71 protein-coding genes and 5 pseudogenes (2 of these 76 running past the window's edge) are annotated in these 57671 nt (G+C 22.7%); 49 read left to right on the top strand and 27 right to left on the bottom strand.

Annotated features, from left to right (window positions below; genetic code table 4):
- From AAHM79_RS09440 to AAHM79_RS09425, 4 genes are all read left to right on the top strand, one after another.
- Positions 1–930: the 3' portion of an ankyrin repeat domain-containing protein gene (locus AAHM79_RS09440; RefSeq protein ID WP_342257730.1), read on the top strand. Its footprint begins 867 nt before the window's first position; the window shows 930 of its 1797 coding nt (coding positions 868–1797); the start codon falls outside the window, past its left edge; the stop codon is at positions 928–930.
- 113 nt (positions 931–1043) lie between these two features.
- Positions 1044–1994 (top strand): IS30 family transposase, encoded by a 951-nt coding sequence (locus tag AAHM79_RS09435; RefSeq protein WP_342257729.1) that lies wholly within the window; start codon positions 1044–1046, stop codon positions 1992–1994.
- 168 nt (positions 1995–2162) lie between these two features.
- A complete protein-coding gene (locus tag AAHM79_RS09430) occupies positions 2163–2645 on the top strand; it encodes a hypothetical protein (protein WP_342257728.1) in 483 nt (160 codons plus the stop codon).
- Between the two features lie 410 nt (positions 2646–3055).
- Entirely contained in the window at positions 3056–3547 is a 492-nt protein-coding gene (locus tag AAHM79_RS09425; RefSeq protein ID WP_342257727.1) for a hypothetical protein, read from the top strand.
- Positions 3548–3688: 141 nt separating this feature from the next.
- On the opposite strand, the pseudogene AAHM79_RS09725 reads toward AAHM79_RS09425, so the two are convergent.
- Positions 3689–4009, bottom strand: a pseudogene (locus AAHM79_RS09725) (ISNCY family transposase); the annotation flags it as partial.
- A 542-nt stretch (positions 4010–4551) separates the two neighbouring features.
- On the opposite strand from AAHM79_RS09725, the gene AAHM79_RS09420 reads away from it, so the two are divergent.
- The 24 genes from AAHM79_RS09420 (at position 4552) to AAHM79_RS09305 (ending at position 17521) form a co-directional block, all read left to right on the top strand.
- Positions 4552–4683, top strand: coding sequence for a hypothetical protein (locus tag AAHM79_RS09420; RefSeq protein ID WP_338958910.1), 132 nt, complete (start codon positions 4552–4554; stop codon positions 4681–4683).
- A gap of 12 nt (positions 4684–4695) precedes the next feature.
- Positions 4696–4956: a hypothetical protein gene (locus AAHM79_RS09415; protein ID WP_342257423.1), complete on the top strand. Its 261-nt coding sequence runs from the start codon at positions 4696–4698 to the stop codon at positions 4954–4956.
- 63 nt (positions 4957–5019) lie between these two features.
- Positions 5020–5214 carry a hypothetical protein gene (locus tag AAHM79_RS09410; protein WP_342257314.1) on the top strand — a complete coding sequence of 65 codons (195 nt, stop codon included), beginning with the start codon at positions 5020–5022 and terminating at the stop codon, positions 5212–5214.
- A 134-nt stretch (positions 5215–5348) separates the two neighbouring features.
- On the top strand, positions 5349–5513 hold the full coding sequence (locus tag AAHM79_RS09405) for a hypothetical protein (RefSeq protein WP_338957566.1): 165 nt from the start codon (positions 5349–5351) through the stop codon (positions 5511–5513).
- Positions 5514–5515: 2 nt separating this feature from the next.
- On the top strand, positions 5516–5953 hold the full coding sequence (locus AAHM79_RS09400; protein WP_338957565.1) for a hypothetical protein: 438 nt from the start codon (positions 5516–5518) through the stop codon (positions 5951–5953).
- Complete coding sequence (locus AAHM79_RS09395; protein ID WP_342257315.1) at positions 5943–6263, top strand: hypothetical protein; 321 nt, start codon at positions 5943–5945, stop codon at positions 6261–6263. The genes AAHM79_RS09400 and AAHM79_RS09395 overlap by 11 nt, the downstream gene beginning before the upstream one ends.
- Positions 6239–6400, top strand: a complete 162-nt coding sequence (locus AAHM79_RS09390) for a hypothetical protein (protein WP_338957563.1) — start codon at positions 6239–6241, stop codon at positions 6398–6400. The genes AAHM79_RS09395 and AAHM79_RS09390 overlap by 25 nt, the downstream gene beginning before the upstream one ends.
- Positions 6401–6417: 17 nt before the next feature.
- Positions 6418–6624, top strand: coding sequence for a hypothetical protein (locus tag AAHM79_RS09385; protein ID WP_342257224.1), 207 nt, complete (start codon positions 6418–6420; stop codon positions 6622–6624).
- 61 nt (positions 6625–6685) lie between these two features.
- Positions 6686–6910 (top strand): hypothetical protein, encoded by a 225-nt coding sequence (locus AAHM79_RS09380; RefSeq protein ID WP_342257317.1) that lies wholly within the window; start codon positions 6686–6688, stop codon positions 6908–6910.
- Positions 6849–7343: a hypothetical protein gene (locus tag AAHM79_RS09375; RefSeq protein WP_342257318.1), complete on the top strand. Its 495-nt coding sequence runs from the start codon at positions 6849–6851 to the stop codon at positions 7341–7343. The genes AAHM79_RS09380 and AAHM79_RS09375 overlap by 62 nt, the downstream gene beginning before the upstream one ends.
- A 70-nt stretch (positions 7344–7413) precedes the next feature.
- The gene (locus AAHM79_RS09370; RefSeq protein ID WP_338957559.1) at positions 7414–7557 is read left to right on the top strand and encodes a hypothetical protein; all 144 of its coding nucleotides are present in this window, start codon (positions 7414–7416) and stop codon (positions 7555–7557) included.
- Entirely contained in the window at positions 7550–7825 is a 276-nt protein-coding gene (locus AAHM79_RS09365) for a hypothetical protein (protein WP_338957557.1), read from the top strand. The genes AAHM79_RS09370 and AAHM79_RS09365 overlap by 8 nt, the downstream gene beginning before the upstream one ends.
- Positions 7794–8066, top strand: coding sequence for a hypothetical protein (locus tag AAHM79_RS09360; RefSeq protein ID WP_342257221.1), 273 nt, complete (start codon positions 7794–7796; stop codon positions 8064–8066). Before AAHM79_RS09365 ends, AAHM79_RS09360 begins: the two co-directional genes overlap by 32 nt.
- 115 nt (positions 8067–8181) lie before the next feature.
- Positions 8182–8565 (top strand): hypothetical protein, encoded by a 384-nt coding sequence (locus AAHM79_RS09355; RefSeq protein ID WP_342257220.1) that lies wholly within the window; start codon positions 8182–8184, stop codon positions 8563–8565.
- Between the two features lie 15 nt (positions 8566–8580).
- Positions 8581–8739: a hypothetical protein gene (locus AAHM79_RS09350; protein WP_338957552.1), complete on the top strand. Its 159-nt coding sequence runs from the start codon at positions 8581–8583 to the stop codon at positions 8737–8739.
- A 34-nt stretch (positions 8740–8773) separates the two neighbouring features.
- A complete protein-coding gene (locus AAHM79_RS09345; RefSeq protein ID WP_342257320.1) occupies positions 8774–8965 on the top strand; it encodes a hypothetical protein in 192 nt (63 codons plus the stop codon).
- Between the two features lie 16 nt (positions 8966–8981).
- On the top strand, positions 8982–9359 hold the full coding sequence (locus tag AAHM79_RS09340; protein ID WP_342257219.1) for a hypothetical protein: 378 nt from the start codon (positions 8982–8984) through the stop codon (positions 9357–9359).
- 18 nt (positions 9360–9377) lie between these two features.
- Positions 9378–10562: a hypothetical protein gene (locus tag AAHM79_RS09335; protein ID WP_338958609.1), complete on the top strand. Its 1185-nt coding sequence runs from the start codon at positions 9378–9380 to the stop codon at positions 10560–10562.
- Positions 10563–10573: 11 nt separating this feature from the next.
- Positions 10574–12271 carry a hypothetical protein gene (locus AAHM79_RS09330; protein ID WP_342257321.1) on the top strand — a complete coding sequence of 566 codons (1698 nt, stop codon included), beginning with the start codon at positions 10574–10576 and terminating at the stop codon, positions 12269–12271.
- A gap of 3 nt (positions 12272–12274) precedes the next feature.
- On the top strand, positions 12275–14167 hold the full coding sequence (locus tag AAHM79_RS09325; protein ID WP_342257209.1) for a hypothetical protein: 1893 nt from the start codon (positions 12275–12277) through the stop codon (positions 14165–14167).
- A gap of 4 nt (positions 14168–14171) precedes the next feature.
- Positions 14172–14294, top strand: coding sequence for a hypothetical protein (locus AAHM79_RS09320; protein ID WP_338957828.1), 123 nt, complete (start codon positions 14172–14174; stop codon positions 14292–14294).
- A gap of 13 nt (positions 14295–14307) precedes the next feature.
- Complete coding sequence (locus tag AAHM79_RS09315; RefSeq protein ID WP_342257726.1) at positions 14308–14445, top strand: hypothetical protein; 138 nt, start codon at positions 14308–14310, stop codon at positions 14443–14445.
- A 54-nt stretch (positions 14446–14499) separates the two neighbouring features.
- The gene (locus tag AAHM79_RS09310; protein WP_342257725.1) at positions 14500–15546 is read left to right on the top strand and encodes a hypothetical protein; all 1047 of its coding nucleotides are present in this window, start codon (positions 14500–14502) and stop codon (positions 15544–15546) included.
- Entirely contained in the window at positions 15497–17521 is a 2025-nt protein-coding gene (locus AAHM79_RS09305) for a hypothetical protein (RefSeq protein ID WP_342257211.1), read from the top strand. The genes AAHM79_RS09310 and AAHM79_RS09305 overlap by 50 nt, the downstream gene beginning before the upstream one ends.
- Here the strand turns inward: AAHM79_RS09305 and AAHM79_RS09300 are convergent.
- Positions 17518–17796, bottom strand: coding sequence for a hypothetical protein (locus AAHM79_RS09300; RefSeq protein ID WP_342257212.1), 279 nt, complete (start codon positions 17794–17796; stop codon positions 17518–17520). The two genes, AAHM79_RS09305 and AAHM79_RS09300, sit on opposite strands and share 4 nt — an antisense overlap.
- A 150-nt stretch (positions 17797–17946) precedes the next feature.
- Positions 17947–19653: a hypothetical protein gene (locus tag AAHM79_RS09295; RefSeq protein WP_338958622.1), complete on the bottom strand. Its 1707-nt coding sequence runs from the start codon at positions 19651–19653 to the stop codon at positions 17947–17949.
- A 73-nt stretch (positions 19654–19726) separates the two neighbouring features.
- Here AAHM79_RS09295 and AAHM79_RS09290 point away from each other — a divergent pair, with 73 nt between their 5' ends.
- From AAHM79_RS09290 to metG (AAHM79_RS09280), 3 genes are all read left to right on the top strand, one after another.
- The gene (locus AAHM79_RS09290) at positions 19727–20887 is read left to right on the top strand and encodes an Mbov_0401 family ICE element transposase-like protein (RefSeq protein WP_338957526.1); all 1161 of its coding nucleotides are present in this window, start codon (positions 19727–19729) and stop codon (positions 20885–20887) included.
- Between the two features lie 120 nt (positions 20888–21007).
- Positions 21008–21958: an IS30 family transposase gene (locus AAHM79_RS09285; RefSeq protein WP_342257214.1), complete on the top strand. Its 951-nt coding sequence runs from the start codon at positions 21008–21010 to the stop codon at positions 21956–21958.
- Between the two features lie 361 nt (positions 21959–22319).
- The gene (gene metG / locus AAHM79_RS09280) at positions 22320–23903 is read left to right on the top strand and encodes a methionine--tRNA ligase (RefSeq protein ID WP_342257724.1); all 1584 of its coding nucleotides are present in this window, start codon (positions 22320–22322) and stop codon (positions 23901–23903) included.
- Positions 23904–24466: 563 nt separating this feature from the next.
- On the opposite strand, the gene AAHM79_RS09275 is transcribed toward metG (AAHM79_RS09280), so the two are convergent.
- Complete coding sequence (locus tag AAHM79_RS09275) at positions 24467–24988, bottom strand: ferritin-like domain-containing protein (RefSeq protein ID WP_174481292.1); 522 nt, start codon at positions 24986–24988, stop codon at positions 24467–24469.
- A 156-nt stretch (positions 24989–25144) separates the two neighbouring features.
- Here AAHM79_RS09275 and AAHM79_RS09270 point away from each other — a divergent pair, with 156 nt between their 5' ends.
- The 3 genes from AAHM79_RS09270 to AAHM79_RS09260 all read left to right on the top strand — a co-directional run bounded on the left by AAHM79_RS09270 (position 25145) and on the right by AAHM79_RS09260 (position 27648).
- A complete protein-coding gene (locus AAHM79_RS09270; protein WP_342257723.1) occupies positions 25145–26095 on the top strand; it encodes an IS30 family transposase in 951 nt (316 codons plus the stop codon).
- Positions 26096–26263: 168 nt separating this feature from the next.
- Entirely contained in the window at positions 26264–26746 is a 483-nt protein-coding gene (locus tag AAHM79_RS09265; RefSeq protein ID WP_342257722.1) for a hypothetical protein, read from the top strand.
- 410 nt (positions 26747–27156) lie between these two features.
- Complete coding sequence (locus AAHM79_RS09260; protein WP_342257721.1) at positions 27157–27648, top strand: hypothetical protein; 492 nt, start codon at positions 27157–27159, stop codon at positions 27646–27648.
- A 141-nt stretch (positions 27649–27789) separates the two neighbouring features.
- On the opposite strand, the pseudogene AAHM79_RS09720 reads toward AAHM79_RS09260, so the two are convergent.
- Together AAHM79_RS09720 and AAHM79_RS09245 are read right to left on the bottom strand one after the other, a co-directional pair.
- A pseudogene (locus tag AAHM79_RS09720) lies at positions 27790–29035 on the bottom strand (ISNCY family transposase).
- Between the two features lie 201 nt (positions 29036–29236).
- Positions 29237–29935 carry an IS30 family transposase gene (locus AAHM79_RS09245; RefSeq protein ID WP_342257719.1) on the bottom strand — a complete coding sequence of 233 codons (699 nt, stop codon included), beginning with the start codon at positions 29933–29935 and terminating at the stop codon, positions 29237–29239.
- A gap of 176 nt (positions 29936–30111) precedes the next feature.
- Here AAHM79_RS09245 and metG (AAHM79_RS09240) point away from each other — a divergent pair, with 176 nt between their 5' ends.
- Positions 30112–31695, top strand: a complete 1584-nt coding sequence (metG, locus tag AAHM79_RS09240) for a methionine--tRNA ligase (RefSeq protein WP_342257718.1) — start codon at positions 30112–30114, stop codon at positions 31693–31695.
- A gap of 565 nt (positions 31696–32260) precedes the next feature.
- Here metG (AAHM79_RS09240) and AAHM79_RS09235 read toward each other — a convergent pair.
- Positions 32261–32782 (bottom strand): ferritin-like domain-containing protein, encoded by a 522-nt coding sequence (locus AAHM79_RS09235; RefSeq protein ID WP_174481292.1) that lies wholly within the window; start codon positions 32780–32782, stop codon positions 32261–32263.
- Positions 32783–32893: 111 nt separating this feature from the next.
- Positions 32894–33874, bottom strand: coding sequence for an SGNH/GDSL hydrolase family protein (locus tag AAHM79_RS09230; protein WP_342257717.1), 981 nt, complete (start codon positions 33872–33874; stop codon positions 32894–32896).
- A 305-nt stretch (positions 33875–34179) separates the two neighbouring features.
- Here AAHM79_RS09230 and AAHM79_RS09225 point away from each other — a divergent pair, with 305 nt between their 5' ends.
- Positions 34180–35130, top strand: coding sequence for an IS30 family transposase (locus tag AAHM79_RS09225; RefSeq protein WP_342257716.1), 951 nt, complete (start codon positions 34180–34182; stop codon positions 35128–35130).
- 53 nt (positions 35131–35183) lie between these two features.
- Here AAHM79_RS09225 and AAHM79_RS09220 read toward each other — a convergent pair whose 3' ends face one another.
- The 7 genes from AAHM79_RS09220 to AAHM79_RS09190 all read right to left on the bottom strand — a co-directional run bounded on the left by AAHM79_RS09220 (position 35184) and on the right by AAHM79_RS09190 (position 40253).
- Positions 35184–35378 (bottom strand): hypothetical protein, encoded by a 195-nt coding sequence (locus AAHM79_RS09220; protein WP_342257715.1) that lies wholly within the window; start codon positions 35376–35378, stop codon positions 35184–35186.
- Between the two features lie 89 nt (positions 35379–35467).
- Positions 35468–35827 carry a hypothetical protein gene (locus AAHM79_RS09215; RefSeq protein ID WP_342257714.1) on the bottom strand — a complete coding sequence of 120 codons (360 nt, stop codon included), beginning with the start codon at positions 35825–35827 and terminating at the stop codon, positions 35468–35470.
- Between the two features lie 56 nt (positions 35828–35883).
- Positions 35884–36834, bottom strand: a complete 951-nt coding sequence (locus tag AAHM79_RS09210; protein ID WP_342257713.1) for an IS30 family transposase — start codon at positions 36832–36834, stop codon at positions 35884–35886.
- 347 nt (positions 36835–37181) lie between these two features.
- A complete protein-coding gene (locus AAHM79_RS09205) occupies positions 37182–38399 on the bottom strand; it encodes a hypothetical protein (protein WP_342257712.1) in 1218 nt (405 codons plus the stop codon).
- A gap of 231 nt (positions 38400–38630) precedes the next feature.
- The gene (locus tag AAHM79_RS09200; protein WP_342257711.1) at positions 38631–38783 is read right to left on the bottom strand and encodes a hypothetical protein; all 153 of its coding nucleotides are present in this window, start codon (positions 38781–38783) and stop codon (positions 38631–38633) included.
- A gap of 632 nt (positions 38784–39415) precedes the next feature.
- Positions 39416–39619, bottom strand: coding sequence for a hypothetical protein (locus tag AAHM79_RS09195; protein ID WP_342257710.1), 204 nt, complete (start codon positions 39617–39619; stop codon positions 39416–39418).
- A gap of 145 nt (positions 39620–39764) precedes the next feature.
- The gene (locus AAHM79_RS09190) at positions 39765–40253 is read right to left on the bottom strand and encodes a hypothetical protein (protein ID WP_342257709.1); all 489 of its coding nucleotides are present in this window, start codon (positions 40251–40253) and stop codon (positions 39765–39767) included.
- Here AAHM79_RS09190 and AAHM79_RS09715 point away from each other — a divergent pair.
- A complete protein-coding gene (locus AAHM79_RS09715; RefSeq protein ID WP_425289563.1) occupies positions 40188–40427 on the top strand; it encodes an integrase core domain-containing protein in 240 nt (79 codons plus the stop codon). The two genes, AAHM79_RS09190 and AAHM79_RS09715, sit on opposite strands and share 66 nt — an antisense overlap.
- An 82-nt stretch (positions 40428–40509) precedes the next feature.
- Here AAHM79_RS09715 and AAHM79_RS09185 read toward each other — a convergent pair.
- Positions 40510–40647, bottom strand: a pseudogene (locus AAHM79_RS09185) (hypothetical protein); the annotation flags it as partial.
- A 150-nt stretch (positions 40648–40797) separates the two neighbouring features.
- On the opposite strand from AAHM79_RS09185, the gene AAHM79_RS09180 reads away from it, so the two are divergent.
- Positions 40798–42594 (top strand): ankyrin repeat domain-containing protein, encoded by a 1797-nt coding sequence (locus tag AAHM79_RS09180; RefSeq protein WP_342257708.1) that lies wholly within the window; start codon positions 40798–40800, stop codon positions 42592–42594.
- 226 nt (positions 42595–42820) lie between these two features.
- On the opposite strand, the gene AAHM79_RS09175 is transcribed toward AAHM79_RS09180, so the two are convergent.
- Complete coding sequence (locus AAHM79_RS09175; RefSeq protein ID WP_342257707.1) at positions 42821–43042, bottom strand: hypothetical protein; 222 nt, start codon at positions 43040–43042, stop codon at positions 42821–42823.
- Between the two features lie 40 nt (positions 43043–43082).
- On the opposite strand from AAHM79_RS09175, the gene AAHM79_RS09170 reads away from it, so the two are divergent.
- From AAHM79_RS09170 to AAHM79_RS09710, 3 genes are all read left to right on the top strand, one after another.
- Positions 43083–44033 carry an IS30 family transposase gene (locus AAHM79_RS09170; RefSeq protein WP_342257706.1) on the top strand — a complete coding sequence of 317 codons (951 nt, stop codon included), beginning with the start codon at positions 43083–43085 and terminating at the stop codon, positions 44031–44033.
- Positions 44034–44291: 258 nt separating this feature from the next.
- Positions 44292–44579 carry a transposase family protein gene (locus tag AAHM79_RS09165; protein WP_342257705.1) on the top strand — a complete coding sequence of 96 codons (288 nt, stop codon included), beginning with the start codon at positions 44292–44294 and terminating at the stop codon, positions 44577–44579.
- Entirely contained in the window at positions 44576–44812 is a 237-nt protein-coding gene (locus AAHM79_RS09710; RefSeq protein WP_425289562.1) for an integrase core domain-containing protein, read from the top strand. Before AAHM79_RS09165 ends, AAHM79_RS09710 begins: the two co-directional genes overlap by 4 nt.
- A 48-nt stretch (positions 44813–44860) precedes the next feature.
- Here the strand turns inward: AAHM79_RS09710 and AAHM79_RS09160 are convergent, their stop codons facing one another.
- Positions 44861–45058: a hypothetical protein gene (locus tag AAHM79_RS09160; RefSeq protein WP_342257704.1), complete on the bottom strand. Its 198-nt coding sequence runs from the start codon at positions 45056–45058 to the stop codon at positions 44861–44863.
- Positions 45059–45529: 471 nt separating this feature from the next.
- On the opposite strand from AAHM79_RS09160, the gene AAHM79_RS09155 reads away from it, so the two are divergent.
- The 4 genes and pseudogenes from AAHM79_RS09155 to AAHM79_RS09140 all read left to right on the top strand — a co-directional run bounded on the left by AAHM79_RS09155 (position 45530) and on the right by AAHM79_RS09140 (position 47398).
- On the top strand, positions 45530–45814 hold the full coding sequence (locus AAHM79_RS09155) for a hypothetical protein (RefSeq protein WP_342257703.1): 285 nt from the start codon (positions 45530–45532) through the stop codon (positions 45812–45814).
- A gap of 17 nt (positions 45815–45831) precedes the next feature.
- Complete coding sequence (locus AAHM79_RS09150; RefSeq protein WP_342257702.1) at positions 45832–46323, top strand: zonular occludens toxin domain-containing protein; 492 nt, start codon at positions 45832–45834, stop codon at positions 46321–46323.
- 12 nt (positions 46324–46335) lie between these two features.
- Positions 46336–46467, top strand: coding sequence for a hypothetical protein (locus AAHM79_RS09145; protein ID WP_342257701.1), 132 nt, complete (start codon positions 46336–46338; stop codon positions 46465–46467).
- Positions 46468–46577: 110 nt separating this feature from the next.
- Positions 46578–47398: pseudogene (locus tag AAHM79_RS09140) on the top strand (IS5 family transposase).
- Here the strand turns inward: AAHM79_RS09140 and AAHM79_RS09135 are convergent.
- The 4 genes from AAHM79_RS09135 to AAHM79_RS09120 form a co-directional block, all read right to left on the bottom strand.
- Positions 47399–47521 carry a ParA family protein gene (locus tag AAHM79_RS09135; protein ID WP_342257700.1) on the bottom strand — a complete coding sequence of 41 codons (123 nt, stop codon included), beginning with the start codon at positions 47519–47521 and terminating at the stop codon, positions 47399–47401.
- A gap of 2 nt (positions 47522–47523) precedes the next feature.
- Complete coding sequence (locus AAHM79_RS09130) at positions 47524–47718, bottom strand: hypothetical protein (protein WP_342257699.1); 195 nt, start codon at positions 47716–47718, stop codon at positions 47524–47526.
- Between the two features lie 125 nt (positions 47719–47843).
- Positions 47844–49634 carry a hypothetical protein gene (locus AAHM79_RS09125; protein WP_342257698.1) on the bottom strand — a complete coding sequence of 597 codons (1791 nt, stop codon included), beginning with the start codon at positions 49632–49634 and terminating at the stop codon, positions 47844–47846.
- Between the two features lie 633 nt (positions 49635–50267).
- Complete coding sequence (locus AAHM79_RS09120) at positions 50268–50471, bottom strand: hypothetical protein (protein ID WP_342257697.1); 204 nt, start codon at positions 50469–50471, stop codon at positions 50268–50270.
- A gap of 566 nt (positions 50472–51037) precedes the next feature.
- Here AAHM79_RS09120 and AAHM79_RS09705 point away from each other — a divergent pair.
- The gene (locus AAHM79_RS09705) at positions 51038–51277 is read left to right on the top strand and encodes an integrase core domain-containing protein (RefSeq protein ID WP_425289561.1); all 240 of its coding nucleotides are present in this window, start codon (positions 51038–51040) and stop codon (positions 51275–51277) included.
- A gap of 82 nt (positions 51278–51359) precedes the next feature.
- On the opposite strand, the pseudogene AAHM79_RS09115 reads toward AAHM79_RS09705, so the two are convergent.
- Positions 51360–51497: pseudogene (locus tag AAHM79_RS09115) on the bottom strand (hypothetical protein); the annotation flags it as partial.
- 150 nt (positions 51498–51647) lie between these two features.
- Between AAHM79_RS09115 and AAHM79_RS09110 the strand changes: the two are divergent.
- Entirely contained in the window at positions 51648–52247 is a 600-nt protein-coding gene (locus tag AAHM79_RS09110; protein ID WP_342257696.1) for a hypothetical protein, read from the top strand.
- Positions 52248–52255: 8 nt separating this feature from the next.
- Complete coding sequence (locus AAHM79_RS09105) at positions 52256–53344, top strand: ankyrin repeat domain-containing protein (RefSeq protein ID WP_342258253.1); 1089 nt, start codon at positions 52256–52258, stop codon at positions 53342–53344.
- 140 nt (positions 53345–53484) lie between these two features.
- Here AAHM79_RS09105 and AAHM79_RS09100 read toward each other — a convergent pair whose 3' ends face one another.
- The 4 genes from AAHM79_RS09100 to rsmG all read right to left on the bottom strand — a co-directional run bounded on the left by AAHM79_RS09100 (position 53485) and on the right by rsmG (position 56959).
- Entirely contained in the window at positions 53485–54435 is a 951-nt protein-coding gene (locus AAHM79_RS09100) for an IS30 family transposase (RefSeq protein WP_342257695.1), read from the bottom strand.
- Positions 54436–54540: 105 nt separating this feature from the next.
- Entirely contained in the window at positions 54541–55428 is an 888-nt protein-coding gene (locus AAHM79_RS09095) for a ParB/RepB/Spo0J family partition protein (RefSeq protein WP_342257694.1), read from the bottom strand.
- The gene (locus tag AAHM79_RS09090; RefSeq protein ID WP_342257693.1) at positions 55421–56185 is read right to left on the bottom strand and encodes an AAA family ATPase; all 765 of its coding nucleotides are present in this window, start codon (positions 56183–56185) and stop codon (positions 55421–55423) included. The genes AAHM79_RS09095 and AAHM79_RS09090 overlap by 8 nt, the downstream gene beginning before the upstream one ends.
- A gap of 78 nt (positions 56186–56263) precedes the next feature.
- On the bottom strand, positions 56264–56959 hold the full coding sequence (gene rsmG, locus AAHM79_RS09085) for a 16S rRNA (guanine(527)-N(7))-methyltransferase RsmG (protein ID WP_342257692.1): 696 nt from the start codon (positions 56957–56959) through the stop codon (positions 56264–56266).
- 557 nt (positions 56960–57516) lie between these two features.
- On the opposite strand from rsmG, the gene AAHM79_RS09080 reads away from it, so the two are divergent.
- Positions 57517–57671: the start of a hypothetical protein gene (locus AAHM79_RS09080; protein WP_342257691.1), read on the top strand. The gene runs 343 nt beyond the window's last position; only the first 155 of its 498 coding nucleotides appear in the window; the start codon lies at positions 57517–57519; its stop codon lies beyond the right edge, outside the window.

Genomic DNA, 57671 nt, shown 5'->3' with positions numbered 1-57671 from the left:
GAAATAGTAAAATTGCTTATTGAAAATGGTGCTGATATTAATGCACAAGATGAAAATAATTGTACAATCTTAGATTATGCATTTAATAATAATCGAATTGAAATTATTAAGGAAATATTAAAATATGATAATATTAATGATATTAATAAAAAAAAATATATTGACATACTTTTGATTTATTTTTCAAAATATAATGACATATTGTCATGTAGGTGATTAAATGAAAATTTTAAAATTAATGCTAATATTGAAGATAAAAAAAGTCGTTATACTCCTTTACAAATTGCAGTAAAAAATAATAATATTGAAATGGTTAAATTATTACTTGAAAATCATGCTGATATTGATGCACAAGATGTAGATGGATGTACACCTTTACATTTAGTTGTAGAATGTAATAATATTGAAATGGTTAAATTATTACTTGAAAATCATGCTGATGTAAATTTAAAAGATATAAATGGATGTACACCTTTACATTGAGCTGTAGAATGTAATAATATTGAAATAGTAAAATTGTTTATTGAAAATGGTGCTGATATTAATGCACAAGATGAAACTTTGGCTACTACCTTATATCTTTATATATATACAAAAAATATTGAAATGGTTAAATTATTACTTGAAAATGGTGCAGATCCAAATATTAAAGATGTTGGAGGGTTTATTCCTTTAGATGTGGTATTAAAAAAATATGATATTAGTCGAGAAATAAGTGAATTATTATTCAAACAATTGAATTTTGTATATGTTTCTGACAACCCAAGTGATATGAAAAATATCAAAAGAAAGTTTTTTGAAAACGAATTAATTAATTCAACAAGTTCAAAATTACCTAAGTTAATATTTGAAAAAAATGAAATAAATTCTATAGATTTGCAAAATCAACCTTCAACAAGCGGATATAAACGAAGTTCATCACAAATGTAAAAAAAAGATGCTGAATTATACTTGTAAGTGCAAGTAAATAAAATTGCAAAAAATTCTCATATAAAAATTTCATAATGCTAAATTTAGTTTAGAAAAAAGTAAGGAGTTTTTATATGAGTTATAAACATCTTGGCATAGATGAAAGGATTTATATTGAGAATCAATTGAAATTTAAATTTAAAATTAGTGAAATAGCTAAAAATCTTAATCGAAGTATTAGTACTATTATTCGAGAAATTAATAGAAATAAAGATAATAATCATTATTTTTCATTAATTGCACAAAATAAAGCTGAAAATCGAAAACAATCACATATTAGTTTTCATAAGTTTAAAAATAAGAATTTAGTAAAATATGTACAACAAAAATTACTATTAGGTTGATCATCTGAACAAATTTATGGCAGAATTAAAAATTTTCATAAAGAGTGAGTTATTAGTTTTAAAACAATTTATACTTGAATTTATTTTGGAATGCTTGATAAAGTTACTAGTAAAAATTTAAGAAGAAAAGGTAAAAAACGAAAATCTCAAGAAAATCGTGGCAAGTTTAATGGTAAATCAATTAAAGAACGAGATATAAATGTTAATGATCGTATAACACTTGGTCATTGAGAAGGAGATACTATAGTATCATCACGAGGTAAAAGCAAATCATGTTTAATAACTTTAGTTGAAAGAGTATCACGATTTACTTTAGCAATATTAGTTAAAAACAGAACTACTAAAGTTATTAATAAAAATGTCAGTTATTATTTATCAATTCTTCCTAAAAACATTGTTAAAACTATTACTTTTGATCGTGGCAAAGAATTTTCAAATTGACAACAACTTGAAAAAAATTTAGATGTAAAAATTTATTTTGCCAATCCATATTCACCTTGACAAAGAGGTACTAATGAAAATACTAATGGTTTAATTAGAGAAAAATTTCCTAAAAAATTTATTTTTTCAAAAACTAATAAAAATGAAGTTCATAAATTTATATTGTCTTTAAATCAAAGACCGAGAAAAATACTAAATTATCTTTCGCCAATCGAATATTTGGATAGAAAAATAATTTAGTTGCACTTACCTTTACAATTTAGCATTTAAATAAGTGTCAATATCGAGTGAAAATTTCCCAAAAATATTTATCAAAAAAAATAAAAAAGAAGTAAAATTTAACAAATAAAAGTTGCTTTGTTTTGAAAGTAAATATAAAAATATTTACTTTCAAAGGAGAACAAAATTATGAAATATTTTAGTCCAAGTTATTGATTTAAATTGTGAGTATTAACTGCTCCACTTTTAAATAATAAAATACAAGGTATTAATGGTAAGTCAATTGATAATTCAAATATTAAAAATTGAGTTAGAAAAAATACGACTAGTTTAGATTTAGTAAATCAACAATTAAATTTTGCAAGTAATAATCAAACAGATTTTATTATTAACAACCCAACAACAAATAGCAAAATAAATATGAATAAACATCATCATGAAAAACACAGAAATCGATTAAAAAGAACATTAAATGGTAAAAACGAAATAAGGGGTAGTTGAGGTAAAGTAACTTGTTCATTTACACCAAAAACTTTTGAAGGAATAATAGCTGATTATCATTATTGAAAAGATAATCCTGCATGAGAACTTGGCGAAAAATTTAAAGAGGATATGATGCAACGATATAATTCTAATGATATTTCAATTACTGCAATTTTTCCATGAACATAAAAAGAAATACAACAAGTAGGTAAAACAATTTGAGATAATTTTTCAAAAATTGAAAAAGTATATACAGATAGTTCTAGAAAAGAACGTATAGAAATTGTACTTTATGAAAAACCATTTAATTGATTTGATTTTGAATCAGTAAGAATAATAACAGAAGATGAGAAATATTATCCAAATAATCGTCTTGATAATTTAGAAAATGATTTTCCAGATTGAAATAAAGATATAAAAATTAATTTAGGAAAAATTAATCATAACGTTGATAACGAAATGAAAAGTGCCATAAAGAAAAAATATCATAATTTTAAATTATCAGAAGTTTATTTATTGGATAAATCTAATTACTCACACTTTATTGGCTATTTTGAAAAAAAATAATTGTTGGTACTTTTAGTCCCTATTCTTATGGTTTGACAAAACCAACTTTTACCTATGTAAAACAAGATAAATTTAATGAAATTTCAAATATTATAGCAAATGATTCAAAAGTTAAACAATGATTTGCACATATAAATGAATGAAATTCTACTTTACCACAAGCAATCAATAATTCTAAAACATTTAATCCTCAAGCATTATATAATTGAAAAAGACAAGAAAAAGAAATAATAAAAGGTTATATAAGAGATTGAAGTTATATTTCAACTTTAATTGAACATGAATTAAAGTTAGATGAATTAAACAAAAATATTCAAGGAATCAAAGCAGATTTTGAAACTTTAAAAAAACAAGTTAATGAACTTGACAACAGACTTCTAAATCTAGAAAATAAATCAAATTTAAATTGTGAAAACACATTAACTATTGTTAATGGTGCTTTAAATACTATTCCCATAATTGGTAATGTTGTTGGTGGTATTACAACAATGGCTTCTGGTGCTTGTGCTATTGGTGGTGTATAATTTTATTTTTTTATATCTTTAAAATCAATTTTAAGGCACCAAATTTGCTGCTCGACAAACGATTTAAAATTTTATATAGTTAAGTATTCACAAAAATAATCTTTTATAAAAAGAATTTTATCTAATTTTAATTTGGTATTATTAGTATCCATATCTTCAAGGATGGTTTTTATTTGGTATATAAACCTTTTTAGTTTTTATCAAATCCTCTTTGATAATTGGTTTTGGTGCTATTTCTTTTAATTCATATATTTGATGATTATAACTAAGATATAACTCATTAATAAACGATTTAAGTACAATTACATCAGTTCTAGGTTGTATGTATTGAACTTTGCTATTTTTATAAGGAAAATACTTTTTACCATAATATGTTATATTTGAACCACTATCCGTTTTTCTTTTAGAAAATCTTGAAAGATAAATATTTATTTCTTCTTGGTTTGGAGCTTTAATGGGAGCGTACCGAAGATGTCGATAAATAAAAATTTTTAAAAATAACTCCTTTCTTTTTTAAACTATTAAATTAAAAAATAAATGACAAAAGACGAGAATAAAATTCTTGTCTTTTTTTGTAATTGTAAAATTTTAAAATTTTTAATAACCGTCTTTAGCACTATTATCAACACGTGTTAGGGAAATAAAAAAGTGAACTACAACATAGTTGTTAAAAATAGTAGCTAGCATGTGGACTTGCATGGATAAATAAAAAGTGGAGTGATACCTAATAAAATATACTAACCAGAAATGGTAATTCTTGGGGTGGGAGCGAATTGGAAACTAGTATATATAGACCCGGAGTGGGGACCAACTATTATTCTTTATTTAACCAACCTTGCCACTACCAAGTGAGCAAGTGTTGGTTTTATTTTTTATTTTTTTTTGAAAAATTTTTGGGCGAGAAAATAAATTTCAAACTTGTAAAAAAAATTGAGCGGGACCGGTTCAATTAAAATATTAATTTGCTAAACGCAAATTAAATAAATATTGAATCGAATGCCTCAATGTTTTTTAAAATTTCACAATTTATTTTTGAGCCCAGAATTGCTGGAATGAATAAAACAAATAGTAGTATTATTAATAATCTAAGAATAAAAATATATGTTCTTTATGCTAGAAGCAACAGAACATATTAGGAAAGGATTATTATGCAAATAGAATTTAAAAAAGAACAAATTGTTAAAGATAAACCACAATCTATTCTTATTGATTATGTTGAATATAAATTATCTCTTCCAAAATGAATGATTAAAAATAATTCTTTTATTGTTGATAACAGTTGCACATATTGAGTTTTTAATTTAGAAAATATTAAAAAAGAATTAAGTGGTAATGAATTAATAAAGTTATTAGAACCATATATTAAAGACCAAAAAATAACTGTTAATAAACCAACTGCTCCAAAATAATATTATCTTAATGATATAAAACTTGAACAATTAACATTTTATGAACAGCATAATAGTTGATTTATGGGTGAAATAACAGATAACAAAACTAAAATTACTAATCCTTGTTTTAAATATAACATTACGTGAGAAGAAAACAGAAAAGGTTTTAAAATAAATAATCCATATAAACATGATGATTTACCAATTAATTATATAGTTACTTCTTATAAGGAAATTTCAACTCATAATGAAAAAGTATTTTTGTTGAACATGTAAACAAAATAAATTAGATTATTTATTCTTTAATACTAATGATATAAAAACAAGAAAATATTTTTTAAGAGATAAAAATAGTAAAGCAATTTGTTATGACTGTATTTTAAATATTAGGTTAAGTAGGAGGTATAAATATGAATAAAGAAAAAATACTTGAATATCTTAAAGATGAATGAGAATGAAATAAAGAAATGAGAGACGATGAAAAAGTAACTAAACTTTGAAAAAGTTGTTTTAATGGAAGATTAAATCTTATATCTCAATTAAATCAAAAAATTAAAAATGGTGAATTTGATTAATAATGCAATATGACTTAATTATTGGGATTGACCCCGCTGGTATTGGTAATAATGGAATTGTTATATATTCAAATGAAACAAATAGGATTATTTATACAGAAACATTCAACACAACACATGTTTTTGAAAGTAAAAATCGTTATAAAAGAATATTATCAATAATCAAAGAACAATTTTTTGAAAACAAAATATTAGTTATTGTAGAAAATTTCTTTTTAAGTTCAAAACAATTATTAACTAATCCATTAGCAACTCCTAAAATTATTGGTTCATTAATGGTATTAGTACAAGATGTTTTCAACTGAGATTATCTAGAAAACCAACCAAAAAATAAAAATAAAATAACAAATTATAAAGGAAATATAAAATTAACAAAACATGAACAAGATGCATATAAACACATTCAATACTATTTAAGGAATTATAAAAATGAAAGATAAAGCCAATTATGTCAAATTAACAGTAAAACTAAGTAACACTATTGAAGCAAAATATTACGAAAAAGGTAATAAAGAATTATATTATAGTGTTCGTGGTCAATGAAATGGTTTAAACTATGTTACTTTAATTTTTAATAATCCAAAATTTTATAACCGATGTATTTTATTAAACAAAAACGATGAAATTATTGTCACTGGTCAAATTTTTAATACTTTAAACATTCCTAAAATCGTGTATTTTGTTCAATTAATGTTAAATGATTTAAAAAATGAAAAGAGTAAAAAATGATATGATGAGAAATTTTATTAATAGCACCAATATTAATAACAAGTATAACACTAATAATATTTTTAATATTTATTATTAAAGAATTAAAAAATGAATATAAAGTATTAAAAATATTAAGTGAAATTGCTAATCAAATTGAAAATAAGGAGAATAAATAATGAAATGTTTTCTTTGCATGCATGGAGAAATATATTCTCCAAAAACCTTGTATAAAATCAAAAAATTGAAAAAAATAATTTACCAAGATAGAGATATTGATAGTGAAGATTTTAAGAAAAGATATGAATATCTTTTAAAAAAATTAGGTGATGGTGATAATCAAATTATTTCAATAAATTTCTTAATAAAGCAAGAAAGAAATAATAGAAAGGAGAATAAATAATGAATAAAGAAGTATGTTGTGAAGATTGTTGTGTATGTGATAAAAAACATGATTTATTTACTTGCGAAAAAAACTGCTGAGAAATGTATGTGAACATTGTTATCAAGGTGATAAAGAACATAGAAATAAAGTTGATGAAATTAATAAATCAAGACATAAAAATTGTATTAATAAAGAAAGATTTATGCAATATCTTAAAAACACATATCGCTTAAACGGATATTATGAAGAAGTTTATAAACCAATTAAAACCAGAATTAAAGACCGGTGATTTGATAATGACTAATTATTTACTTTCAATTGACCCAAGTATTAAAAATACTGGATTTACTTTATGAAAAAAAGTTTATTTACATGATAAATATGATTTTTGAAATTGAAAACCAATATTTGTTAAAAGTTATAATTTAAAAGAATATGATGGACAAAGAAAATTTTATTGAGATATAAAAGTTAATGATAATGAATTGGATTTAATTATTGAACGTGGTACTTTTAATTCAAAAAATGGTATTGGTTATGAAACTCAAGAACATTTACGTGGTTTTATTGCAGGACAATTTAATAAATTATTAACAAAAGATATGTTAATAAGTCCAAGTGAATGAAAGAAATGATATGAACGTTATGACCCACCTATTTTTTGATTAAGACCTTGAGATAAAGAACTAAGTATATATGTTGCTGAAGAAATTATTAAAGAAATAATTGAAATATAAAAATATCAAATCATGATGAAGCAGATAGTTTATTAATTGGTTGATATTATTTAAATAAGGAGAATAAATAATGAATAAAGAAAAATTACTTAAATATATGAAAGATATAATTAAATGAACTAAAAAAATTAATTATACAAACTCTGATTTGGACAAAAATATTTTAAATTTATTAATTGAAAAAATAGAAAAAGGTGAATTTGATAATGACTAAATTAACAGATTTATTTGGTCAAGATAAAATAGAAATATTTTCACCAAATCCCAAAGATTTAACAGATAGTAATGATATAAAAGCAATTATTTTATGAAAATATCCTAATGTTATTGCTGAATATTTAGTTGTTTCTCAACCACATGCAAATACTGCTATTTTAGTTGGTGATAACGTTCACTATACAGGTTGAGTTGAAGTGTTTATTAAACCAAAAAATGAAGGAGTAAATGAAAATGCCAAATGACACGAATGTACAATCAAATAACTATACTTTATTAAAAATAATAAGAATTGGAATAAGTCCATTATCAGCAATGATTGGTACAAGTGCTTATTATGGTCAAATTATTGGTAATCCAGTATTAGGAAGTATTAATGCTTTATTATTTAGTAAAAAGTTAGGAATTGATATATGAAACTTAAATCAAATGCCAAGTACTAAAAAGAAAATATTAAATTCAAGTAAAAAAAATATTATTAGGTTTAGGAACTATTGGTTTAATTAATTATGCAAAATTTACAAAAATCAATCCTAATCCTGAACCACCACCTTGATTAACAACTACTACCACAGAAACACCACCATGACCATTATTATTAACTAATGATAATAAACAACAAATGGATTGAGATACATATATTAGTTTAAGTACTTATGGTATATCAAATCTAATTGGTGGGTTAAGTGAACTAATACCTAATAGATTTGAAGTAATAAGAAAAATATGTAATATGGCAACTAGTGGATGTCTAATTTCAAGTGGTGTAGCTATGGGTATAAATAATGATTTTAATAATGCTTATGCAGTACCAACAATAGTTGCTGGTGCAAGTGAAATTATACATAATTTATTACCTATGGAAACTACAAATTATAATCAAGAAATGCAAGAAACATCATTTACAAATGAAACAAGAAGATTAATTAATAGTGATGCTATTAGTAATAATAGTGGAAGTAGTGATGTTTTATATGAAAGACCAACTACATATGATAGTTTATAAAGGAGATGATAACTAATGAATAAAGAAAAATTGATTGAATATTATAACAATGAAATTCAGACATATAAAGAAAGAATGGAACAATTAAATAAAGAAATATCTTTATTGGTAACTATTATAAGTAATTCAAAATCAATGATTGAAAGAATTAATAATGGTCAATTTGACGAATAATTAAAAATAAATAATTGAAAGGAAATAATTGAAAATGAAAGAATTTTTACATGAATTAATTATTATTGGAACAAGTGTAGGAACATTAATTTGTAGAGAATTAATTGTTTGATTGAAAAGATTTATTACAACTCCAAAACATATTAGAAGAAATAATAAAGTGATGAAACATCAAAAAAAATTAGCAAAACTTAATGAAAAAATTAATGGAAAAGAAAATAAATAATAAAGGTGTGATTTAAATGTTAGAAAATGAAACTAATGTTGAACAAAATACTGAACCTTTAATTGAAAATAATAATTTACAACAAGAGCAAGAAATTAAGATTGTTGAATTAGAAAATAAGTTAAATAAACTTAATCAAGAAATTAAAGAAAAAGAAATAATTAATATATTTAAAAAATATCAAGTTAAAAAAGAATTTTATGAATTTTTAAAATTTAAAACAAGTAATATAGAAAATTCAAAAATTGAAGAAACTATTAAAAAAATGATTAAAGAACAACCACTATTTAAAGAACCAATTAATACAGGTGGTAAACAAGAAACAATATTAACAAATCAAGAAACTTCAATAAAAAGTAGTTTATTAGATTATAAAAAGAAAAATAATTTATAAAAGAAAGGAAAATTTAAAATGCCAAATCCAGTGCCATTTAAACAAAATTTAGATAATACTACAAAATTAGTAGAAACACCTGAATTTATAGAATTTTATAAACAATCAAATAGTCCATGAGCAAGTTTTTTTCCAATTGAAATGGTTAATTCTACAAAAATTGAATTTATAGTTAAAAAACCAAAAGACCCAACATTCAAAATACTTCATTGAAATGATAAAAGTAAAGGATTAGAAGTTGGTTATGTTGATACTGATAAAATTATTAAAGAAATTACAAAAGAAGCTAGTACAGGAGAAATGATTGGTGAAGTTGATTTATTTGCAGATAATGGGCAAAATTTACTAGAAAGTATGCAATATGAAGTTGCTAATGATTTAGCAGATTATTTAGCAAATAATGATACAAATACAATTGCTAAATCTGCCAAAAAAGTAATCATTACTGATACAACACCAGTAGGATATTTAAAATCAATGTTATCAGCATGAAATACTTTATTTCAATTAAGAAATAGTAATAATTGTAAATTTTTTATAACAAATAGTCTTTATGATACTTTAGTTTATTTAGCAGATAATAAAGGTTTAATTACTGATAATCAACTAGCACAACAATTAAGATTAAATGGAACAAATTTATATATTAAAGGTGTATTATGTCAAATTGTTATGGATGATTATATGACATTTAAAAATACTGAAAATAAAAATCAAATTATGAATTTTGTTTTAGCAACACCAAAAGCAATGAAAAGATATATGTTACAACAAACTAGTATATATGTTGAAGATATTAAAGATGGTAAAGTTCCAAAAAGATATTTAGTTGGTGGACAAGTAACAGGAGAATCTATTCCTTATATGTCAAACTCAGAAACAGAATCAAGATGAATGTTATGTGGTATTGTTAATAAAAAATATTTAAGTGAAGAAATTACAACATTAACAACTAATATTACTGCTGATACTACTAAAAAGAATAAATTATTAGATACAACAATTAAAAATACAACTGAACTAAATAATTTAAATCCAAATTTAACAACTCCAATTATTAATTATTTTAGTGATGCCCAAGGTCAAGTGGATGTAAGTAATCAAAACCAAAAAGCAGGAGATTTATATGTAGTAATCACTACTAATGACACTGATAAAAATTATCAAGGTTCAACAAATCCTATAAAAATAACTCTTAAATAAGGATAATTATTATGCCAATTGGTACAACTAGTACAGCAATACTTTTAAACATAAATAAACCAAAACATACTAGAACAAGTCAACAACAAGAACATAAAAGTTGATGATGAGAAATTTTAGAAATGATTGGTGTACAAGTAATAGCAGTAGCACTTGCTCCTTTTACTGGTGGATTAAGTGAAAGTTTAGCACTTGGTTTAGGTGCAAGTGATTTACTTGCTAGTATTAGTGCTGTTGGTGTAGAGTTTTTAACTGATTTTACTATTAATCAAGTTTATGATTATTTAAAAGGAAATGTTACACCATTAAATACTTTTTTTAATATATTACCTGCATTTGCTGGACTTAATAGAATTAGTCGTGGTTATCGTACAACTAAATTTATTAGTTTAGCAGAAAAAACTAAAACATTAGAACAAATTGGCATTAAAAAAGCAAAAAATTTACAAGAAATCATTAGTCAAGTAAGTGGAAAAGAAATTTTAACAGATAAAATTATTGGAAATAAACGTTATTTATTTAATTATAACCATGCTCCAAATCGCGAAACAATAATACAAAATTTAGGTTTTGTTGCTGAAAGACAATATAAAAATAATTTTGCAAAATTAGAAGTACAAGAATTAAAAAATTATTTATTATTACAAAATGAATTAATAAAGTTAAGTCCACAGTTAACTCCTAAATTTAAAATTAAAGATATTGATAAAGCAAACAATTTTTTACAAAAATATAATACTGATTTAAAAGAAGTATTAAAAATGAACCAACATGACTGATTAAATTTAGTTCATACAATACATGCAGAAAATAGATATGGAAAATCTTTAATTTTAGATTTACAAAAAATTCGTGCTAATGCAATTAAATTTAATTTTAAAAATAGTTCAATTCATAAATTAGTATTAAAAGCAAATCAAACTTTTAAATATTTTGATATTAAATTTTATTTTAAAAAAGGTTTAAATAAATTTTGAAAAGATACTTCATATTTTGAAAAAATAAGAATAAATATTTATAAATTACAAGAGAAATTCGAAAAATTAGAAAAACAAGCATTTGAAAAAATTAATAAATTAAAAGAAAAAACAATTGATGTATTTACAAGTGCTGAAAAGAAAGCAATTAAACATGCACAATTAATTCCATTAAATTCACCAGTATTTATGGCTTGTAAAATTCAACCTTTATCATTAGATAAATGTGGAATTACTATTTATCATCGTAATCCTAAATATAAACCAATTGTAGTTATTGATAGTATTATCAAAGCAGAAACTTTTGTTATTCAAATACATCCATTTCATTGATATAGATGATATAGCGGTTGATATATTGGATATGGAGTTAGTCAAAATAAATGATTAAAAAGTATTGCTTTTGCTCTACCAGTTGTACAACAAATGATTAAAGATAGTTTTAAAATTTATAGGCAAATATTAAGGACAATTAGAACTTATCATAAAGTAGTTAATGTTATTAATAATCCTATTGATAATGTCAATAAATCATTTAAAAGGGTGGGTTTAAAATTATCAGTTAATACTGTATTTGGTACTGGATTGTTAAGACATTTAGAAAAATTTGCATATAATCAAGTTGTAAAAAAAGGAAATAAAAAATTACAAAAAGAAATTATACATATATCACATAGAAAAACTAAATCAAAAACCAAACGTTATAAAAAAGCATTTTTTAAGGAATGATAAAATATGATTAATAAACTTTGAACTGGTGTCAGTTTAGAAAATTATAATAACTGATATCCATTAACTGGAACAATTACAGAAACACCACGACAATATATAAATACATGACCAAATGTTGATGATTGATTTAAAACATTTGCTATTCGTGCTCAAAATGATATTAATGCTTATCTTGATTTTATTTTATCTAAATTTCCTTTTGATAGTTTTAAAGATGAATTAATTAAAGAAACTTTAAGAGATATGGTTTATGTTATGGTTGAACATTGAGTATTTAATCGTACACCAATTGAATTTAATGTTGATGCTACTATTCAATTTAATAATGGTAATCAATTTAGTGCAAGTAGTACTCCTACGATTAATATTTGAGATTTAGCACCTAGTAGAATGAAAATATGAGCAAGATTAACAGAATTAAAACAAATATTTTCAAATTATAATAATGATGAAATAGATGTTGAAAAAATTGACTTAAAAGCATTTTATACTAGAAACCAAGTTAATGAATTAATTCAAGAACAAAAAGAATTTACATTATCAAAGCAAATAAAATTATATGATGATACCATTAATGGTAATAAAAATGAAACATATAGGGGACCAGTTACAAATTTAATAAATAAAGGTTATGTTGCAACAGAATATGACTCAAAAACTGAAACTATGATTTTAGATTGACCTAATGAAATTGGAACATTACCACCTGATGTTTTACAAAACAATCCACAAATTGGTGATTATACACATGCACCAACTTGTGATTTTTCTGCTAAACAACAAAAACGAATTACTACAAATGAAAATGAAATTACCAAATTAAATAGTGAATTAATTAAAACAAACGAAAATATTAATGATGTTAAAAATAATTGATTTAATATTGAAACTAGTCCCTTATGAAAAAAAGTTGAAAATAATAATATAGAAATATTTAAATGATATTTTATTAAAATCAGTTATCAATATTCAACAGAAAATAACTTTATGAAATTTTATAAAGTAATTAAAATTTATTTAAATAATGTTTTTAACGAATTTGAATTGTTAAATGTTGATTCCATGACTTATGGAGAACAAATACAAAATAAAAATATTTTAAATATTGGAACTATTTACTATAACAATAAAAAGAAACAATTTAGTGGTGGTGGTAATTCTTATCCTGAACTTGGAAAAATTAATTTAATTGGTGATATAGAAGAAATATATCAATATCAAGGAATAGATACACCAACTGAATTTATAGCAGAAGAAAATACTGAACATGATTATTATACAAAACTAGAAACAAATCAATTATTAGATAAAAAACAAGATAAGTTAATTGCTGGTGAAAATATTAAAATTGATGAAAATAATAAAATTAGTGCTACTTGCGGGAAAACTGATTTAACTGATTATTATAAAAAAGAAGAAGTAGATAAAAAATTAGACAATAAAATGGATAAAGACCAATTCAAATATGCTTTTTCTATAAATACTATTGGTACTGAAATTCCTAATTTAGAAACTACTGATAAAACTGTTGCTGGTGCTATTAATGAAATTATCAAAAAACAACCACAACCAATTCCAATTCCTCCAAGTAGTTCAATTTGAAAAGAAGTAGGAATAAGAGAAAAAAATAAATGAGATAATTGACAAATTACTTATGATTTTATAGTTAATAAAAGATATAAAGTTTATTATTCTTGAAATATATATAATAATGTTTTTGCAATTAAAGAATTTATTATAACTAATACAAAAATAGCAGGTGTACCAATAGAAGTTTTTAACAATAATACTAATGTCTTAGTTTTATCAGTACAACACTCAAAATTTATTACTATTTATTCTTTAAAAGGTAGCGATAAAGGTAATACATGAAAAGTAGAAGAATTACAGGAATAAAATTATGATTTGAAAAATTATAAAAATTATTTTAAGTTTAATTGGAGTTTTATTATCTTCTGCTGTTGCTGGTTTAATTATATTTATTATAGTAAAAATTGTCTTAAAAATTAATCAAATATTTTAGAAAGGAGAAAAAAATGAAACCTTTTTGACCAAGAAAAGATAAAACAAATATTAATAATAATGAAGAAAAATCTAAATTAATTTTTTTAGAAAATAAAAGTACACACACTTCTATTTTAAGTTATTTTGGTTTTAATGATTTTAATCATTAGACTTATTTTACTGATTTTGTTGCTGAAAATAATGCTAATTTATATAATGCTCCATTGGATATTAATAATGAAACTATTAAACAATATTTAATTAAACAAGAATTTTATAGAAAGAATTGAAATTCTATTTTTAAATTAAGCAAATTAGGAATTAGTGGTTATTTAATTTATATTGCTAATGATGATTTTTATTTTCAAGTAGTAGATATACAGCAAAGAATTTATGATATTACTGGTAAATTAATTCAATGTACTATTTTTTATGATAGTTATCAACAAAATGCACAAACAGTAAGATTATTTGAAGTTTATAAATTAAATAATGAACAAGTAACTATTAATCGTGCAATTTATAGTATTAGTGATAATAAAAAACAATTTCCTTTACCTTTTAAAGAATATAGTAATAATCCTAATTTAGAACAAGAACAAACATTAAATATTAATTATATTCCAATAGCAATTATGAGAAATAAAGCAAATGAGTTAGCAGATTGTAATAAAGTAATGGATAAAATTAAAGCATTAGATGTTATTTATGAACAAATTGTTTTAGATACTATTTTAAATTCACCAAAGTTTATTTTTGACCAAACTTATGGTAATGCTAAATCTACAATGGATGAAGCCGTAAGAACATTAGTTACTAACAACTATATTTGAAAAACTACTGGTGATAATAATGAAAAAAGTGAAAATATTAATATGACAAGTAGTAATTTTAAAGGTAAAAATTTAACTGATATATATGATTGAAATATTAATGAAATATTTAAACGTTGTGGTATTCATATACCAAGTCAAAAGAAATCAGCACAACAATCGGTTCCCGAAAGTACAGCGGTAAATATTTCAACTATTAATTATATTGAACAAAAATTATGACAATTTAATATTGATATTCTTAAATTTATTCAAATATTAGTACGTTTAGATAAAGATTTATTAAATAGTAAAACATTTAATATTAATGATGAACAAGAAATTAATAACTTAACAGTTAAATTAAAATTATTTAATCCAGAAAATAACCAATTAATAGGAGAAAACAATGGAAAACAACAACAAACCACAAACGAAGTTTCCACAGAAACAAACTAAACTTAATCAAGCAGAAATAGAAAATGATTATTTAATTGATAATATTCCTTATGATTTTACTAATATGATGAGTGCTACTAGTGACCCTGATATTAATAGAGCATACGATGAATTTAAAAAAAGAAAAATTTATATTTATGAAATTGAACGTTTATTTAAAAATAATGAAAATAATAGTTTAAGATTTTCAGCAAATACTATTAAAATAGGTTTTATTGATATTGATAAAGTATTAAAAACTACTGCTGTTGAAACATCTGATTTTACTATGCAATTAAATCAAAGAGCAAGTACTAATATTAATGACAATACAATTGAATATAGTATGACTGATATTAAAAATTTAATATTTCAAGAAATAAATTTATTAAATCAATTTAAGTTATATGCAGTTAGTATAAATGAACCATTAACTGAAAATAATATTGATAATTTATATATTATTAATAATTATTCAGAACCTTATCAAAATCCAAAAACTAGAAGTACTAAAAGTATTACTATTATTAAAATTAAAGACTTTAAAACAAGAGATGGTTATCCAATTATTATTAAATTACAAAAACCACTAGATAAAGACACCAAAGTTATTGGTTTAAAAATTAAAGCACCTAGAAGCATGATTTTTGGCAATATAAAGGTACTTGGTGAAGTCGACAATATGGAGGTATACCCAAAGTTATTTGTCAAAGATAAGATAGCATTTCCGCTATTATCAATGCCTATTGAAACTCAACCAAAAGTTAGAATATTACAACAATGATTTAGTGAACAAATATTACCTTGAAATTTAGCAAAACAATTTATAGGACAAGAAAAATCAGTTTTAGATTTAATTGCTATTGGTGGTGGTAGAGAAACAAGAAAAGAAATTATTAATAATGCAAGAGTAACTAATGATAAAATTGGTTATGATGTTTCTAAAAATTCAAAAGTATGACCATTATCTGATGAACTAGAATTAAAAGATAAAAAATTAGAGTCATGATTTTTAGTAAGTGACTATAATTTATTTATTTCTACAACAAATAAATTTCATGATGTTGAACTAGAAATAAAAGATAGACCACCAATTGATAGTTTACAAAAAGTATTATTAGATATGTTAACTTATACATATACTTATAATAGAAACTTTGATGGTGCATCATTAAGTAATGTTTTAAAAGAAATGAATGATTTAGATAAAATTCGTGCTAAGTTTGAAGGACAAAAACCAAATGAAGTTATTACTAATTTATTTAAACAATGAGAATTAGATTATCCTAACTATACAAATTTACCAAAAGTTAAAATATTAAAACAAATAGTTATAATGCTATCAAAAAATATTTATTCAACCATGTCTATTAATAACGGTTTAAATGATGACTATAAATTATTATTACCTTATTATTTTGAATTAAAATCAAATCCTATACATTCTACACCTGATAAGATTTGAGAATTTAAAGATATAAAAGTAGTATTAAAATCTGCATATTTTGATTTTACAGATATCAATAACATTAAACTAAAAAACAATGACATTAGTCAAAATGAATTATTGAAATTAGATGATAATCAATTTAACTGACTATCCATAACTAATGAATTAGAAAGCAATAATATACCATCATTAATTCCGGCAGATTGAACATTAGGTAATGGTGAATATGGAAAATATTTTACAAGATTAATTATTAATAAAAATAAAACCGAAAATGCTTTAAATTTATATGGTTCAAATAAATCACAATTATTTTCTAAATTAGAATTTTATAAAGAAGTTTTACAAATTGACAATAATAGTGAATTTGAATTACAAATTGAAAATCCAATTAATAACTTAAATCGAATTGAAGTTAGCGGACTATTTGGTGCTGGTAATTATGATTTAATTTTAGTAACAAATAAACAAGAAATAAATTTAAATAATATTAATTTATTTGATAAATATAATGAAAATATTTCTTATATAAATTTAGAAATTTAATTATCAAAATATCCATCTGGATAAATACCATCTCATTTTACTGCATCATCAGTTAATTTATTTGATGCTCAGTAAAGAGTAATTTTATGTTTATTACTTACTGGTCTTGCTCAAATAGTTGCCCCCCAGTGTGCTTCATGGTCGTAATCATAAAAATATGTTAATTGATTATTTTTATTATATGAAACTATTCCTAAGATTAAACCGGTAACACCAGTTATTACAGCAAATGATAATGATATTTTTTGAAAATTTGTTTTTATTCATATTTTCATAATAAATATCTCCTTTTTTCCTTGATTTTACTTTTAAATTGTACTATTTTTGATTATTTTTACAAGTATGCTTTTAAAAGCAAAATAACGCCTAAATTAAAGGTGTTTATTTTTTGATACCTATAATATTAATTGTATTGCGCTTATTTATTATATTGCAAATGTGAAGATACTTTTTTTTACAGTAGCATTATTTTTACCCCTAATTACATTTTTATATGGATATAATGCATAAAATAATGCATCATAAGGGTCTTGATACATATTTTTGTCAGGAATGTTAGTTTTGGTTTGGTCATAACGTAATTCTTCTAAACATTGAGTTGTTTTTGGTAAATCATCTTTATTTGCATAAAAGTTTCCATAACTCATAATATTTCTCATTCAAACTACTCTATTAGTTAATCCGGCTTCTTGATTTAAATTTGAAGCATGTTTAATAGCGGTTTGTGTTATTAAAATAGTATTGTGTTCATCAATTAATTTTTGATTTAATCAATCCATTGCTGTTCTTGCTTTATCATCATAAAAATAAATTGCTTGTTCAAAATTTTCAAAATTATCCATTAATCCTAAAATTTCATTAACATAAGCATTAATTTTTTCATTTTCATTTATAAAATCATTTGGAGTAACTACTAATTCACAAATAATATAAGCATCATAATAACCAGTATTATTATATTCTTTAAAACCAACTACCATAAATACAGTATGGTCTTTTGGTCCCGTAGCTCAATCAATACCAACACTATAAAAATCAAATTTATACATTTCTTTTTCTTGATTATAAAATTGTTTTAAATCATATGATTGTCAATATTTTACTGTTTTTTGAAATGGGAAAATTGTTGCATCGCTATCTAAAAATTCAAAACCATAATAAACAGTATTATATTCATCTGGATTACTTTTTTCCATTTCTAATAATGTTCTTTGTTGAATGTCAGGTAATTTATTTCAAAATGGTTGAATAGTAAATCTTAAAACAAATAAACCTAAACCACTAAACATATCTTTATTTTCATAATAAACTTTACCAACTTTTTTAAGATTTTTCATGACTTCATCATTTAATGGTAAAAATGGTGTACAGTATTTTAAATAAAATGGATGATATTTATCATAAGGATTACATGTAAAAGTAATGAAAAAACTTTTATAAAAATAACGAGTAATCTTTTGTCCAAAGGTAGAACTATATATATTTTTATCAATAAATGTTCAACTTCACTCTTTAATAGGTTTATTTGATACTTTAATACGATTACTTCTAAACATAGAGTTTTGTAAACGTTCATATCGATATGTTAATTGTTTTTCAGTTAATGTTTCTTTTTCTTCTGCCATAATAATTTCATCTGTTCTTGAACCTAAAAAACTTGACCCACCTGCTTCTTTTCCAAAAATCTTATTACCATTAGCATAACCAATAAAGTCAATTTGTTGATTACTTGGAAAGATAATACATCCCCCATCCTTAGTAATTTTTCATTTAATGCCATGTGGATTATTAGGTAATAAATTAATATTATATGTATCTAATAAAACTTGACAAACATTCATTAAAGCACCAATTGTAGTTTCACTATGAGTATTTTCATATCTTCTTACTTCTTGAACACTACTATCTCTAAAATTACAACATATAAATAAATCAAATGCTAAACAGTTTCAAGTTTTTCTTGTTCCACGTGCTGTTGGAACAAAACGATAAAAACAATTAGTAGTAAAATATTCTGCTCATTCATCACCAACAAATTCTTTAAAAATATCTCAACTAAAACCATAATTATTATCACTAAAATTAAGATTATATTTTTTATTTAATTGTCCATAACTACTAATAAAAGCCATATTTACTCCTTATTTTTAAAAAAAAATTAAACTTAAATTATTAACAAACAAAAATTAGAAAGGAACATTAAAAATGTTTATATTACCATTCGCAAATCATTTTGATTGAGACAAACATGATTTTAATCAAGATGAATTAAGTTTAAAACAAACAGAAGAATTATTTGCAAAAATAGATGATTATTTATGAAGTATATGTGATAAATCTGAATATAAATCATATAGATTTAGACAACGAAAATTAAAAGCAAAAAAAGGTTTATTAACTTATAAGCGACGTATTTGTACACATTATAACACAAAAACACAAAAAATGGAGTACGTATCATTATTAGATAATTATCTTGGTGTTAAAAAATATAGTAAACTTGCACCTAACGTTATTAAACAAATTTTAAAATATTTTGCTGATGGTAAAAAGTATCGTGATGTTTGTGATACTTTTATTGAAGATTTAATAAGTAATAGTACAGTTTGTAGAACATATCAAAAATTTGAATTACCAAAAGCAAATATTCCCAAAATACCATTACAACCAAATCAAAATTTATATGTAAATATTGATGATGGTCATCGAAAATTTAAGTTTAATGAAAAACACAATACTAAAAATTGTAAAAAATGTTCGATGAGATTAATAGTAATGTGTACTGGTAAAAAGAAAAATGGAAAATTAATTAATAAAAGAGCTGTATGTAAAATAAGAGTTTCAAAAACAGAAATTGGTGCTGAAAAAACCGCAAAATTAATAGAAAAATATGGTAATTTATTTTTTGAAAACTTTGACCAAGCAAATTTAATAGTTTGTGGAGATAGTGCAAAATGAATTAGAAAAACTGCTACAATTTTAAATGCTAAATTTATTTTAGATAAATTTCATGCTTTTCATGTTTTATTTCTTGGTATAATGGCAGGAAGAAGAAAAAATCAAATTGCTAAATTACACTATCAAAATGCAATAAATTTATTTGCCAAAGGTCAATATTATGAATTAATTGATTTTTTACAATCATTAACTTTACAATATAAAAAATTAAAAGTTGGTTATTTTATTAATGCAAAAGATGGTGTATTAAACCAAGCATTAGTTGAAAATATTGGTTGCTTTACTGAAACTAATATTAAACAAATTTTAAAGCATATGATTGGTGATAGAACTTATAACATTGATATGTATACAAAAATGGTTAATTTTAAATGTTATCAAATAAATACAATTATCCAGTTATTATAAATTAAAACTTAAATTTGCTGAATTATACTTGTAAGTGCAAGTAAATAAAATTGCAAAAAATTCTCATATAAAAATTTCATAATGCTAAATTTAGTTTAGAAAAAAGTAAGGAGTTTTTATATGAGTTATAAACATCTTGGCATAGATGAAAGGATTTATATTGAGAATCAATTGAAATTTAAATTTAAAATTAGTGAAATAGCTAAAAATCTTAATCGAAGTATTAGTACTATTATTCGAGAAATTAATAGAAATAAAGATAATAATCATGATTTTTCATTAATTGCACAAAATAAAGCTGAAAATCGAAAACAATCACATATTAGTTTTCATAAGTTTAAAAATAAGAATTTAGTAAAATATGTACAACAAAAATTACTATTAGGTTGATCATCTGAACAAATTTATGGCAGAATTAAAAATTTTCATAAAGAGTGAGTTATTAGTTTTAAAACAATTTATACTTGAATTTATTTTGGAATGCTTGATAAAGTTACTAGTAAAAATTTAAGAAGAAAAGGTAAAAAACGAAAATCTAAAGAAAATCGTGGCAAGTTTAATGGTAAATCAATTAAAGAACGAGATATAAATGTTAATGATCGTATAACACTTGGTCATTGAGAAGGAGATACTATAGTATCATCACGAGGTAAAAGCAAATCATGTTTAATAACTTTAGTTGAAAGAGTATCACGATTTACTTTAGCAATATTAGTTAAAAACAGAACTACTAAAGTTATTAATAAAAATGTCAGTTATTATTTATCAATTCTTCCTAAAAACATTGTTAAAACTATTACTTTTGATCGTGGCAAAGAATTTTCAAATTGACAACAACTTGAAAAAAATTTAGATGTAAAAATTTATTTTGCCAATCCATATTCACCTTGACAAAGAGGTACTAATGAAAATACTAATGGTTTAATTAGAGAAAAATTTCCTAAAAAATTTATTTTTTCAAAAACTAATAAAAATGAAGTTCATAAATTTATATTGTCTTTAAATCAAAGACCGAGAAAAATACTAAATTATCTTTCACCAATCGAATATTTGGATAGAAAAATAATTTAGTTGCACTTACCTTTACAATTTAGCAAATAAATAAAAATAAAACAAAACTTATTAAAGAAAACTTTAATAAGAATTTTTGAGTTATAAAAGTAAGTATTATTGTTGACTAATATTTTTGAAGTGTTAAGATTAACTTACAATTGCATATTGAAGTCTAAATTATTCTCGTCTAAACTTATAATTTAAAGACAAATTTGAATATTATTGACAACATCGGTACGCTCCCTGAAATTTTTATATGAGAATTTTTTGCAATTTTATTTACTTGCACTTACAAGTATAATTCAGCATTTAAATAAGTATTACAATAAATAATACTATTTTAATGTAAAATTATAATTATTAAATTTAGGAGCAAATAATGACAAAAAAATTTTATATTACTACCCCTATTTATTATCCTAGTGCTAAATTACACTTGGGACATGCTTATACAACAATTATTGCTGATGTTTTAGCTCGCTATAAGAAAATGCAAGGTTATGAAGTATTCTTTTTAACTGGAAGTGATGAACATGGTCAAAAAATTGTTAAAAAGGCGGATGAAAATAAACAAACTCCACAAAAATTTGTTGATGATATTGTTGTTGGGTTTAAGAATTTATGAAAAAACTTAAATATTGATTATGATAAATTTATTAGAACAACTAATAAAAATCATATTTTCAGTGTTCAGAAAATATTTAGCAAATTATTAAAACAAAATGATATTTATTTGGGAAAATATGAAGGGTCATATTGTATTTCTTGTGAAGAATTTTTGACAGATAGTCAAATTAATAAAATTAATAATACATGTAAAATATGTCAAGGTAATATTACTACTTTATCAGAACCATCATATTTTTTAAAATTGGAAAAATATACTAAACAATTATTAAAATATTATGATGAACATCCATTATTTTTATGACCACTTAATCGTAAAACGGAAATGATTAATAATTTTATTACGCCAGGTTTAGAAAATTTAAGTGTTACTAGAACGAGTTTTACTTGAGGGGTACCAGTATTAGAAGATCCAAAACATGTTATTTATGTTTGAATTGATGCATTAAGTAATTATTTAACAGGATTAGGTTATTTACAAGATGATGACATTAATTTTAAAAAATTTTGACTAGATTCAAATTGTGAAATTGTGAATTTAGTTGGTAAAGAAATTAGTCGTTTTCATATGATTTATTGGCCAATTTTATTAATGGCATTAAACTTGAGACAGCCAAATCGAATTTTGGCCCACGGTTGAATTACTAATGAAGAAGGAAAAATGTCAAAATCAAAAGGTAATGTTATTGATCCTTTAGTATTAGTAAATCGTTATGGTACAGATGGATTACGGTTTTTTTTAATGAAAGAAATTATTATTGGTCATGATGCAAAATATAGTCATGAATTATTTTTAAATTGTTATAACTCTTATCTTGTTAATGATTTAGGTAATTTGCTTTCTCGAACAGTTACAATGATCATTAAATATTGTGATGGTAAAATTCCCAAAGTTAATTTAAATAAGTTACAACCAGAAGCAATAGAAATAATTAAAATCATTAATAGTACTATTAATGATTTTAATATTGAAATGGATGAGTATCAAATTCATGAAGCAATTAATGTCGTTTTTAAATTAATAACTAGTGGTAATAAATTAATTGATTTAACAAAACCATGAGATTTACATAAAAATAATAAAACTATTGAATTACATAATATTTTAAATTTATTAGCAAATATTTTAATTATTAGTAGTGCTTTATTAAGTCCAATTTTGGTTAATAGTTCATTAAAAATTCATGAACAATTGGGTGTCTTAAAAATTACTAAACCAATAGTCAATATCAACTTGAATGAAGTTTTTAATAAATCTGTTAATAAAAAAGAGTTATTATTTCCAAGATTAAATATTGAAGATGAATTATCATTTTTAAACAATGCATTTAAATAAAATATAAGAGTTATTAAAAAAATGCCAGTTATAGATAATAAATATCCAATTCATTTTGTATGAATTGGAGAAATACCAATTACTGTAAGAAATAATAGAAAATGCAATTAGAGAAAAAAAGGAAAAAAAAATAGGAGTCTTTAAGAACAATTAATCAATCAAAATTAGTAAGTATTGAAATCCAAACCGAAATAAATGAAGAAAATGAGAAACCTAGTTGACAAGATCAAAAAATTGAAGAACAAAAAATTAAAAATAAATTAAATGAAGAAGAAATAAAATTAACATCTTTAAATGAAGTATGAAAATTAATAAGTACTGAAATTCCAGAGTTACAGCAACCTTTATCAGAACAATCCAAAAATGCAAACAAACAAAAATGAGAGAATAGGGGCTTAATAGAATCTCAATTACCTTTGGAAACAAAAGCAGAAATATTAACTGCAGTTTAAACTATCAAGTAGAAGCAAAACAAAAAAATACAACAAATTTTTATAAAAAAAATAAAAAATGTATAATTTTTTTATACATTTTTGGTGAAAATTAAGAGTTAAATATGAAATTTATTCGGGTTCATAAAATGGAACAATAACTTTTAAAGTATCTGGCTCTTCAGTTTTTAGTAAACGTTTGTCAATTTTATAAAGGTTACTATTAGACATTGCAATTCAATCCAATAAGTCTTTTTCATAAGCAATTTCTTCATAGAAATCAATTAAGAATCAGTCATAAAATTTCGCAGTTAAATTATCATTATTTTCACGAGCACTTTTAACAAGTTTATTAGTAAAATCAAGTAATTCTTCTTTAGTAGATTTTAATTTTTTTAATGCTTCTTCAATGTTTTTTGTAGTAAAAGTTGGAACTTTAATGTCTTTAATTTCAACTTGAGCATCTTGATCCATTAAATAGTTACAAATTTTACGAATATGAACAACAGCATCAGCTGCTTCTACTTGGAAGAAGCGTGCAAACCCAGGATATCCTTTTTGATTTGCATCATTACTTAATTTAAAACTAAGCATTTGATATTTTAGATGTTCACTAATATAATCATTTAGATCATCGTTAATCTTTTTAATCATTAAATACACCTTCTTTCTTGGCTTTATATGTATTATACTACTTTAATACTATGCTGAATTATACTTGTAAGTGCAAGTAAATAAAATTGCAAAAAATTCTCATATAAAAATTTCATAATGCTAAATTTAGTTTAGAAAAAAGTAAGGAGTTTTTATATGAGTTATAAACATCTTGGCATAGATGAAAGTATTTATATTGAGAATCAATTGAAATTTAAATTTAAAATTAGTGAAATAGCTAAAAATCTTAATCGAAGTATTAGTACTATTATTCGAGAAATTAATAGAAATAAAGATAATAATCATTATTTTTCATTAATTGCACAAAATAAAGCTGAAAATCGAAAACAATCACATATTAGTTTTCATAAGTTTAAAAATAAGAATTTAGTAAAATATGTACAACAAAAATTACTATTAGGTTGATCACCTGAACAAATTTATGGCAGAATTAAAAATTTTCATAAAGAGTGAGTTATTAGTTTTAAAACAATTTATACTTGAATTTATTTTGGAATGCTTGATAAAGTTACTAGTAAAAATTTAAGAAGAAAAGGTAAAAAACGAAAATCTAAAGAAAATCGTGGCAAGTTTAATGGTAAATCAATTAAAGAACGAGATATAAATGTTAATGATCGTATAACACTTGGTCATTGAGAAGGAGATACTATAGTATCATCACGAGGTAAAAGCAAATCATGTTTAATAACTTTAGTTGAAAGAGTATCACGATTTACTTTAGCAATATTAGTTAAAAACAGAACTACTAAAGTTATTAATAAAAATGTCAGTTATTATTTATCAATTCTTCCTAAAAACATTGTTAAAACTATTACTTTTGATCGTGGCAAAGAATTTTCAAATTGACAACAACTTGAAAAAAATTTAGATGTAAAAATTTATTTTGCCAATCCATATTCACCTTGACAAAGAGGTACTAATGAAAATACTAATGGTTTAATTAGAGAAAAATTTCCTAAAAAATTTATTTTTTCAAAAACTAATAAAAATGAAGTTCATAAATTTATATTGTCTTTAAATCAAAGACCGAGAAAAATATTAAATTATCTTTCACCAATCGAATATTTGGATAGAAAAATAATTTAGTTGCACTTACCTTTACAATTTAGCATTTAAATAAGTGTCAATATCGAGTGAAAATTTCCCAAAAATATTTATCAAAAAAAATAAAAAAGAAGTAAAATTTAACAAATAAAAGTTGCTTTGTTTTGAAAGTAAATATAAAAATATTTACTTTCAAAGGAGAACAAAATTATGAAATATTTTAGTCCAAGTTATTGATTTAAATTGTGAGTATTAACTGCTCCACTTTTAAATAATAAAATACAAGGTATTAATGGTAAGTCAATTGATAATTCAAATATTAAAAATTGAGTTAGAAAAAATACGACTAGTTTAGATTTAGTAAATCAACAATTAAATTTTGCAAGTAATAATCAAACAGATTTTATTATTAACAACCCAACAACAAATAGCAAAATAAATATGAATAAACATCGTCATGAAAAACACAGAAATCGATTAAAAAGAACATTAAATGGTAAAAACGAAATAAGGGGTAGTTGAGGTAAAGTAACTTGTTCATTTACACCAAAAACTTTTGAAGGAATAATAGCTGATTATCATTATTGAAAAGATAATCCTGCATGAGAACTTGGCGAAAAATTTAAAGAGGATATGATGCAACGATATAATTCTAATGATATTTCAATTACTGCAATTTTTCCATGAACATAAAAAGAAATACAACAAGTAGGTAAAACAATTTGAGATAATTTTTCAAAAATTGAAAAAGTATATACAGATAGTTCTAGAAAAGAACGTATAGAAATTGTACTTTATGAAAAACCATTTAATTGATTTGATTTTGAATCAGTAAGAATAATAACAGAAGATGAGAAATATTATCCAAATAATCGTCTTGATAATTTAGAAAATGATTTTCCAGATTGAAATAAAGATATAAAAATTAATTTAGGAAAAATTAATCATAACGTTGATAACGAAATGAAAAGTGCCATAAAGAAAAAATATCATAATTTTAAATTATCAGAAGTTTATTTATTGGATAAATCTAATTACTCACACTTTATTGGCTATTTTGAAAAAAAATAATTGTTGGTACTTTTAGTCCCTATTCTTATGGTTTGACAAAACCAACTTTTACCTATGTAACACAAGATAAATTTAATGAAATTTCAAATATTATAGCAAATGATTCAAAAGTTAAACAATGATTTGCACATATAAATGAATGAAATTCTACTTTACCACAAGCAATCAATAATTCTAAAACATTTAATCCTCAAGCATTATATAATTGAAAAAGACAAGAAAAAGAAATAATAAAAGGTTATATAAGAGATTGAAGTTATATTTCAACTTTAATTGAACATGAATTAAAGTTAGATGAATTAAACAAAAATATTCAAGGAATCAAAGCAGATTTTGAAACTTTACAAAAACAAGTTAATGAACTTGACAACAGACTTCTAAATCTAGAAAATAAATCAAATTTAAATTGTGAAAACACATTAACTATTGTTAATGGTGATTTAAATACTATTCCCATAATTGGTAATGTTGGTGGTGGTATTACAACAATGGCTTCTGGTGCTTGTGCTATTGGTGGTGTATAATTTTATTTTTTTATATCTTGAAAATCAATTTTAAGGCACCAAATTTGCTGCTCGACAAACGATTTAAAATTTTATATAGTTCAGTATTCACAAAAATAATCTTTTATAAAAAGAATTTTATCTAATTTTAATTTGGTATTATTAGTATCCATATCTTCAAGGATGGTTTTTATTTGGTATATAAACCTTTTTAGTTTTTATCAAATCCTCTTTGATAATTGGTTTTGGTGCTATTTCTTTTAATTCATATATTTGATGATTATAACTAAGATATAACTCATTAATAAACGATTTAAGTACAATTACATCAGTTCTAGGTTGTATGTATTGAACTTTGCTATTTTTATAAGGAAAATACTTTTTACCATAATATGTTATAGTTGAACCACTATCCGTTTTTCTTTTAGAAAATCTTGAAAGATAAATATTTATTTCTTCTTGGTTTGGAGCTTTAATCATAGCAGATTTATTATTATCAATAGGTAAGGCAAATTGCTTATTAAAAATACTTATATATATTTTAAGAAATTGATTAGCTTCTTCTAAATTTTTAATTTTATTAAGTCTAAGTTCACTAATTAAGCGACTTTGAAGTGTTCCAAATAAGCGTTCGATTCTACCCTTAGCTTGTGGAATGGAAGTTCTAATAATTTCAACACCTAAATCATTACAAGACTTTTGGAATTGAGTATAAGTATCATTTTCCGTGTTTATTTTGCCAGCATCGATTTGTTTTTTTATATCCAAAAACTGTTCTATTATCAGTATAAAATGTTTTTGGTATGCCATATTTAGTTAAAATTTGATAAAAAACATTATAATAACCATCTAATGTTTCTTGATGATCAAATCATAGTCCGACAATATTTCCTGTAGCATCATCAATTGCAGCATGTAAAAAAGCTTTTGGTTTATCCTTACCAAATCAATGATGATTACTTGCATCCATTTGAATTAATTCACCAAAATTTGTTCTTTGGTTTCTTGTAGGATGCAAGTTATTTTTCTTATTTTTATGTCTTTTTGGTGAAGTAATTTTTTCTTTAATTAATATAGTATAAAGTGTACTATATGAAATTTTAATTTTTTCTTCATTGTTTAATTTCTCATGGAAATGTTGAAAATTAAAATTATAATATTTGGTTTTATATAAATTTATAATCTTAATTTTGATTTCAAAATTTGTTGTTTTATTAGAAATTTTATTTCGGGATTTATGAATAAAACCAACTTTACCTTCTCTATTGAAAATTTGAATTAATTGGTTAATTCTTCTAATAGTTAGGTTAAGTTTATTCTTAGCTTGATGTTTAGATAATTTATTAATAATAATGTCATTTATAATATTAAACTTATATTTTTCTTTCATAGTCATGCTTCTTTCCATATTTATCACCAAGTATATTTAACTTTACTTTTGGGAAATTTTTACTCGATAACTAATAGGAAATTATCACTAAATAATGACATACCATTTAAATGAGTTGAAAAATAATTAAATATTTATTAAAATGTAAATATTCCTAGTTAAGGAATTTTTAAGGAATTTTAAATTTAAATTTTTTTCAAGTTGTTGTCAATTTGAAAATTATTTGCCAAGATCAAAAGTAATAGTTTTAACAATGTTTTTAGGAAGAATTGATAAATAATAACTGACATTTTTATTAATAACTTTAGTAGTTCTGTTTTTAACTAATATTGCTAAAGTAAATCGTGATACTCTTTCAACTAAAGTTATTAAACATGATTTGCTTTTACCTCGTGATGATACTATAGTATCTCCTTCTCAATGACCAAGTGTTATACGATCATTAACATTTATATCTCGTTCTTTAATTGATTTACCATTAAACTTGCCACGATTTTCTTTAGATTTTCGTTTTTTACCTTTTCTTCTTAAATTTTTACTAGTAACTTTATCAAGCATTCCAAAATAAATTCAAGTATAAATTGTTTTAAAACTAATAACTCACTCTTTATGAAAATTTTTAATTCTGCCATAAATTTGTTCAGATGATCAACCTAATAGTAATTTTTGTTGTACATATTTTACTAAATTCTTATTTTTAAACTTATGAAAACTAATATGTGATTGTTTTCGATTTTCAGCTTTATTTTGTGCAATTAATGAAAAATAATGATTATTATCTTTATTTCTATTAATTTCTCGAATAATAGTACTAATACTTCGATTAAGATTTTTAGCTATTTCACTAATTTTAAATTTAAATTTCAATTGATTCTCAATATAAATCCTTTCATCTATGCCAAGATGTTTATAACTCATATAAAAACTCCTTACTTTTTTCTAAACTAAATTTAGCATTATGAAATTTTTATATGAGAATTTTTTGCAATTTTATTTACTTGCACTTACAAGTATAACTCAGCATTTAAATAAGTATTACAATAAATAATACTATTTTAATGTAAAATTATAATTATTAAATTTAGGAGCAAATCATGACAAAAAAATTTTATATTACTACCCCTATTTATTATCCTAGTGCTAAATTACACTTGGGACATGCTTATACAACAATTATTGCTGATGTTTTAGCTCGCTATAAGAAAATGCAAGGTTATGAAGTATTCTTTTTAACTGGAAGTTATGAACATGGTCAAAAAATTGTTAAAAAGGCGGATGAAAATAAACAAACTCCACAAAAATTTGTTGATGATATTGTTGTTGGGTTTAAGAATTTATGAAAAAACTTAAATATTGATTATGATAAATTTATTAGAACAACTAATAAAAATCATATTTTAAGTGTTCAGAAAATATTTAGCAAATTATTAAAACAAAATGATATTTATTTGGGAAAATATGAAGGGTCATATTGTATTTCTTGTGAAGAATTTTTGACAGATAGTCAAATTAATAAAATTAATAATACATGTAAAATATGTCAAGGTAATATTACTACTTTATCAGAACCATCATATTTTTTAAAATTGGAAAAATATACTAAACAATTATTAAAATATTATGATGAACATCCATTATTTTTATGACCACTTAATCGTAAAACGGAAATGATTAATAATTTTATTACGCCAGGTTTAGAAAATTTAAGTGTTACTAGAACGAGTTTTACTTGAGGGGTACCAGTATTAGAAGATCCAAAACATGTTATTTATGTTTGAATTGATGCATTAAGTAATTATTTAACAGGATTAGGTTATTTACAAGATGATGACATTAATTTTAAAAAATTTTGACTAGATTCAAATTGTGAAATTGTGAATTTAGTTGGTAAAGAAATTAGTCTTTTTCATATGATTTATTGGCCAATTTTATTAATGGCATTAAACTTGAGACAGCCAAATCGAATTTTGGCCCACCGTTGAATTACTAATGAAGAAGGAAAAATGTCAAAATCAAAAGGTAATGTTATTGATCCTTTAGTATTAGTAAATCGTTATGGTACAGATGGATTACGGTTTTTTTTAATGAAAGAAATTATTATTGGTCATGATGCAAAATATAGTCATGAATTATTTTTAAATTGTTATAACTCTTATCTTGTTAATGATTTAGGTAATTTGCTTTCTCGAACAGTTACAATGATCCTTAAATATTGTGATGGTAAAATTCCCAAAGTTAATTTAAATAAGTTACAACCAGAAGCAATAGAAATAATTAAAATTATTAAAAGTACTATTAATGATTTTAATATTGAAATGGATGAGTATCAAATTCATGAAGCAATTAATGTCGTTTTTAAATTAATAACTAGTGGTAATAAATTAATTGATTTAACAAAACCATGAGATTTACATAAAAATAATAAAACTATTGAATTACATAATATTTTAAATTTATTAGCAAATATTTTAATTATTAGTAGTGCTTTATTAAGTCCAATTTTGGTTAATAGTTCATTAAAAATTCATGAACAATTGGGTGTCTTAAAAATTACTAAACCAATAGTCAATATCAACTTGAATGAAGTTTTTAATAAATCTGTTAATAAAAAAGAGTTATTATTTCCAAGATTAAATATTGAAGATGAATTATCATTTTTAAACAATGCATTTAAATAAAATATAAGATTTATTAATAAAAATGTCAGTTATAGATAATAAATATCCAATTCATACAAAATGAATTGGAGAAATACCAATTACTGTAAGAAATAATAGAAAATGCAATTAGAGAAAAAAAGGAAAAAAAATAGGAGTCTTTAAGAACAATTAATCAATCAAAATTAGTAAGTATTGAAATCCAAACCGAAATAAATGAAGAAAATGAGAAACCTAGTTGACAAGATCAAAAAATTGAAGAACAAAAAATTAAAAATAAATTAAATGAAGAAGAAATAAAATTAACATCTTTAAATGAAGTATGAAAATTAATAAGTACTGAAATTCCAGAGTTACAGCAACCTTTATCAGAACAATCAAAAAATGCAAACAAACAAAAATGAGAGAATAGAGGGGCTTAATAGAATCTCAATTACCTTTGGAAACAAAAGCAGAAATATTAACTGCAGTTTAAACTATCAAGTAGAAGAAAAACAAAAAAATACAACAAATTTTTATAAAAAAAATAAAAAATGTATAATTTTTTTATACATTTTTGGTGAAAATTAAGAGTTAAATATGAAATTTATTCGGGTTCATAAAATGGAACAATAACTTTTAAAGTATCTGGCTCTTCAGTTTTTAGTAAACGTTTGTCAATTTTATAAAGGTTACTATTAGACATTGCAATTCAATCCAATAAGTCTTTTTCATAAGCAATTTCTTCATAGAAATCAATTAAGAATCAGTCATAAAATTTCGCAGTTAAATTATCATTATTTTCACGAGCACTTTTAACAAGTTTATTAGTAAAATCAAGTAATTCTTCTTTAGTAGATTTTAATTTTTTTAATGCTTCTTCAATGTTTTTTGTAGTAAAAGTTGGAACTTTAATGTCTTTAATTTCAACTTGAGCATCTTGATCCATTAAATAGTTACAAATTTTACGAATATGAACAACAGCATCAGCTGCTTCTACTTGGAAGAAGCGTGCAAACCCAGGATATCCTTTTTGATTTGCATCATTACTTAATTTAAAACTAAGCATTTGATATTTTAGATGTTCACTAATATAATCATTTAGATCATCGTTAATCTTTTTAATCATTCAATACACCTTCTTTCTTGGCTTTATATGTATTATACTACTTTAATACTATATATATTAAAATAAATTAAGAATAAAAATATTGTTAATTAATTGTTTGTGTTACATTTTTTATGAAGTAAGTTCAGTGAATAGTTCAAGACCAATTTGCTCATTTGCTCATTTATTTGGATGAACATAATCAAAGAAAAAATTATTATTAATAGTTTCTGGAGTTGTTCCATCAATATATCTTGGATTTAAATTTAAAGCTAAACCGGGAATTGATCATTTTATTGATTCATTAGTAATATTTTTTCCTATTTCTTGTGCTTCAGATAATAAATCACTAAAATTAGTTTCTAAGTCAAACGGTCTGATATTAATATCAGAATTATTTTTCATTAATTCAGTAATTTTATCATTTCATTTGTTATTATATTCATTTGATAAGTGGTTTGCTACTTCTTTAACAGATTGTTTTTCATTAACATATTTTGGAATATTACTAATGTTAGGCACATTGGCAATTATTAAATTTTGAGCACCAGCATTAATTAATGTATCAACAGTTTCAAACTCAGTTGTTATTGCATTATTAATAATTGACTCTTGTTTTGCTGTTGAATTTTCATCCATAGCAGAAAGCAGATCATTACCACCTATTTCAATAAAAATATCATCATTTTTTTGTATTTTATGATCTTTTAATAATTGATTAGCTTGGTGGTCAATAGAATAATGATTTAAGAATAATTGATATTCTCAACTATGATTTTGTCCAGCTTGTGCTCCACCTACAGCATAGTTATTACCTTTTTGATATCAAGCTGGTAATAGTTCTGTTCCTAGTTTTTTCGCTAAAATACTAGCAGCAACATCGCCATTAGTAAATGAATTATGATAAAAAGGTTCTTGAAATTTAACTTTATCTATATTTCAAGTATCATAAGTAAAAATATTAGCTAAATTACCATTATCTGATAAACTGTCACCAAGGACATATAATTGTGATTTCACACTTATTGGTTCATTAAAATGTTTTGCTATCATTTCATTTCCAGCAGTTAAAGTTATTGCTGTCAGAGTGATATTTATTAAAAATGTTTTCATTTGATAAATTCCTTTTCTCATTAAAAATTTAAATATGAAGGTAATTTTTAAAAGAAAACTATATTCTCTTTTAAAAATTAATAACTTAACTTAATAGTAAGTTATTACCTTCATATTACCATATTAGTAGTAATGAGTAAATAAGGTTTTATTACAAAAATAAAAATTGATTTTAAAGAATGATTATATCAAATTAATTATGCTGAATTATACTTGTAAGTGCAAGTAAATAAAATTGCAAAAAATTCTCATATAAAAATTTCATAATGCTAAATTTAGTTTAGAAAAAAGTAAGGAGTTTTTATATGAGTTATAAACATCTTGGCATAGATGAAAGAATTTATATTGAGAATCAATTGAAATTTAAATTTAAAATTAGTGAAATAGCTAAAAATCTTAATCGAAGTATTAGTACTATTATTCGAGAAATTAATAGAAATAAAGATAATAATCATTATTTTTCATTAATTGCACAAAATAAAGCTGAAAATCGAAAACAATCACATATTAGTTTTCATAAGTTTAAAAATAAGAATTTAGTAAAATATGTACAACAAAAATTACTATTAGGTTGATCACCTGAACAAATTTATGGCAGAATTAAAAATTTTCATAAAGAGTGAGTTATTAGTTTTAAAACAATTTATACTTGAATTTATTTTGGAATGCTTGATAAAGTTACTAGTAAAAATTTAAGAAGAAAAGGTAAAAAACGAAAATCTAAAGAAAATCGTGGCAAGTTTAATGGTAAATCAATTAAAGAACGAGATATAAATGTTAATGATCGTATAACACTTGGTCATTGAGAAGGAGATACTATAGTATCATCACGAGGTAAAAGCAAATCATGTTTAACAACTTTAGTTGAAAGAGTATCACGATTTACTTTAGCAATATTAGTTAAAAACAGAACTACTAAAGTTATTAATAAAAATGTCAGTTATTATTTATCAATTCTTCCTAAAAACATTGTTAAAACTATTACTTTTGATCGTGGCAAAGAATCTTCAAATTGACAACAACTTGAAAAAAATTTAGATGTAAAAATTTATTTTGACAATCCATATTCACCTTGACAAAGAGGTACTAATGAAAATACTAATGGTTTAATGAGAGAAAAATTTCCTAAAAAATTTATTTTTTCAAAAACTAATAAAAATGAAGTTCATAAATTTATATTGTCTTTAAATCAAAGACCGAGAAAAATACTAAATTATCTTTCACCAATCGAATATTTGGATAGAAAAATAATTTAGTTGCACTTACCTTTACAATTTAGCATTTGGATATATATTTGTAAAATTTTTATTTATTCCATCAGTACTTTTTCATAAACCAGTTGTGCAACTTCCTGCATATATTGTATACCATTTGGTGCAATTATAACTTTTTGATTTTTCTTATTTTTTAAGTCTTGAAAATCATTAATAAATGGACTATTAATCATAGTTAAATTTTTATTTAATTGATTTGATTTAAAACCATGATTTACAACATTATTCATAAATACTGGTTTTAAATTACTTGCACTTGTATCTACCTAATGCACTAAGAGTGATTGTAGTTAGTAATTTTTTCATTTTATTGGTTCTCCTATTGTTGTAATGATACTTCTGATTTAGAAGAAATGTTAATATTTTTTGATTCAGAAATTTCATTTTTTTTATTTTGTTTTTTTACCATTGCATTTTTTTGATTATTAATTTTAAATAGCATTTTATTGGTTTGTAATATTTTTTCTTTAATTTCTTCTATTGTTAATTTATTATGTTTGATTTCGTTTTCAATTTTCCCATTTCAATCATAAAATCCAAAACTTATTATTTTTAAAAAAATATTTTTAAATTTTCCATATTTTTGTTTTTTTAAATTTAATATATCTTGATTACATTTTTTTATAACTTCATTAAATTCATTTACATTTTTCTGAAGTTGCTTTTCTTTTTTAGTCATTATTTTTATTCTCCTTTATTGATATAATTAATGCTAAATTGTAAAGGTAAGTGCAACTAAATTATTTTTCTATCCAAATATTCGATTGGTGAAAGATAATTTAGTATTTTTCTCGGTCTTTGATTTAAAGACAATATAAATTTATGAACTTCATTTTTATTAGTTTTTGAAAAAATAAATTTTTTAGGAAATTTTTCTCTCATTAAACCATTAGTATTTTCATTAGTACCTCTTTGTCAAGGTGAATATGGATTGGCAAAATAAATTTTTACATCTAAATTTTTTTCAAGTTGTTGTCAATTTGAAAATTCTTTGCCACGATCAAAAGTAATAGTTTTAACAATGTTTTTAGGAAGAATTGATAAATAATAACTGACATTTTTATTAATAACTTTAGTAGTTCTGTTTTTAACTAATATTGCTAAAGTAAATCGTGATACTCTTTCAACTAAAGTTATTAAACATGATTTGCTTTTACCTCGTGATGATACTATAGTATCTCCTTCTCAATGACCAAGTGTTATACGATCATTAACATTTATATCTCGTTCTTTAATTGATTTACCATTAAACTTGCCACGATTTTCTTTAGATTTTCGTTTTTTACCTTTTCTTCTTAAATTTTTACTAGTAACTTTATCAAGCATTCCAAAATAAATTCAAGTATAAATTGTTTTAAAACTAATAACTCACTCTTTATGAAAATTTTTAATTCTGCCATAAATTTGTTCAGATGATCAACCTAATAGTAATTTTTGTTGTACATATTTTACTAAATTCTTATTTTTAAACTTATGAAAACTAATATGTGATTGTTTTCGATTTTCAGCTTTATTTTGTGCAATTAATGAAAAATAATGATTATTATCTTTATTTCTATTAATTTCTCGAATAATAGTACTAATACTTCGATTAAGATTTTTAGCTATTTCACTAATTTTAAATTTAAATTTCAATTGATTCTCAATATAAATCCTTTCATCTATGCCAAGATGTTTATAACTCATATAAAAACTCCTTACTTTTTTCTAAACTAAATTTAGCATTATGAAATTTTTATATGAGAATTTTTTGCAATTTTATTTACTTGCACTTACAAGTATAATTCAGCGATTTTGTTTGGCTTAATTTTTAAATTTTTCTACTAAATTTGGTGGACATGTCATTGTTGGTAATTTTTGATTTCCTGGTTTGTCTTGATAAGGTTTATTTTTCCAAAATGAAGCCATTTTTTAACTTGTTCCATTGGTTTTATTTTTGTTTCGTTTCTTTGAATATTTAATTTCAATATTTATAATCTAAATAATTTTTTAGTTGGAATTACAAGTATAATTCAGCATAAAATTTTTAGATATTAAACAAGTTTATAGTGTTTAGGAACCGCTCCTTGATTTTGATATTTTTTTAATTCTTCTTTAGTTAAACAAGGTGATTTTTTTGGTTCTTTTTGATTATAAAAATTATTGATTTTATTAATATCACTTTGAGTTAATGAACTTGCCATTTCGGTTCTTAATTTATAATTTAATTTTTCTAAGATTTTTTGCTGTTCATTTTCAATATTGATGATTATTTTATTTTGATATTTATCAATGAAAAAAGCTTCTTTAAATTTTTTAGTTTTTTTGCAAAAAATGATCGTAATGTTATTTTTTTGTTCAATAAGATTATTTAAAATTTTATTTTCTTCAATATTTAATAATATTGTTTTTTCTATTTTTTCATCTTTAATATTAGGTAATGTTTCAATATTTCAATTGTTATCTTTATGTTTTGAAATGATAATTGGTTCTGAAATATATTTTAATTTTTGATCATAGTCTGAATTTTTAATCAAAAGTGATTCTTCTAGTGTATCAGTTAAATCTTGTTTTGCCTTAGTAATTGTATCTAACTGTTGTTGTGATAAATCTAGTTTATCTGTTAAATATTTTTTTTCTTGAATAACTTTATTTAATTGTTTAGCTAAATTTTGTTTTGTTTGATTTAAATCAATAATTTGTTCTTCATTACTTATTTTAGTTTCTTCTAAAGATTGAACTTCATCAGTTAAATCTTGTTTTGCCTTAGTAATTGTATCTAACTGTTGTTGTGATAAATCTAGTTTATCTGTTAAATATTTTTTTTCTTGAATAACTTTATTTAATTGTTTAGCTAAATTTTGTTTTGTTTGATTTAAATCAATAATTTGTTCTTCATTACTTATTTTAGTTTCTTTTAAAGATTGAACTTCATCAGTTAAATCTTGTTTTGCCTTAGTAATTGTATCTAACTGTTGTTGTGATAAATCTAGTTTATCTGTTAAATATTTTTTTTCTTGAATAACTTTATTTAATTGTTTAGCTAAATTTTGTTTTGTTTTATTTAAATCAATAATTTGTTCTTCATAATTTTTATTATCAATTTCAAAATTTTCTAATTCTTTTTCTTTAAATATTAAATTTTGACTTAGTCGATGATTTTCTGGCTTTAAATTTTCTAATTCTTCATATTTATTATCATTAGAATCATCTTTTAAAGATGATAATGAATTTTGTAATTCTTCGAAGACTTGAATTAATTTGTTTTTCATTTCTAAATCATAATTTACTTTTTTTCAATTTTTTAAAAGATTTTTGATACTTTTTTTAAAATTTTCAATTTTTTCTAATAAATATTTATTTTTTTCTTCTAAGTCTTGAATAGTATCTTATACAAATGTTTGATTTAATAAATTTTCTATATTTTCATATTGATTATCATTTTCTAATGATAAACTTTCTAAATGTAATACTTCTTCAATAAATTTATTTTTAAATTTTAATTAATAATTTGATTGATATAAATCGTTCAAAATATTTGTGATACCTTTTTTAAACGTTTCAATTTTTTCTAATAAATATTTATTTTTTTCTTCTAAGTCTTGAATAGTATCGTATACAAATGTTTGATTTAATAAATTTTCTATATTTTTCATAAGTTTTAATTTTACTCCTTTTTAATAATTTGCTAATAAAATACTAACAAACATTATAAAATAATAATACAATTTAAATGTGTTTATTAACAAAATTGATTTTGTAATTTCATTATTTTTTACCATATCTTATAAAAAGCTCATATTTGCTAAAAACAGCAAATATGAGCCAAATAAAGGCATATATCTAAAAAGGAGAAATTATGAAGAAACTTTTAGGTTTAGTATTTATTCCATTATTTATAATTGAATTTATTTTTGCAATTATTGTTATTATCACAACAAGTATCGTTTGCAACTATAATTATCCATATAATGACTTTCTTAAAATAGAAAAAAATATGAGCTTATCAAAAAATAAAAAAATGTTATTTATATTATGGTTGATATGACAACCGGTTTTGATGTTACATCAATTTTACAAGGTAACTCGCAACTAGCAAATAATTTTACTGGTTTTACAAATTATGAAAATGTAATTACTACTAAATTGGATTAATAGCAATATCAACAATCATTTTCATTTTGTCATTTTCACTTGTTAATTGCATAATTTTCTCCTAATTTTTATTGATAAATATTAAAAATTTTAAAATAAAAATTTAGTTATTACAATAGTCATGTATTAAAATTTACATTTTTTGTGATTTACTACTAGAACTTTGTCCTTTGCTTGTTGAAGCTTCGCTATTTACTTTTGATTTTTCTTTTTCAAATCCAAGAGCATTAGCAACTCTTTCTCGTCTTTCACGTTCGTTTTTTTCTCCTCAAGCTTTATTTGTTTCATCAACTCTTTTGTTTCACTTGTCTTTATCTGCTTGGCTTCATTTTTCCATATTATAAAATTCCTCTCAATTTTTTTGAATATTTTTTTCTATCCTTAAAATATCCAAGAAAAATTATATATTTTTAAAACGAAAAATGTGTAAAAAATAATAAAAAATCGCTATTTTCAAAAAATAGCGATTAGAACTTTATTGTTTATGTTAATAAACATTTTACTTTATTTCAGTTATGATTTGAACTTATTGAAGATTGTGGACCTTGATTATTTACTGTATTTTTTATATCTGAATCAAAATCACTGACGTTTAATGGTTCAATATTTGAACTATTATTTATGGTTTTATTATTTAAGAGTTCATTTATAGTTTTATCTTTTCTATTGTCTAATTCTTGTTTTAAAATATCATATTGAGTTTGTAATTTAGTTTTTAGTTTATCACTTATTAAATTTTTAATTATTGAATCACGTTCTTTTTTGTTTTTTTCTTTAAGTTCTTCATTTTTATATATTTTGTTAGAAATTCATGATTCAACTTTTTTTGTTATAGGTGAAAATAATGATGAAAATATTTTACTTCCAATACCGATTGTAACTAAAAAAGCACTAATTGTAATTTTATCAATAAATATGAAACTACACCGTTTAGATCACCACAGAGTAATGGTAAGATTGAAAGATTTCACAGAAATTGAAGTAATTTATTTGAAATAAAACCATATTTAAATAGTGATTTTAGTTTATTTCAAAAATTAGTGAATTCTTTTCAAGAATATTATAACAATTCTAAACCACATAAATCATTAGGATTAATGACTCCTATGGATTATTTTGATAAACTTTTATTATATGGAAAATAGTCCAAAATGTTTGTACTACCTTACAAATCTTTAAATTAAATATAATCGTTACCAGCGCCATCGTCCAAGACCACACCGGTAACTAGATAATTGTATCGTAATAAGCATTTTTTCAATGATTACCAATCAATTTTGCAATTTCTGCAACTTTTGATTTAAGTTCTGGTTTTTGTTGAATAATTTCTGCTCTCTTTTCTTTACTAAAAAGCATATAAGCACATTCATTGGTCTTTTGATTTTATTTGACATATTTTCACTTCCGAAAATTTAAACAAAAATAAAATTTATTGTATAATCAATTTATAAAATTTTATATTAAATTTTATAATTCATTACGGATTTATATTTTTAAAAGGAAGTAAAATAAATTATGTTAAATATAAATAACGAAAAAGTATTGTTTGATTCTAAATTTATTGGAGTAAAAATAAAGAATGGTTTTATCTATGTTGAAGAACCTTGATGTAACAACCAAGGAGTTGCCATTTTGCCCTATGTTTTAAAAGACAATCAATATTATTATTTGCAAATACATAAAGAAAAAAACCCAGCTCATGAAATAGTATCTAAAATTAGTCAGTATAGTACTATTACCGGTGGACTTGAAAGTATGGATTATTATACAACAGTTGTAAAAGAAATGTGAGAAGAAGTAGGCATTGATATTAGTGGAAATAATGTATTAATTAATAGATTTAATCATTCTTTTTCAAATAAATCAAGCAATAAAAAATGATTTTTATATGCCATTAATTTAACTAATTTAAATTTAGATATCAATAAAATTTATTATGGAAAAGGTGGAGATGGTACTAATTTTGAAAAAGGAATTCATGGTAAATTTGTTACTAACGAATCATTAATCAATTCTAATGATTTACTATCTATTTCTATTAAAGGAAAAACAACAATTAAAAAAGAAATAAATGATTTTCATTTCAATAATTTTAAAAATAAAATTCAAAATATAAATGAATCAATACTTTGAAATAAAGAACAAAAATTAAAAAATTTTTTTGAACATAAAAATATCAATGATTGCTTGATAAAAAATAATGAAAAAAATGAAAAATATAATAAGAATGAACCTTTAGTTTTTCTTCTACATTATGCAGTAGATAATGGTTATTTTGAAATAGTTGAATATTTACTTCAACATGGTGCTTATGTAAATTTAAAAGATATAAATGGATGTACACCTTTACAAATTGCTGTAGCAAATTCTGATAATGATATTGAAATAGTAAAATTGCTTATTGAAAATGGTGCTGATATTAATGCACAAGATGAAAATAATTGTACAATCTTAGATTATGCATTTAATAATAATCGAATTGAAATTATTAAGGAAATATTAAAATATGATAATATTAATGATATTAATAAAAAAAAATATATTGACATACTTTTGATTTATTTTTCAAAATATAATGACATATTGTCATTTAGGTGATTAAATGAAAATTTTAAAATTAATGCTAATATTGAAGATAAAAAAAGTCGTTATACTCCTTTACAAATTGCAGTAAAAAATAATAATATTGAAATGGTTAAATTATTACTTGAAAATCATGCTGATATTGATGCACAAGATGTAGATGGATGTACACCTTTACATTTAGTTGTAGAATGTAATAATATTGAAATGGTTAAATTATTACTTGAAAATCATGCTGATGTAAATTTAAAAGATATAAATGGATGTACACCTTTACATTGAGCTGTAGAATGTAATAATATTGAAATAGTAAAATTGTTTATTGAAAATGGTGCTGATATTAATGCACAAGATGAAACTTTGGCTACTACCTTATATCTTTCTATATATACAAAAAATATTGAAATGGTTAAATTATTACTTGAAAATGGTGCAGATCCAAATATTAAAGATGTTGGAGGTTTTATTCCTTTAGATGTGGTATTAAAAAAATATGATATTAGTTGAGAAATAAGTGAATTATTATTCAAACAATTGAATTTTGTATATGTTTCTGACAACCCAAGTGATATGAAAAATATCAAAAGAAAGTTTTTTGAAAACGAATTAATTAATTCAACAAGTTCAAAATTACCTAAGTTAATATTTGAAAAAAATGAAATAAATTCTATAGATTTGCAAAATCAACCTTCAACAAGCTGATATAAACGAAGTTCATCACAAATGTAAAAAAAAGATAAGATATTGCAAGTATAATATCTTATCTTTTTAAAATCAATTTTTAATACTCCTAATTAGGTCATATACAAACGATTTAAAAATTTATATATTTTTTATAAGTATTCAAAAAATAAACAAGCCTAATTAGGCTTTTTTTAAGTAAATTTAAGATACTTATTTTTGATTTTCACTTTCATATATTTTTTCATAAGACTTATTCCATAATTAATTAAATTTATCCATGATTACTATTTTTTAACTTTAAATCTTGCACTAATTTCTTTTTCAGTTGTTGAATTTCTGTTTCTAATTTTTGTATTTTTGTTTCTAATTCTTTGTTATTAATTTCTAAATTTTTAATTTTTACATATGGATTTTGTTCTAAAGTAAAACGCTGAATTATACTTGTAAGTGCAAGTAAATAAAATTGCAAAAAATTCTCATATAAAAATTTCATAATGCTAAATTTAGTTTAGAAAAAAGTAAGGAGTTTTTATATGAGTTATAAACATCTTGGCATAGATGAAAGGATTTATATTGAGAATCAATTGAAATTTAAATTTAAAATTAGTGAAATAGCTAAAAATCTTAATCGAAGTATTAGTACTATTATTCGAGAAATTAATAGAAATAAAGATAATAATCATTATTTTTCATTAATTGCACAAAATAAAGCTGAAAATAGAAAACAATCACATATTAGTTTTCATAAGTTTAAAAATAAGAATTTAGTAAAATATGTACAACAAAAATTACTATTAGGTTGATCGCCTGAACAAATTTATAGCAGAATTAAAAATTTTCATAAAGAGTGAGTTATTAGTTTTAAAACAATTTATACTTGAATTTATTTTGGAATGCTTGATAAAGTTACTAGTAAAAATTTAAGAAGAAAAGGTAAAAAACGAAAATCTAAAGAAAATCGTGGCAAGTTTAATGGTAAATCAATTAAAGAACGAGATATAAATGTTAATGATCGTATAACACTTGGTCATTGAGAAGGAGATACTATAGTATCATCACGAGGTAAAAGCAAATCATGTTTAATAACTTTAGTTGAAAGAGTATCACGATTTACTTTAGCAATATTAGTTAAAAACAGAACTACTAAAGTTATTAATAAAAATGTCAGTTATTATTTATCAATTCTTCCTAAAAACATTGTTAAAACTATTACTTTTGATCGTGGCAAAGAATTTTCAAATTGACAACAACTTGAAAAAAATTTAGATGTAAAAATTTATTTTGCCAATCCATATTCACCTTGACAAAGAGGTACTAATGAAAATACTAATGGTTTAATTAGAGAAAAATTTCCTAAAAAATTTATTTTTTCAAAAACTAATAAAAATGAAGTTCATAAATTTATATTGTCTTTAAATCAAAGACCGAGAAAAATACTAAATTATCTTTCGCCAATCGAATATTTGGATAGAAAAATAATTTAGTTGCACTTACCTTTACAATTTAGCATAAAAATATATTTAAATGCTGTTCATAAAACACTGTATAATTTGGTTCCATTTTTGGTTGGAAACATTAAAAATAAACTTATTAATTAAGACATATTGATGATATTAGGTTTAATTTTTTGCCAAAACCCTCGATTAAAACTATATATCGTTGATTAAAACGTTTTGGTTTTTGTTCACAAAAACTATTAAGAAAAAACATTTGAGATATGAAAAGTAAAAGAAACTGGATTATTGCAGACTGATATTAAAATAGTATCAAATTATATAACAGGAAGTAAAAGATGATATATTATTGATTTTATTGATGAAAAAACTTGAATTACTTATTGTTATCCATCTGAACAAACACAAACCAGAGATATTGTAAATGCTACTAAAAATGCTTTAAATTTTTATGAAAAATTAGGAATTAAAATTAAAAGAATTAGAACTGATAATGGTAGTCAATATACTAATACATCTTGTGGAAAGCCACAAAGGAATCGTTGATTTACAAATTTTTGTAATAAAAAAGTATAGTTCATGAAACTACACCGTTTAGATCACCACAGAGTAATGGTAAGATTGAAAGATTTCACAGAAATTGAAGTAATTTATTTGAAATAAAACCATATTTAAATAGTGATTTTAGTTTATTTCAAAAATTAGTGAATTCTTTTCAAGAATATTCTAACAATTCTAAACCACATAAATCATTAGGATTAATGACTCCTATGGATTATTTTGATAAACTTTTATTATATGGAAAATAGTCCAAAATGTTTGTACTACCTTACAAATCTTTAAATTAAATATAATCGTTACCAGCCCCATCTTCCAAGACCACACCGGTAACTAGATAATTGTATCGTAATAAGCATTTTTTCAATGATTACCAATCAATTTTGCAATTTCTGCAACTTTTGATTTAAGTTCTGGTTTTTGTTGAATAATTTCTGCGCTTTTTCCTTTACTAAAAGCATATAAGCGTTCATTGGTCTTTTAACTTTATTTGACATATTTTTACCCCCTAAACCTACTATAATTTTACAATATTTTTGTAATAAGTTCTTCATATGCTTGTTTTTGACGTCAATAATAAGGATTTTCTCAAATGTTATCTAAATCATTTTCTGTTTTAATGAAGATATCACTATTTTTAATAATGTTATTAGATAAATTTTATCTAAAGTTTCATCATATCAGGTGATGGTATTACTTTAATTAGAGTATTATTTACTTTGATTTGGTCATCAATCATTTGCATTGAAAGTGTAGCTTGTGGGTCTAAATCAATAGACTTCTTTCATAACTAGCACTTTATTTTTCTTAATTTTTATATTATTATAATTTTAATTAAGTATCACAATTCAATTAAGTATCACAATTCACCGCAAGATAATTCATTAATTATTTTGTTTTTTGTGTTATGATTATTTTGTTAGTAAAAAAATATATAAAATTAATAATGCTGTCGAGGATTTTTATATATGGAAGAAAATTTTTATATTAAAAAAGTTTATTATGGTGCTTATGTTAAAAATATAGTTTTGCCTATGAGTGCTATTTTAAATAATAAACGTAATGAAATTGGTATTAAAAATTTAGAGATTAATGATAAAAAATTACGTAATAATGCAATTCGGACTAAAACAAAATTAATACATAAAGCGTATCATAATTTTTATAATTCAAAGGTTTTAAGTTTTGTTACTTTGACTTATGCTGATAATATGCAAGATATTAATAAAGCAAAACATGATATTTCTATTTAAAAAATGGTTATTCTTATTTGGTTAATTATAATGATGTTTTTACTTTTAATCAGTTAGCAAGTAATTATGCTTTTGAAGAAGAAGATTTAATAATTTTAGATGAATTAGCATTAAAGATAAATTCTAATGATTTAGGAGTACAGTTTAAAAATCAACAAGAAAGTTTAGGACAATTTTGTAAGTTAATAGGTCATATGTTTAATGGTACTATGTATTTGATTGAACAACATCCTAATAGAATACCAGTACAAGCAAGAGAAAAAGTAGAGTATGTTGTGCAAGTTAAAAGAATGCGTTTTTTGGGCTTTGTTGTTATATTTAATCTTAATTTATATACTAATATTGATGATTATAATAAAGTAGTGTTTTCACGACGTAGAACAAAGAAAATGATTAAAAAAGGCATTATGCCTCCAAGTTATAGTGGTGAAGCAATGGCTATGACTTTATTTTTTCCTAGACACTGGTTAAAAAGGTATAATTCACGTGCTTTACATTATGTGCATTAACTTAAAAGTGAATTGTCACATAGAAAATACCTTAAAGAAGCCAGTAGTATTGATATGACTTATACTGATATTAAGTCTGCTGGTTTAGATAAATTAGATAATATTTTAAAGAAAAAAGATAAACCTAAAAATAAAGATAAATAAAAATAGTTATAGTCCCAGTGAACCTACTGGGACTATAATTTGGGTGAGCCACGTAGTGGCGAGGGACGTAGTCCCTATATACTTGTTAAGGAAAAAGAATGGTGTTTAACTTGAAATTTATTGAATTTAAAGATATAAGTTATAAAGAATTTTATCGTTGAACGGGTGTTAAAAATAAAACATTTGAAAAAATAGTAAAAATTTTCAAAGAAGCAGAAAATCAACAAAAATATTATGGTGGTAGAAAAAATAAACTTTTAATTGAAGATCGTTTATTAATGACATTAGAATATTGACGTGAATACAGAACTTATTTCATATTGGAAAAAGTTTTGGCATTAGCGAACCAAGTTGTTATCGAAATATTAAATAAATTGAGGATATTTTAATAAAACACCCTGATTTCCAACAACTTTCTGGAAGAGTTAATAAAAAAGCATTTTAAAGATAAAACATTTATCATTGATGTTACTGAAACCCCAATTCAACGCCCAAAAAAAGTCAAAAGCAGTACTATTCAGAAAAAAATATAAAATAAGAGATAAAAACTCAAGTCATAATTGAAAAAGAAAGTAAACAAATTCTGACAACACATTTTTCATTTGGTAAAAAACATGATTTTTGTTTGTTTAAAGAAACAAAAATTAATTTTTTAAAAAATTCCTTATTAGTAGCTGATACTGGTTATCTAGGTTTAGCAAAAATTCATAATAATGTTTTATTGCCAAAACGAAAATCAAAGAAAAATCCTTTAACTAAAGAGCAAAAACAAAATAATAGGTTAATTTCAAAAATGAGAATTGTTATTGAAAATGTCTTTGCTAGTCTTAAAAAATTTAAAATTATTGCTGAAAAATATCGAAATCGTAGAAAAAGATTTGCTTTACGATTTAATTTAATAGCTTCAATTTATAACTTAGAATTGATTTAGTTATGAAAGAACTCTAATTAATAAAACTTTTTTATTTTTTAAAGCAAGTTTATAAGCAATATTTTTACAAAGTGTTGTTTTTCCAACTCCACCCTTTTTAACAGCAAATGAAATCATTTTCATAACTATTCACTCTCACTTTCATTTTTTTGTGCATATCAATTTTCTAAAATCATAGTCATTAGAGTTGTATATTTTCAATGATTTTGTTTGGCTTCATTTTTAAATTTTTCTACTAAATTTGGTGGACATGTCATTGTTGGTAATTTTTGATTTCATGGTTTGTCTTGATAAGGTTTATTTTTCCAAAATGAAGCCATTTTTTAACTTGTTCCATTGGTTTTATTTTTGTTTCGTTTCTTTGAATATTTAATTTCAATATTTATAATCTAAATAATTTTTTAGTTGGAATTACAAGTATAATTCAGCATAAAATTTTTAGATATTAAACAAGTTTATAGTGTTTAGGAACCGCTCCTTGATTTTGATATTTTTTTAATTCTTCTTTAGTTAAACAAGGTGATTGTTTTGGTTCTTTTTGATTATAAAAATTATTGATTTTATTAATATCACTTTGAGTTAATGAACTTGCCATTTCGGTTCTTAATTTATAATTTAATTTTTCTAAGATTTTTTGCTGTTCATTTTCAATATTGATGATTATTTTATTTTGATATTTATCAATGAAAAAAGCTTCTTTAAATTTTTTAGTTTTTTTGCAAAAAATGATCGTAATGTTATTTTTTTGTTCAATAAGATTATTTAAAATTTTATTTTCTTCAATATTTAATAATATTGTTTTTTCTATTTTTTCATCTTTAATATTAGGTAATGTTTCAATATTTCAATTGTTATCTTTATGTTTTGAAATGATAATTGGTTCTGAAATATATTTTAATTTTTGATAATAGTCTGAATTTTTAATCAAAATTGATTCTTCTAGTGTATCAGTTAAATCTTGTTTTGCCTTAGTAATTGTATCTAACTGTTGTTGTGATAAATCTAGTTTATCTGTTAAATATTTTTTTTCTTGAATAACTTTATTTAATTGTTTAGCTAAATTTTGTTTTGTTTTATTTAAATCCATAATTTGTTCTTCATTACTTATTTTAGTTTCTTTTAAAGATTGAACTTCATCAGTTAAATCTTGTTTTGCCTTAGTAATTGTATCTAACTGTTGTTGTGATAAATCTAGTTTATCTGTTAAATATTTTTTTTCTTGAATAACTTTATTTAATTGTTTAGCTAAATTTTGTTTTGTTTTATTTAAATCCATAATTTGTTCTTCATTACTTATTTTAGTTTCTTTTAAAGATTGAACTTCATCAGTTAAATCTTGTTTTGCCTTAGTAATTGTATCTAACTGTTGTTGTGATAAATCTAGTTTATCTGTTAAATATTTTTTTTCTTGAATAACTTTATTTAATTGTTTAGCTAAATTTTGTTTTTTTTTATTTAAATCCATAATTTGTTCTTCATTACTTATTTTAGTTTCTTTTAAAGATTGAACTTCATCAGTTAAATCTTGTTTTGCCTTAGTAATTGTATCTAACTGTTGTTGTGATAAATCTAGTTTATCTGTTAAATATTTTTTTTCTTGAATAACTTTATTTAATTGTTTAGCTAAATTTTGTTTTGTTTTATTTAAATCAATCATTTGTTCTTCATAATTTTTATTATCAATTTCAAAATTTTCTAATTCTTTTTCTTTAAATATTAAATTTTGACTTAGTCGATGATTTTCTTGCTTTAAATTTTCTAATTCTTCATATTTATTATCATTAGAATCATCTTTTAAAGATGATAATGAATTTTGTAATTCTTCGAAGACTTGAATTAATTTGTTTTTCATTTCTAAATCATAATTTACTTTTTTTCAATTTTTTAAAAGATTTTTGATACTTTTTTTAAAATTTTCAATTTTTTCTAATAAATATTTATTTTTTTCTTCTAAGTCTTGAATAGTATCGTATACAAATGTTTGATTTAATAAATTTTCTATATTTTCATATTGATTATCATTTTCTAATGATAAACTTTCTAAATGTAATACTTCTTCAATAAATTTATTTTTAAATTTTAATTCATAATTTGATTGATATAAATCGTTCAAAATATTTGTGATACCTTTTTTAAACGTTTCAATTTTTTCTAATAAATATTTATTTTTTTCTTCTAAGTCTTGAATAGTATCGTATACAAATGTTTGATTTAATAAATTTTCTATATTTTTCATAAGTTTTAATTTTACTCCTTTTTAATAATTTGCTAATAAAATACTAACAAACATTATAAAATAATAATACAATTTAAATGTGTTTATTAACAAAATTTATTTTGTAATTTCATTATTTTTTACCATATAATTATAAAAAGCTCATATTTGCTAAAAACAGCAAATATGAGCCAAATAAAGGCATATATCTAAAAAGGAGAAATTATGAAGAAACTTTTAGGTTTAGTATTTATTCCATTATTTATAATTGAATTTATTTTTGCAATTATTGTTATTATCACAACAAGTATCGTTTGCAACTATAATTATCCATATAATGACTTTCTTAAAATAGAAAAAAATATGAGCTTATCAAAAAATAAAAAAATGTTATTTATATTATTGTTGATATGACAACCGGTTTTGATGTTACATCAATTTTACAAGGTAACTCGCAACTAGCAAATAATTTTACTGGTTTTACCAATTATGAAAATGTAATTACTACTAAATTGGATTAATAGCAATATCAACAATCATTTTCATTTTGTCATTTTCACTTGTTAATTGCATAATTTTCTCCTAATTTTTATTGATAAATATTAAAAATTTTAAAATAAAAATTTAGTTATTACAATAGTCATGTATTAAAATTTACATTTTTTGTGATTTACTACTAGAACTTTGTCCTTTGCTTGTTGAAGCTTCGCTATTTACTTTTGATTTTTCTTTTTCAAATCCAAGAGCATTAGCAACTCTTTTTCGTCTTTCACGTTCGTTTTTTTCTACTCAAGCTTTATTTGTTTCATCAACTCTTTTGTTTCACTTGTCTTTATCTGCTTGGCTTCATTTTTCCATATTATAAAATTCCTCTCAATTTTTTTGAATATTTTTTTCTATCCTTAAAATATCCAAGAAAAATTATATATTTTTAAAACGAAAAATGTGTAAAAAATAATAAAAAATCGCTATTTTCAAAAAATAGCGATTAGAACTTTATTGTTTATGTTAATAAACATTTTACTTTATTTCAGTTATGATTTGAACTTATTGAAGATTGTGGACCTTGATTATTTACTGTATTTTTTATATCTGAATCAAAATCACTGACGTTTAATGGTTCAATATTTGAACTATTATTTATGGTTTTATTATTTAAGAGTTCATTTATAGTTTTATCTTTTCTATTGTCTAATTCTTGTTTTAAAATATCATATTGAGTTTGTAATTTAGTTTTTAGTTTATCACTTATTAAATTTTTAATTATTGAATCACGTTCTTTTTTGTTTTTTTCTTTAAGTTCTTCATTTTTATATATTTTGTTAGAAATTCATGATTCAACTTTTTTTTATAGGTGAAAATAATGATGAAAATATTTTACTTCCAATACCGATTGTAACTAAAAAAGCACTAATTGTAATTTTATCAATAAATATGAAACTACACCGTTTAGATCACCACAGAGTAATGGTAAGATTGAAAGATTTCACAGAAATTGAAGTAATTTATTTGAAATAAAACCATATTTAAATAGTGATTTTAGTTTATTTCAAAAATTAGTGAATTCTTTTCAAGAATATTATAACAATTCTAAACCACATAAATCATTAGGATTAATGACTCCTATGGATTATTTGGATAAACTTTTATTATATGGAAAATAGTCCAAAATGTTTTTACTACCTTACAAATCTTTAAATTAAATATAATCGTTACCAGCGCCATCGTCCAAGACCACACCGGTAACTAGATAATTGTATCGTAATAAGCATTTTTTCAATGATTACCAATCAATTTTGCAATTTCTGCAACTTTTGATTTAAGTTCTGGTTTTTGTTGAATAATTTCTGCTCTCTTTTCTTTACTAAAAAGCATATAAGCACATTCATTGGTCTTTTGATTTTATTTGACATATTTTCACTTCCGAAAATTTAAACAAAAATAAAATTTATTGTATAATCAATTTATAAAATTTTATATTAAATTTTATAATTCATTACGGATTTCTATTTTTAAAAGGAAGTAAAATAAATTATGTTAAATATAAATAACGAAAAAGTATTGTTTGATTCTAAATTTATTGGAGTAAAAATAAAGAATGGTTTTATCTATGTTGAAGAACCTTGATTTAACAACCAAGGAGTTGCCATTTTGCCCTATGTTTTAAAAGACAATCAATATTATTATTTGCAAATACATAAAGAAAAAAACCCAGCTCATGAAATAGTATCTAAAATTAGTCAGTATAGTACTATTACCGGTGGACTTGAGAGTATGGATTATTATACAACAGTTGTACAAGAAATGTGAGAAGAAGTAGGCATTGATATTAGTGGAAATAATGTATTAATTAATAGATTTAATCATTCTTTTGCAAATAAATCAAGCAATAAAAAATGATTTTTATATGCCATTAATTTAACTAATTTAAATTTAGATATCAATAAAATTTATTATGGAAAAGGTGGAGATGGTACTAATTTTGAAAAAGGAATTCATGGTAAATTTGTTACTAACGAATCATTAATCAATTCTAATGATTTACTATCTATTTCTATTAAAGGAAAAACAACAATTAAAAAAGAAATAAATGATTTTATTTCAATAATTTTAAAAATAAAATTCAAAATATAAATTAATCAATACTTTGAAATAAAGAACAAAAATTAAAAAATTTTTTTGAACATAAAAATATCAATGATTGCTTGATAAAAAATAATGAAAAAAATGAAAAATATAATAAGAATGAACCTTTAGTTTTTCTTCTACATTATGCAGTAGATAATGGTTATTTTGAAATAGTTGAATATTTACTTCAACATGGTGCTGATGTAAATTTAAAAGATATAAATGGATGTACACCTTTACAAATTGCTGTAGCAAATTCTGATAATGATATTGAAATAGTAAAATTGCTTATTGAAAATGGTGCTGATATTAATGCACAAGATGAAAATAATTGTACAATCTTAGATTATGCATTTAATAATAATCGAATTGAAATTATTAAGGAAATATTAAAATATGATAATATTAATGATATTAATAAAAAAAAATATATTGACATACTTTTGATTTATTTTTCAAAATATAATGACATATTGTCATTTAGGTGATTAAATGAAAATTTTAAAATTAATGCTAATATTGAAGATAAAAAAAGTCGTTATACTCCTTTACAAATTGCAGTAAAAAATAATAATATTGAAATGGTTAAATTATTACTTGAAAATCATGCTGATGTAAATTTAAAAGATATAAATGGATGTACACCTTTACATTGAGCTGTAGAATGTAATAATATTGAAATAGTAAAATTGTTTATTGAAAATGGTGCTGGTATTAATGCACAAGATGAAACTTTGGCTACTACCTTATATCTTTCTATATATACAAAAAATATTGAAATGGTTAAATTATTACTTGAAAATGGTGCAGATCCAAATATTAAAGATGTTGGAGGGTTTATTCCTTTAGATGTGGTATTAAAAAAATATGATATTAGTCGAGAAATAAGTGAATTATTATTCAAACAATTGAATTTTGTATATTTTTCTGACAACCCAAGTGATATGAAAAATATCAAAAGAAAGTTTTTTGAAAACGAATTAATTAATTCAACAAGTTCAAAATTACCTAAGTTAATATTTGAAAAAAATGAAATAAATTCTATAGATTTGCAAAATCAACCTTCAACAAGCGGATATAAACGAAGTTCATCACAAATGTAAAAAAAAGATAAGATATTGCAAGTATAATATCTTATATTTTTAAAATCAATTTTTAAGACTCCTAATTAGGTCATATACAAACGATTTAAAAATTTATATGTTTTTTATAAGTATTCGCTAAATTCTAAAGGTAAGTGCAACTAAATTATTTTTCTATCCAAATATTCGATTGGTGAAAGATAATTTAATATTTTTCTCGGTCTTTGATTTAAAGACAATATAAATTTATGAACTTCATTTTTATTAGTTTTTGAAAAAATAAATTTTTTAGGAAATTTTTCTCTAATTAAACCATTAGTATTTTCATTAGTACCTCTTTGTCAAGGTGAATATGGATTGGCAAAATAAATTTTTACATCTAAATTTTTTTCAAGTTGTTGTCAATTTGAAGATTCTTTGCCACGATCAAAAGTAATAGTTTTAACAATGTTTTTAGGAAGAATTGATAAATAATAACTGACATTTTTATTAATAACTTTAGTAGTTCTGTTTTTAACTAATATTGCTAAAGTAAATCGTGATACTCTTTCAACTAAAGTTATTAAACATGATTTGCTTTTACCTCGTGATGATACTATAGTATCTCCTTCTCAATGACCAAGTGTTATACGATCATTAACATTTATATCTCGTTCTTTAATTGATTTACCATTAAACTTGCCACGATTTTCTTTAGATTTTCGTTTTTTACCTTTTCTTCTTAAATTTTTACTAGTAACTTTATCAAGCATTCCAAAATAAATTCAAGTATAAATTGTTTTAAAACTAATAACTCACTCTTTATGAAAATTTTTAATTCTGCCATAAATTTGTTCAGGTGATCAACCTAATAGTAATTTTTGTTGTACATATTTTACTAAATTCTTATTTTTAAACTTATGAAAACTAATATGTGATTGTTTTCGATTTTCAGCTTTATTTTGTGCAATTAATGAAAAATAATGATTATTATCTTTATTTCTATTAATTTCTCGAATAATAGTACTAATACTTCGATTAAGATTTTTAGCTATTTCACTAATTTTAAATTTAAATTTCAATTGATTCTCAATATAAATCCTTTCATCTATGCCAAGATGTTTATAACTCATATAAAAACTCCTTACTTTTTTCTAAACTAAATTTAGCATTATGAAATTTTTATATGAGAATTTTTTGCAATTTTATTTACTTGCACTTACAAGTATAATTCAGCTTTATATTAATTTTAAAAATTCTAAAATTCGATTTAATTCTTTATGATTACTATAATTGATGATTAGTTGTTTTTTATTGATTTTTACTTTAGTATCTAAAGTTCTTGATAAAGTATTTTCTAATGCTACTAAATGAAGATCTGACTTGTTATTAACATTTTGTTTTTGATTTAAACTTAATTGTTGCATCTTAATAACATCTTCAACCTTACGAACACTCCATTGTTCACTATATGCCCTTTTAGCAATAGTTACCATTAAATTAAGATTAGTGCCTAAACTTAATAACGGTTTAACATGACCCATTGTTAATTCATTGCGTTGAAGCATTTGTAAAATCTCTACTGGCAATTGCAAAATTCGTAAAGTATTAGCAATGTGACTACGTGATTTATTAACTTTTTGTGAGAGTTGTTCTTGAGTTCATTTCATTTTACTAATTAAAGTTTGATATGCCTGTGCTTCTTCAAAAGCATTCAAATCAACACGTTGAATATTTTCAATCAAAGCAAATTCCATTAATTGTTGATCTGTTACTTCAATAGTTACTGCAGAGATCTCTGTTAGACCTGCTAATTTTGCAGCTTTAGTTCTACGCTCACCAGCAACTAATTGAAAAACACCATCTGTTATCGTTTTTTTAACAATAATTGGTTGAATTAAACCGTGAATTTTAATTGAATCACTTAGTTCTTTAATTTCTTGTTCATTAAATACTACACGTGGTTGATATGGATTAGGAATAATTTTTGCAAGAGAAATAGTTTGTGAAAAAGTTTTAGCAATTTCTGGTGAACTTTCAATGTTAGTTATCAAATCATTTAAACCTTCACCAAAAATTGATGCTAAGCCTTTAGCAGAAATACGATTTTTTTTATCATTAGACATTATTTAACACCTCATTCACTAAACTTTGATAAGCAATAGCACCACTGCAACGTGGCCGATAACTAAAAATATTTTTACCATGACTTGGTGCTTCACTTAGAGTTACATTTCTTGGAATATAATTTTTATAAACTTTTTCTCTAAAATTTTTTTGAATTTCTTTGATAACTTCAACAGAAGAAGTTGTTCTAATATTAACCATAGTTAATAAAATCCCTTCAATTTCTAAATTGGGATTAAATAATTTTTGTACTAAACGAATAGTAGATAATAATTGTACCAAACCACCTAATGCATAAAACTCAGCTTGCAATGGAATAATAACTGAATTAGCTGAAGCTAAAGCATTACGATTAACTAATCCTAAACTAGGTGGACAGTCAATAATAATAAAATCATATACTTCCTTTACGGGTTCTAATTTTTCTAATAAAATATTTCTTTTATTACGAGATTGCTCTAATAAAAATATTTCGGCTCCCGCCAAAGAAATGGTTGATGGTAATAAATCTACTCCTTGACAAACTTCAGTTTTAATTACTTTTTCCAATGGAACATCATGTACTAAAACATCATATATATCTTGTTCAACTTTATCAGCAGCAAAACCCATTGAAATAGTAGCACTACCTTGTGGATCCAAATCAATAAGTAACACTTTTTTATTTTTTATACCTAAACCTGCAGCAAGATTAGTAGCAGTAGTTGTTTTTCCAACTCCACCTTTTTGATTAGCAATTGCAATAATTTTGCCCATAATAATTACCTTTCTAAATGAATAGACTAATATTTTATCGTACTAATTAAGTTTAACACTAATTTTAATTAATATTATTTACAAAGGTTTACTTTTAATTTGTTGATAAGGTCTTGGATATTTTAAAGCACATAATTTATATTTTTGAAAATGAAGGATTGTTCTTTGACCATAGTTGTTTGGTAATTGAACAGTAAATTGATTAATTAACTTTGCACCCATTGTGTTAATACTATTTTGTGCCAACGCAATTTCTTCTTCAACTTTAAGACCCTTATAAGCAATAAATAATCCTTCAACTTTAACTAATCCTAAACATAATTCACTTAAAATATTTAGCGGTGCTAATGCTCTTGCTGTTACAATATCAAATGTTTCACGATATTGATGAGCAAATGTTTCTGCTCTTTGATTAATTATATAAACGTTTTCTAAGTTTAGTTCAGTAATTACTGTTTTTAGAAATTGACATTTCTTTGTATTTGATTCAATAATAGTTAATTGTAATTTGGGAAAACAAATTTTTAAAATTATTCCTGGTATACCAGCACCACTACCAACATCACAAATATTTTGATCCTCCAAAATGATATTATTACTAATTAAAAGAGAATCATAGAAATGTTTATAATAAACTTCCATTTCTTCAATGATCGTTGTTAAGTTATATTTTTTATTTTCAGCAATTAAAATTTTATAATACTGACTTAATTGTTGTTCCATTATTGGGGTTAAAGTTAAATTAGTTAAACCTATAGCTCAATTTTTATTCATTGCTTACTCCTAAATCAATCATTTAATAAAATACTTTATTTAAAGTAGACTATAAATATAATGCTTTAAATAATTAAATTATATTTAATTATAATGTTTTTTTAGTATATGTTTGAAATTTTATCACATAACTACTATCCTTCAAAATTAAATATTACTAAAAATAATTTAAAACCTTTAAAATATCATTTTCGTTGTATTTTCTTTAAACTCAAATATAATTAACACATATAATAATAATTATTAAAAAATTATAAAAGTTTTTTAACTCATTGCTTAATTTAAAGTAAATGAGTTTTTATGTTTTAATTTATATCATTGAAAGGAAAAATAAAAAAATGAAAATTTTACTTAATTTTTCAAACGAACTCACAAAATCTATTAATAATAATTCATTAAACCTAATCAGTATACAAATTAATAATTGAACAAATCCTATCCAAGAACATAAAAACAAACTTGAATAAATATATCAAAATTTTCTAAAATCACAAGAATTATCAAAGGTTTTATTTAATAAATCAATAAATACATATAAACCACATTTCATAAATAAAATGAAAAGAGAAGTACTATTTATTAAAATAAATGAAGAAAAAAAAGATATAAATCTACAAAATATAAATAAATTAACTACACATGAAATTGAAATACTCACAAAAAAAGAATTACAGAGATTGACAACTGAAGAAATAGTAATTTTAACACCAAG

Origin of the sequence: Spiroplasma endosymbiont of Nomada ruficornis (assembly GCF_964030795.1) — a bacterium.
GTDB classification, from domain to species: Bacteria; Bacillota_I; Bacilli_A; order Mycoplasmatales; family VBWQ01; genus Spiroplasma_E; species Spiroplasma_E ixodetis_A.
This window is presented reverse-complemented; position numbering and strand designations above follow the sequence as displayed.